The 55203-nt window shown below is 63.6% G+C and carries 56 protein-coding genes (1 of these 56 only partly in view); 28 read left to right on the forward strand and 28 right to left on the reverse strand.

Annotated elements, in window-relative coordinates:
• Nucleotides 1–267: 267 nt before the first annotated feature.
• On the reverse strand, nucleotides 268–3216 hold the full coding sequence (polA, locus tag NKI39_RS22395; RefSeq protein WP_352834488.1) for a DNA polymerase I: 2949 nt from the start codon (nucleotides 3214–3216) through the stop codon (nucleotides 268–270).
• Between the two features lie 442 nt (nucleotides 3217–3658).
• Between polA and NKI39_RS22400 the strand changes: the two genes are divergently transcribed.
• From NKI39_RS22400 to NKI39_RS22420, 5 genes are all read left to right on the forward strand, one after another.
• Nucleotides 3659–5044, forward strand: a complete 1386-nt coding sequence (locus NKI39_RS22400; protein WP_352834491.1) for a M20/M25/M40 family metallo-hydrolase — start codon at nucleotides 3659–3661, stop codon at nucleotides 5042–5044.
• A 103-nt stretch (nucleotides 5045–5147) separates the two neighbouring features.
• Nucleotides 5148–5768 (forward strand): ribonuclease D, encoded by a 621-nt coding sequence (locus NKI39_RS22405; protein WP_254816792.1) that lies wholly within the window; start codon nucleotides 5148–5150, stop codon nucleotides 5766–5768.
• A gap of 203 nt (nucleotides 5769–5971) precedes the next feature.
• Entirely contained in the window at nucleotides 5972–6223 is a 252-nt protein-coding gene (locus tag NKI39_RS22410) for a hypothetical protein (RefSeq protein WP_352469413.1), read from the forward strand.
• 291 nt (nucleotides 6224–6514) lie between these two features.
• On the forward strand, nucleotides 6515–8767 hold the full coding sequence (locus NKI39_RS22415; RefSeq protein WP_352834494.1) for a transglycosylase domain-containing protein: 2253 nt from the start codon (nucleotides 6515–6517) through the stop codon (nucleotides 8765–8767).
• Nucleotides 8768–8827: 60 nt separating this feature from the next.
• Nucleotides 8828–9580 carry an SDR family NAD(P)-dependent oxidoreductase gene (locus NKI39_RS22420; RefSeq protein WP_023675240.1) on the forward strand — a complete coding sequence of 251 codons (753 nt, stop codon included), beginning with the start codon at nucleotides 8828–8830 and terminating at the stop codon, nucleotides 9578–9580.
• A gap of 112 nt (nucleotides 9581–9692) precedes the next feature.
• On the opposite strand, the gene NKI39_RS22425 is transcribed toward NKI39_RS22420, so the two are convergent.
• On the reverse strand, nucleotides 9693–11465 hold the full coding sequence (locus NKI39_RS22425) for a cation:proton antiporter domain-containing protein (RefSeq protein WP_352834497.1): 1773 nt from the start codon (nucleotides 11463–11465) through the stop codon (nucleotides 9693–9695).
• Nucleotides 11466–11692: 227 nt separating this feature from the next.
• Nucleotides 11693–12142, reverse strand: a complete 450-nt coding sequence (locus NKI39_RS22430; RefSeq protein ID WP_352448343.1) for a baeRF12 domain-containing protein — start codon at nucleotides 12140–12142, stop codon at nucleotides 11693–11695.
• A 439-nt stretch (nucleotides 12143–12581) separates the two neighbouring features.
• Between NKI39_RS22430 and cysG the strand changes: the two genes are divergently transcribed.
• The 6 genes from cysG to NKI39_RS22460 all read left to right on the forward strand — a co-directional run bounded on the left by cysG (nucleotide 12582) and on the right by NKI39_RS22460 (nucleotide 18315).
• Complete coding sequence (gene cysG, locus NKI39_RS22435) at nucleotides 12582–14033, forward strand: siroheme synthase CysG (protein WP_352834500.1); 1452 nt, start codon at nucleotides 12582–12584, stop codon at nucleotides 14031–14033.
• Entirely contained in the window at nucleotides 14030–14335 is a 306-nt protein-coding gene (locus tag NKI39_RS22440) for a DUF2849 domain-containing protein (RefSeq protein WP_352834503.1), read from the forward strand. The genes cysG and NKI39_RS22440 overlap by 4 nt, the downstream gene beginning before the upstream one ends.
• A gap of 73 nt (nucleotides 14336–14408) precedes the next feature.
• Nucleotides 14409–16079 (forward strand): nitrite/sulfite reductase, encoded by a 1671-nt coding sequence (locus NKI39_RS22445; RefSeq protein ID WP_352834506.1) that lies wholly within the window; start codon nucleotides 14409–14411, stop codon nucleotides 16077–16079.
• Entirely contained in the window at nucleotides 16054–16818 is a 765-nt protein-coding gene (locus NKI39_RS22450) for a phosphoadenylyl-sulfate reductase (RefSeq protein WP_352448339.1), read from the forward strand. The genes NKI39_RS22445 and NKI39_RS22450 overlap by 26 nt, the downstream gene beginning before the upstream one ends.
• 202 nt (nucleotides 16819–17020) lie before the next feature.
• The gene (locus NKI39_RS22455; protein WP_352539420.1) at nucleotides 17021–17557 is read left to right on the forward strand and encodes a DUF934 domain-containing protein; all 537 of its coding nucleotides are present in this window, start codon (nucleotides 17021–17023) and stop codon (nucleotides 17555–17557) included.
• Between the two features lie 137 nt (nucleotides 17558–17694).
• Nucleotides 17695–18315, forward strand: a complete 621-nt coding sequence (locus NKI39_RS22460) for a DJ-1/PfpI family protein (protein WP_352502643.1) — start codon at nucleotides 17695–17697, stop codon at nucleotides 18313–18315.
• 147 nt (nucleotides 18316–18462) lie between these two features.
• Here NKI39_RS22460 and NKI39_RS22465 read toward each other — a convergent pair whose 3' ends face one another.
• Nucleotides 18463–19485: a fatty acid desaturase gene (locus NKI39_RS22465; RefSeq protein ID WP_352469420.1), complete on the reverse strand. Its 1023-nt coding sequence runs from the start codon at nucleotides 19483–19485 to the stop codon at nucleotides 18463–18465.
• 126 nt (nucleotides 19486–19611) lie between these two features.
• Nucleotides 19612–19815: a hypothetical protein gene (locus NKI39_RS22470; RefSeq protein WP_023675249.1), complete on the reverse strand. Its 204-nt coding sequence runs from the start codon at nucleotides 19813–19815 to the stop codon at nucleotides 19612–19614.
• Nucleotides 19816–20051: 236 nt separating this feature from the next.
• Here NKI39_RS22470 and grpE point away from each other — a divergent pair, with 236 nt between their 5' ends.
• Nucleotides 20052–20687, forward strand: a complete 636-nt coding sequence (gene grpE / locus NKI39_RS22475) for a nucleotide exchange factor GrpE (protein WP_352502644.1) — start codon at nucleotides 20052–20054, stop codon at nucleotides 20685–20687.
• 112 nt (nucleotides 20688–20799) lie between these two features.
• On the opposite strand, the gene olsB is transcribed toward grpE, so the two are convergent.
• The 7 genes from olsB to NKI39_RS22510 all read right to left on the reverse strand — a co-directional run bounded on the left by olsB (nucleotide 20800) and on the right by NKI39_RS22510 (nucleotide 28244).
• Nucleotides 20800–21675, reverse strand: a complete 876-nt coding sequence (gene olsB, locus NKI39_RS22480; RefSeq protein WP_023675251.1) for a l-ornithine N(alpha)-acyltransferase — start codon at nucleotides 21673–21675, stop codon at nucleotides 20800–20802.
• A 149-nt stretch (nucleotides 21676–21824) separates the two neighbouring features.
• Nucleotides 21825–24113: a PAS domain-containing hybrid sensor histidine kinase/response regulator gene (locus tag NKI39_RS22485; protein WP_352834510.1), complete on the reverse strand. Its 2289-nt coding sequence runs from the start codon at nucleotides 24111–24113 to the stop codon at nucleotides 21825–21827.
• A gap of 88 nt (nucleotides 24114–24201) precedes the next feature.
• A complete protein-coding gene (gene acuI / locus NKI39_RS22490; RefSeq protein ID WP_352834513.1) occupies nucleotides 24202–25191 on the reverse strand; it encodes an acrylyl-CoA reductase (NADPH) in 990 nt (329 codons plus the stop codon).
• 50 nt (nucleotides 25192–25241) lie between these two features.
• Nucleotides 25242–25718, reverse strand: coding sequence for a signal peptidase II (gene lspA, locus NKI39_RS22495; protein WP_352454178.1), 477 nt, complete (start codon nucleotides 25716–25718; stop codon nucleotides 25242–25244).
• 26 nt (nucleotides 25719–25744) lie between these two features.
• Nucleotides 25745–26608 (reverse strand): TrmH family RNA methyltransferase, encoded by an 864-nt coding sequence (locus NKI39_RS22500; RefSeq protein ID WP_352684494.1) that lies wholly within the window; start codon nucleotides 26606–26608, stop codon nucleotides 25745–25747.
• The gene (locus NKI39_RS22505) at nucleotides 26609–27670 is read right to left on the reverse strand and encodes an RsmD family RNA methyltransferase (protein ID WP_352834516.1); all 1062 of its coding nucleotides are present in this window, start codon (nucleotides 27668–27670) and stop codon (nucleotides 26609–26611) included.
• Nucleotides 27671–27758: 88 nt separating this feature from the next.
• Complete coding sequence (locus tag NKI39_RS22510; protein WP_352539414.1) at nucleotides 27759–28244, reverse strand: DUF1772 domain-containing protein; 486 nt, start codon at nucleotides 28242–28244, stop codon at nucleotides 27759–27761.
• 107 nt (nucleotides 28245–28351) lie between these two features.
• Here NKI39_RS22510 and NKI39_RS22515 point away from each other — a divergent pair, with 107 nt between their 5' ends.
• Both NKI39_RS22515 and NKI39_RS22520 read left to right on the forward strand, forming a co-directional pair.
• Nucleotides 28352–29035 (forward strand): helix-turn-helix transcriptional regulator, encoded by a 684-nt coding sequence (locus tag NKI39_RS22515; protein WP_352684488.1) that lies wholly within the window; start codon nucleotides 28352–28354, stop codon nucleotides 29033–29035.
• An 86-nt stretch (nucleotides 29036–29121) separates the two neighbouring features.
• Nucleotides 29122–29490, forward strand: coding sequence for a VOC family protein (locus tag NKI39_RS22520; protein WP_352469426.1), 369 nt, complete (start codon nucleotides 29122–29124; stop codon nucleotides 29488–29490).
• Between the two features lie 120 nt (nucleotides 29491–29610).
• On the opposite strand, the gene lhpI is transcribed toward NKI39_RS22520, so the two are convergent.
• The 4 genes from lhpI to sppA form a co-directional block, all read right to left on the reverse strand.
• Nucleotides 29611–30579 (reverse strand): bifunctional Delta(1)-pyrroline-2-carboxylate/Delta(1)-piperideine-2-carboxylate reductase, encoded by a 969-nt coding sequence (gene lhpI / locus NKI39_RS22525; RefSeq protein ID WP_352834519.1) that lies wholly within the window; start codon nucleotides 30577–30579, stop codon nucleotides 29611–29613.
• A 52-nt stretch (nucleotides 30580–30631) separates the two neighbouring features.
• Nucleotides 30632–30964, reverse strand: a complete 333-nt coding sequence (locus tag NKI39_RS22530) for a LapA family protein (protein WP_352834522.1) — start codon at nucleotides 30962–30964, stop codon at nucleotides 30632–30634.
• Nucleotides 30965–31011: 47 nt separating this feature from the next.
• Nucleotides 31012–31296 carry an integration host factor subunit beta gene (locus tag NKI39_RS22535; RefSeq protein WP_023675261.1) on the reverse strand — a complete coding sequence of 95 codons (285 nt, stop codon included), beginning with the start codon at nucleotides 31294–31296 and terminating at the stop codon, nucleotides 31012–31014.
• Nucleotides 31297–31377: 81 nt separating this feature from the next.
• Entirely contained in the window at nucleotides 31378–32334 is a 957-nt protein-coding gene (sppA, locus tag NKI39_RS22540) for a signal peptide peptidase SppA (RefSeq protein WP_352502648.1), read from the reverse strand.
• A gap of 306 nt (nucleotides 32335–32640) precedes the next feature.
• Between sppA and lptC the strand changes: the two genes are divergently transcribed.
• From lptC to ptsN, 6 genes are all read left to right on the forward strand, one after another.
• Nucleotides 32641–33354: an LPS export ABC transporter periplasmic protein LptC gene (lptC, locus tag NKI39_RS22545; protein WP_352469430.1), complete on the forward strand. Its 714-nt coding sequence runs from the start codon at nucleotides 32641–32643 to the stop codon at nucleotides 33352–33354.
• Entirely contained in the window at nucleotides 33341–33949 is a 609-nt protein-coding gene (locus NKI39_RS22550) for an LptA/OstA family protein (RefSeq protein WP_292664963.1), read from the forward strand. Before lptC ends, NKI39_RS22550 begins: the two co-directional genes overlap by 14 nt.
• Entirely contained in the window at nucleotides 33949–34767 is an 819-nt protein-coding gene (gene lptB / locus NKI39_RS22555; protein WP_292664962.1) for an LPS export ABC transporter ATP-binding protein, read from the forward strand. Before NKI39_RS22550 ends, lptB begins: the two co-directional genes overlap by 1 nt.
• Nucleotides 34768–34964: 197 nt before the next feature.
• The gene (gene rpoN, locus NKI39_RS22560; protein WP_352834526.1) at nucleotides 34965–36491 is read left to right on the forward strand and encodes an RNA polymerase factor sigma-54; all 1527 of its coding nucleotides are present in this window, start codon (nucleotides 34965–34967) and stop codon (nucleotides 36489–36491) included.
• 291 nt (nucleotides 36492–36782) lie between these two features.
• The gene (hpf, locus tag NKI39_RS22565) at nucleotides 36783–37367 is read left to right on the forward strand and encodes a ribosome hibernation-promoting factor, HPF/YfiA family (RefSeq protein WP_023675267.1); all 585 of its coding nucleotides are present in this window, start codon (nucleotides 36783–36785) and stop codon (nucleotides 37365–37367) included.
• 59 nt (nucleotides 37368–37426) lie between these two features.
• A complete protein-coding gene (gene ptsN, locus NKI39_RS22570) occupies nucleotides 37427–37891 on the forward strand; it encodes a PTS IIA-like nitrogen regulatory protein PtsN (protein ID WP_023675268.1) in 465 nt (154 codons plus the stop codon).
• Between the two features lie 92 nt (nucleotides 37892–37983).
• On the opposite strand, the gene NKI39_RS22575 is transcribed toward ptsN, so the two are convergent.
• Together NKI39_RS22575 and NKI39_RS22580 are read right to left on the reverse strand one after the other, a co-directional pair.
• Entirely contained in the window at nucleotides 37984–38241 is a 258-nt protein-coding gene (locus tag NKI39_RS22575; protein ID WP_023675269.1) for a BQ00720 family protein, read from the reverse strand.
• Nucleotides 38242–38304: 63 nt separating this feature from the next.
• Entirely contained in the window at nucleotides 38305–38730 is a 426-nt protein-coding gene (locus tag NKI39_RS22580; protein ID WP_023675270.1) for an Hsp20 family protein, read from the reverse strand.
• Nucleotides 38731–38874: 144 nt separating this feature from the next.
• Between NKI39_RS22580 and NKI39_RS22585 the strand changes: the two genes are divergently transcribed.
• The gene (locus NKI39_RS22585) at nucleotides 38875–39816 is read left to right on the forward strand and encodes a nucleoside hydrolase (protein ID WP_352469434.1); all 942 of its coding nucleotides are present in this window, start codon (nucleotides 38875–38877) and stop codon (nucleotides 39814–39816) included.
• 490 nt (nucleotides 39817–40306) lie between these two features.
• Here NKI39_RS22585 and NKI39_RS22590 read toward each other — a convergent pair whose 3' ends face one another.
• From NKI39_RS22590 to NKI39_RS22610, 5 genes are all read right to left on the reverse strand, one after another.
• On the reverse strand, nucleotides 40307–40675 hold the full coding sequence (locus NKI39_RS22590) for a hypothetical protein (protein ID WP_352469435.1): 369 nt from the start codon (nucleotides 40673–40675) through the stop codon (nucleotides 40307–40309).
• A gap of 52 nt (nucleotides 40676–40727) precedes the next feature.
• Entirely contained in the window at nucleotides 40728–41342 is a 615-nt protein-coding gene (locus NKI39_RS22595) for a LysE family translocator (RefSeq protein WP_352469436.1), read from the reverse strand.
• A gap of 103 nt (nucleotides 41343–41445) precedes the next feature.
• Nucleotides 41446–42906: an amidase gene (locus NKI39_RS22600; RefSeq protein WP_352613033.1), complete on the reverse strand. Its 1461-nt coding sequence runs from the start codon at nucleotides 42904–42906 to the stop codon at nucleotides 41446–41448.
• Between the two features lie 6 nt (nucleotides 42907–42912).
• Nucleotides 42913–43821 carry a ribokinase gene (locus NKI39_RS22605; protein ID WP_352502653.1) on the reverse strand — a complete coding sequence of 303 codons (909 nt, stop codon included), beginning with the start codon at nucleotides 43819–43821 and terminating at the stop codon, nucleotides 42913–42915.
• Nucleotides 43822–43937: 116 nt separating this feature from the next.
• Nucleotides 43938–44831, reverse strand: a complete 894-nt coding sequence (locus NKI39_RS22610; protein ID WP_352453988.1) for a methylated-DNA--[protein]-cysteine S-methyltransferase — start codon at nucleotides 44829–44831, stop codon at nucleotides 43938–43940.
• 115 nt (nucleotides 44832–44946) lie between these two features.
• On the opposite strand from NKI39_RS22610, the gene NKI39_RS22615 reads away from it, so the two are divergent.
• On the forward strand, nucleotides 44947–45762 hold the full coding sequence (locus tag NKI39_RS22615) for a class I SAM-dependent methyltransferase (protein ID WP_352834529.1): 816 nt from the start codon (nucleotides 44947–44949) through the stop codon (nucleotides 45760–45762).
• Between the two features lie 9 nt (nucleotides 45763–45771).
• On the opposite strand, the gene NKI39_RS22620 is transcribed toward NKI39_RS22615, so the two are convergent.
• Nucleotides 45772–46266 (reverse strand): DUF2244 domain-containing protein, encoded by a 495-nt coding sequence (locus tag NKI39_RS22620; RefSeq protein ID WP_023675281.1) that lies wholly within the window; start codon nucleotides 46264–46266, stop codon nucleotides 45772–45774.
• Between the two features lie 22 nt (nucleotides 46267–46288).
• On the opposite strand from NKI39_RS22620, the gene nth reads away from it, so the two are divergent.
• Nucleotides 46289–47116: an endonuclease III gene (nth, locus tag NKI39_RS22625; RefSeq protein ID WP_352469441.1), complete on the forward strand. Its 828-nt coding sequence runs from the start codon at nucleotides 46289–46291 to the stop codon at nucleotides 47114–47116.
• A 28-nt stretch (nucleotides 47117–47144) separates the two neighbouring features.
• Here nth and NKI39_RS22630 read toward each other — a convergent pair whose 3' ends face one another.
• The 4 genes from NKI39_RS22630 to NKI39_RS22645 form a co-directional block, all read right to left on the reverse strand.
• The gene (locus NKI39_RS22630) at nucleotides 47145–48656 is read right to left on the reverse strand and encodes a tripartite tricarboxylate transporter permease (RefSeq protein WP_352502656.1); all 1512 of its coding nucleotides are present in this window, start codon (nucleotides 48654–48656) and stop codon (nucleotides 47145–47147) included.
• Between the two features lie 9 nt (nucleotides 48657–48665).
• Entirely contained in the window at nucleotides 48666–49133 is a 468-nt protein-coding gene (locus tag NKI39_RS22635) for a tripartite tricarboxylate transporter TctB family protein (protein WP_352469443.1), read from the reverse strand.
• Between the two features lie 79 nt (nucleotides 49134–49212).
• Entirely contained in the window at nucleotides 49213–50190 is a 978-nt protein-coding gene (locus NKI39_RS22640) for a tripartite tricarboxylate transporter substrate-binding protein (protein ID WP_352469444.1), read from the reverse strand.
• A 185-nt stretch (nucleotides 50191–50375) separates the two neighbouring features.
• Nucleotides 50376–50831 carry a DUF2214 family protein gene (locus NKI39_RS22645; RefSeq protein ID WP_352469445.1) on the reverse strand — a complete coding sequence of 152 codons (456 nt, stop codon included), beginning with the start codon at nucleotides 50829–50831 and terminating at the stop codon, nucleotides 50376–50378.
• A 218-nt stretch (nucleotides 50832–51049) separates the two neighbouring features.
• On the opposite strand from NKI39_RS22645, the gene NKI39_RS22650 reads away from it, so the two are divergent.
• From NKI39_RS22650 to NKI39_RS22670, 5 genes are all read left to right on the forward strand, one after another.
• Nucleotides 51050–51589 carry a GNAT family N-acetyltransferase gene (locus tag NKI39_RS22650; RefSeq protein ID WP_352834531.1) on the forward strand — a complete coding sequence of 180 codons (540 nt, stop codon included), beginning with the start codon at nucleotides 51050–51052 and terminating at the stop codon, nucleotides 51587–51589.
• A gap of 207 nt (nucleotides 51590–51796) precedes the next feature.
• On the forward strand, nucleotides 51797–52774 hold the full coding sequence (locus tag NKI39_RS22655; RefSeq protein WP_352453995.1) for a Bug family tripartite tricarboxylate transporter substrate binding protein: 978 nt from the start codon (nucleotides 51797–51799) through the stop codon (nucleotides 52772–52774).
• 154 nt (nucleotides 52775–52928) lie between these two features.
• Complete coding sequence (locus NKI39_RS22660) at nucleotides 52929–53462, forward strand: tripartite tricarboxylate transporter TctB family protein (protein WP_352469447.1); 534 nt, start codon at nucleotides 52929–52931, stop codon at nucleotides 53460–53462.
• Nucleotides 53463–53466: 4 nt separating this feature from the next.
• The gene (locus NKI39_RS22665; RefSeq protein ID WP_352834533.1) at nucleotides 53467–54990 is read left to right on the forward strand and encodes a tripartite tricarboxylate transporter permease; all 1524 of its coding nucleotides are present in this window, start codon (nucleotides 53467–53469) and stop codon (nucleotides 54988–54990) included.
• Between the two features lie 15 nt (nucleotides 54991–55005).
• Nucleotides 55006–55203: the beginning of a CaiB/BaiF CoA transferase family protein gene (locus tag NKI39_RS22670; RefSeq protein ID WP_352834536.1), read on the forward strand. Its footprint extends 987 nt past the window's final position; the window shows 198 of its 1185 coding nt (coding positions 1–198); the start codon lies at nucleotides 55006–55008; its stop codon lies beyond the right edge, outside the window.

A 55203-nucleotide genomic window follows, 5' to 3' on the forward strand; every position in this document is an offset into this window, starting at 1 on the left:
ACGGACGGCTCCCTTGTTTGAGATCTCAACGAACTCATTCTGGCACATCCGATGCCGTCGGGCGCCGTCCACCCCATCATGCCGTTACATCAGCCGAAGAATGTAGCGGCTCAGAATGAAGCGCTCTATAGCGATCCTTCACACCTTCCTTGTCCAGCCTGCATCAAAAGTTCTGCACCGCAGCAACACTCTGATGTCACGGCATGGAATCCTAGGGTCTGCGCTTCGCTTCGCGTTCGCTCCGCCCTAGGATGACGAAGCACGGCCCTAATGCGCCTCTTCCCAGTTGTTGGCGGCGCGGGCGTCGACGTGCAGCGGCACCGACATCGATACCGCCGGCATGGCGGCGTTCTCCATGACGTGGCAGACGACCGGGATCGTCGCCTCGACCTCGGCTTCGACCGTCTCGAAAACCAGCTCGTCATGCACCTGCAGCAGCATGCGGGCAGAAAGCCTGGCTTTTTCCAGCGCCTCGTCCATACGGATCATGGCGCGACGGATGATGTCGGCGGCGGTGCCCTGCAGGCGGGCGTTGATCGAGGCGCGCTCGTTGAAGGCACGGACCGAAGGGTTCGACGACCGTATCTCCGGATAGTGGATGCGGCGGCCGAAGATGGTCTCGACGAAGCCGTGCTCGCGGGCATAGGCCTTGGTCGCATCGATATAGTCGCGGATGCCGGGGAAGCGCTCGAAATATTTCTTGATGTAGTCGCCGGCTTCCTCGCGCGCGATCGACAGCTGGTTGGCGAGGCCAAAGGCCGAAATGCCGTAGATGATGCCGAAATTGATCGCCTTGGCACGGCGGCGCACTTCCGAAGGCATGCCCTCGACCGGCACGTTGAACATTTCAGACGCGGTGATGGCGTGGATGTCGGCGCCATCGGCGAAGGCCTGCTTGAGCTGCGGGATTTCGGCGACGTGGGCGAGCACGCGCAATTCGATCTGGCTGTAGTCGGCGGAAACCAGCTTGTTGCCCTTGTCGGCGATGAAGGCCGTCCTGATCTTTCGACCCTCGACGGTGCGCACCGGAATGTTCTGCAGATTGGGATCCGAGGACGACAGCCGCCCGGTCGTCGTCGCGGCAAGCGCGTAGGAGGTGTGGACGCGCTTGGTGTCGGGATGGATGAAGCCGGGCAGCGCATCGGTATAGGTCGATTTCAGCTTGGTCAGCTGGCGCCAGTCGACGATCTTGCGCGGCAATTCGTGGCCTTCGGCGGCGAGGTCTTCGAGAAGCTGCGCCGAGGTCGACCACTGGCCGGTCTTGGTTTTTGAACCGCCGGGCAGACCCATCCTGCCGAACAGGATGTCGCCGAGCTGTTTTGGCGAGCCGATGTTGATGCGTTCGCCGACCAGCTGGTAGATCTCGTCCTCGAGCCGTGCGGCACCCTGTGCCAGTTCGCCGGAGAGCCGCGACAGGATCTGCCGGTCGACGGAGATGCCGCGCTGCTCCATCCGTGCCAGGACCGGCACCAACGGCCGTTCAAGCCGTTCATAGACCGAGACCAGGCCCTTGGCGGCAAGCCGTGGCTTCAGCACCTGCCAGAGCCTGAGCGCGACGTCGGCGTGCTCGGCCCCGTAAGCCGTCGCCTTGCCGAGGTCGGCCTGATCGAGGCCGATGAAGCTTCTTCCCGAACCGGCCAGTTCCTTCAGCGGAATGGTCGCGTGGCCGAGCCATTTATCGGCCAGCGCCTCCAGGCCGTGGCCACCGTGGGTTCCGGCCTCGAGCACGTAGGAGATCAGCATGGTGTCGTCATAGGGGCCGATCTCGATGCCGTGACGGCTCATGACGACAAGGCGGTATTTCATGTCGTGCACGATCTTGAGGACGGATTTGTCCTCGAGCAGCGGCTTGAGCAACGCCAGCGCGTCGCGGACCGGGATCTGGTCTTCGACCGCGCCGCCGCCGAGCAGGTCGCCATTGCCGTTTTTGTGAGCAAGCGGCACGTAGGCGGCGTGGCCGGGCGCGACGGCCATGGCAAGGCCGATCAGTTCGGCCCGCATCGGATCGGGCGAGGACGTCTTAACGTCGAAGGCGACGATGCCTCTCTCCATCGCCTCGGCGATCCAGGCCTTCAGCGTCGCGGCGTCGCGGATGCAGGTGTAGGCGCCGGTGTCGATCTTGCGGGCGGTGGCAGCCTCCAGGCGAAGCGCCGAAAGCAGGGATGGGGTGTCGCCTTGCTTGGCTGCGGCCGGAGCTTCGAGTGCCGCTTCGTCCGACGGCGGTGCGCTCTCGGCGGCCGCGGGCACGCCAAAACCCATATCGGGGCCATGCGCGGTATCGGCACGCTCTATGGTGACGGGGGTGGCTGGAACGTCGCCGGCGTCGGTTCCGGTCGCTTCGGCCACGCGGCGGGTCAGCGTCGAGAATTCCATGGTCTTGAGGAAGCCGATCAGCCTGGGGCCGTCCGGCGCATGCAACACGAACTCGTCAAGCCCTTCGGTCACCGGCACGTCGTTCTTCAGCCTCACCAGGTCACGCGAAATGCGTGCCTTGTCGGCATTGGCGATGATCGATTCGCGCCGCTTGTCCTGCTTGATCTCGCCGGCGCGGGCGAGCAGCGTGTCGAGGTCGCCGAACTGTTCGAGCAATTGCGCTGCCGTCTTCGGCCCGATGCCGGGCACGCCCGGCACATTGTCGACCGAATCGCCGGTCAGCGCCTGCAGGTCGATCATTTTCTGTGGCGGCACGCCCCATTTCTCGATCACCTCGGAAACGCCGATCTGGCGGTCCTTCATCGGGTCGTACATGGCAACCGTTGGGCCGACCAGTTGCATCAGATCCTTGTCGGAAGAGATGATGGTGGTGTCGGCGCCGGCTTCGCAGGCAAGCCGGCAATAGGTGGCGATCAAATCGTCGGCCTCGTAGCCTTTCGTCTCAAGGCATGGCAGGTTGAAGGCCCTGGTCGCCTGGCGGATCAGGCCGAATTGCGGGATCAAATCTTCCGGCGGCGCCGAGCGGTTGGCCTTGTATTCGGGGTAGAGGTCGTTGCGGAAGGTCTTCGACGAATAGTCGAAAATCACGGCGAAATGCGTCGGCACGATGCCGACATCGGTGTTGCGGGCGTCCTGCGTCAGCTTCCAGACCATGTTGCAGAAGCCGAGCACGGCACTGGTCGGCAGCCCGTCGGACTTGCGGGACAGCGGCGGCAGCGCGTGATAGGCACGGAAGATGTAGCCGGAGCCGTCGACAAGGAAGAGATGATCGCCTTTTTTCATGGCACGAGGGAATAGCGCGGCGCAGCGCCGCGGTCCATGCCAAAGGCGGCTTCTGCCAAGGGTTCCGGCAACACCCTGACAAATGGCGTGCGAGCCTGGCCTGCCATGCGGCCTGGCCGGAGCTTTGTTCGCTCACGCCTATGTTACAAAAGTGTAATTTTTGTGCCCTTGAATCGCCACGTTCGCAGACACAGATAAACGCCATCGGCAGTTTTCGCCGAAGTCCGGAGCAAGGCCCGTCCCCCGCCTATCCCGGACACTTGCGGCAGCCTATCCCCCCTCTCCGGGCTGCCGCATCGTTTCGAGTAGAGGCCGCCGTGGTTCCCTCCACCACGGCGGCATTTTTTTGCCTTTGGACAGGAAGCTGTGGCCCAACGGTCGCGGGCTTTCCGTTTCGCAACATGGGCTCTAGATTCGCCGCCAGAATCGAAAGGCCCGCCAGATGTCCGCAGTTTCCCCTGTTCTCGACCGCCTCGACAAGAACTTCGACCAGAGCCTGGAACGCCTGTTCGGCCTGCTCGGCATCAAGTCGATCTCCACCGATCCGGACTACGCCGCCGACTGCCGCAAGGCCGCCGAATGGCTGGTCGCCGAGCTCAAGCTGATCGGCTTCGACGCCAGCGTGCGCGACACACCAGGCCATCCGATGGTGGTCGCGCATCACGATGGGCCGGCGGGCGCGCCGCATTTGCTGTTTTACGGCCATTACGACGTCCAGCCGGTCGATCCGATCGAGCTGTGGGAAAGCGACCCGTTCGCGCCGGCGGTCAAGGAGATCGAGCCCGGCCACAAGGTGATCACCGGCCGCGGCGCGGCCGACGACAAGGGCCAGCTGATGACCTTCGTCGAGGCCTGCCGCGCGTGGAAGCAGGTGCATGGCGGATTGCCGTGCCGAATCACAATCCTGTTCGAGGGCGAGGAGGAGTCCGGATCGCCGTCGCTGAAGCCGTTTCTCGAGGCGAATGCGGATGAGCTCAAGGCCGATTTCGCGCTGGTCTGCGACACCGGCATGTGGGACCGCGATACGCCGTCGATCTGCGTCTCGCTGCGCGGGCTGGTCGGCGAGGAGATTACGGTGACTGCCGCCGACCGCGACCTGCATTCCGGGCTCTATGGCGGTGCGGCCGCCAATCCGATCCGCATCCTGGCAAAAATTCTGGCCGACATCCACGATGCGGATGGTCACGTCACCATTCCGGGTTTTTATGACGGCGTCGAGGAAACGCCGTCGCAGATATTGCAGTCGTGGCTGTCGCTCGGTGAGACGGCCGAGACCTTCCTCGGCCCGATCGGCCTGTCGATCCCGTCCGGCGAAAAGGGCCGCTCGGTGCTCGAACTGACCTGGGCGCGACCGACGGCCGAGTTCAACGGCATTATCGGCGGCTATACCGGCAAGGGCTTCAAGACGGTGATCGCCGCGCAAGCCTCGGCAAAAATCTCCTTCCGCCTGGTCCACAAACAGGATCCGGAAAAAATCCGCGCCGCCTTCCAGGCATTTGCCAGGCAGCGCGTTCCGGCCGACTGCTCGGTCGAATTTCATCCGCATGGCGGCTCGCCGGCGATCCAGCTGTCCTACGACTCGCCCTTCCTCGCCAAGGCCAAGCAGGCGCTGTCCGACGAATGGCCGAAGCCGGCGGTGGTGACCGGCAGCGGCGGCTCGATCCCGGTGGTCGGCGATTTCCAGACTTATCTCGGCATGGAGTCGCTGCTCGTCGGTTTCGGCCTCGACGACGACCGCATCCACTCGCCGAACGAGAAGTACGAGATGAGCTCCTTCCACAAGGGCCAGCGCTCCTGGGCGCGCATTCTCGAGGCGCTGACACGCTGAAATTACGCCAGATTCAAGTTTTTGTTGATTTTTCGCCGGATCGCGGCAAGGACGGGCACGGTCCGTCGCGCATCGCTGCACGGGGCCGCGACCGGAGAAGACGATGAGCGACATACGTTTCCACAAAAACGATCTGCCCGGCCTGCTGCATTACGATGTCGGGGCGGTCGCCATCGACACCGAGACGCTGGGGCTGAACCCGCATCGCGACCGGCTCTGCGTCGTGCAGATCTCGCCGGGCGACGGCTCGGCCGACGTCATCCAGATCGCGCCCGGCCAGAAGAAGGCGCCGAACCTCGTCAGCCTGCTCAAGAACCGCAGCATCACCAAGCTGTTCCATTACGGCCGCTTCGATCTCGCCGTTCTCTACAATGCCTTCGGCGTCATGCCGGAGCCGGTGTTCTGCACCAAGATCGCGTCGCGGCTGACGCGCACCTACACCGACCGGCACGGGCTGAAGGACATCTGCTTCGAGCTTCTCGGGATCGGCCTGTCGAAGGCGCAGCAATCATCGGACTGGGCCGCCGAGACGCTGTCGCCCGAGCAACTCGAATATGCCGCCTCCGACGTGCTCTATTTGCACCGGCTGCGCGACGTGCTGAGCGCGCGTCTGGCGCGCGACAACCGGACCAGGGAGGCCGATGCCTGCTTCCGCTTCCTGCCGACGCGTGCGAAACTCGACCTGATGGGCTGGGATGAAGAGGACATCTTCGCCCACAGCTGATGGCCTTCATGATAATTCTACTCCGACGGCCATCTGGCGCAGTTTTCTCCGCTTCCGGTGCTCACGGACCCAAATGTCCGCTGCGCTCCGGTTCTCGAAAAACCACGCCATATGTCTCGCCGGAGCGAATTCTCCTAAAGGCCATCGGCCAGGAACCGGACGCTTATCCCGGCGTTCCGTTCGCTTCACCGGGAGAAATGAAAATGGCTGCCCGAAAATCAATCGAAACGGCACCGAAGGACGGTTCCAAGGTCACCGTCTACTGGCAGGACAGCGACGGCGTGATGAACGAGAGCATCGCGCAATACCGTTCGCTCGACCGGCTGAAGGCGGCAGGCGGCGACTGGGACGAAAGCGACGCTGGCTGGTGGGCCTATACGGACGGCCATACGCAAAGGAAGATCGAGCCGATCAGCTGGCGGCCGGCCTCCGACGATGCGGATGCCGACGACTGAGGGTTGTCGCAACCGCCGAACTGAAGTGATTATTCTGAGGCAACGCGCATTTTGTTCTTGCTTTGTGCCGGCAGCTATGCTACTAATTTCGCTATGGTGCTCATTGGCTCCAACGACCCGCCCGCCGAGGCGGGTTTTTCATTTCCGGCTTTGGCGCTGTCGCGGGCCGCAGCCGTTCGGCAAGCGACTGAATACAGTTTACTTCGATTTTTCCCGACTTAACCCGCCTTTAAACCGCCGCATCTAGTCTTCAACCCCAACGCCATAGGCATGGGGAAGACAGCACAGCGCATGGCGAACCGGAAAGACAGCCGCATCGAGCCCAGCTTCGAGGCATCGCCGGGGGCGAGATCCTCGGCCGGTTTTTCGGTAAGCGAGGAGGACCGCGTCGTGCCGAGCAACCGAAAAGCCGCTGCAAAGCGCAAATCGTCCAAGGTCAAGCCGCCGCGCGGCGGGCGCGGCAAAAGCCGGCGCGGCGTGTTCGGCGTGCTTGCCCGGCTGTTCTACTGGTGCTTCGTGCTGGCCATCTGGGGCGGCATCGCCACCGCCGGCATCGTCGTCTATTACGGCGCGAAAATGCCGGCGGCCACCACCTGGGCCATTCCCGACCGCGCCCCCAACATCAAGATCGTCTCGGTCGACGGCCAGCTGCTTGGCAATCGCGGCATGAGCGGCGGCGAGGCCGTCGGCCTGCACGAAATGTCGCCCTATATTCCCGAGGCCGTCATCGCCATCGAAGACCGCCGCTTCTATTCGCATTTCGGCATCGACCCGATCGGCCTTTCCCGGGCGATGGTGACCAATGTGCTGGGCGGGCATTTTTCGCAGGGCGGCTCGACGCTGACCCAGCAGCTGGCCAAGAACCTGTTCCTGACGCCGGACCGCACGCTGGAACGCAAGGTGCAGGAAGTGCTCTTGGCGCTGTGGCTGGAGCACAAGCATACGAAGGACCAGATCCTCGAAATGTACCTCAACCGGGTTTATTTCGGCTCCGGCGCCTATGGTGTCGAAGCGGCCTCGCGCCGCTATTTCGGCAAGAGCGCGCGTGACGTCACGCTGTCGGAGGCTGCCCTTCTCGCCGGCCTGCTCAAGGCGCCGTCGCGGCTGTCGCCGGCGCGCGACCCGAAGGCGGCCGAGCAGCGCTCGCAGCTGGTGCTCGCCGCGATGCGCGACGAGGGCAAGATCAGCGCCAAGGAGCAGACCACGGCGATGAGCGCGCCGGCGACACGCGCGCCGTCCTACTGGACCGGCTCGGAAAACTACGTCGCCGATACGATCATGGAAGAACTGCCCGACCTGATCGGCGACGTGCGCCGCGATATCGTCGTCGACACGACCGTCGACCTGACGCTGCAGAAACTCGCCGAGCAATCGATCCGCCGGCTGATCGACCAGAGCGGCAAGAAGCTCAATGTCAGCCAGGGCGCGCTGGTGTCGATCGACAATTCCGGCGCGGTGCGCGCGATGGTCGGCGGTTACGACTATTCGACCAGCCAGTTCGACCGCGCCTCGGAAGCGCGCCGCCAGCCGGGGTCGGCGTTCAAGCCGTTCGTCTACATGGCGGCGCTGGAATCCGGCCGCACGCCCGACAGCGTGCGCAACGACGCGCCGATCAAGATCGGCAACTGGACGCCCGACAATTACGGCGGCAAATATTTCGGCAAGGTGACGCTGGCGACGGCGCTGGCAAAATCGCTGAACTCGGTGGCCGCGCAGCTGACCATGGAAGTCGGGCCGAATGCGGTGGTCGAGGCGGCGCACCGCATGGGCGTCCAGTCCGAGCTGACGGCCAACACCTCGATCGCGCTCGGCACCTCGGAAGTGACGCCGCTGGAACTGACCTCGGCCTATGTTCCCTTCGCCAATGGCGGTTACAAGCCGGACATCCATTTCATCCGCCGCGTCACGACGAGCGACGGCAAGGTGCTCTACGAAAACAATGGCGGCGGTGCGCCGCGGGTCGTCAATCCCGATGTTGTCGGCATGATGAACTCGATGATGACCGGCACGGTCGAGATCGGCACGGCCAGGAAGGCGGCGTTCGCCTGGCCGGCGGCCGGCAAGACCGGCACCAGCCAGAATTCGCGCGACGCGTGGTTCATCGGCTATACCGCCAATCTGACCACCGGCGTCTGGTTCGGCAATGATGACGGCAGCGCGATGAAGAAGGTCACCGGCGGCGCGCTGCCGGCGCAGGCCTGGCACGAGTTCATGGTCGCCGCGCATGAGGGCGTGCCGGTGCGACCGCTGCCCGGAACCTGGAAGTCGACGCCGCCCGACACCATCGTGCCGGACGACATACCGTCCGACACGCCGCCGCCGGCGCCGGTCGCTTCCGTCGGCCAATCGGCGCCGCCTGTGGCAGCTACCCAGTCGGCTTCGCGTCCCGTGCGTTCTGCCGAGACAGTCGATGCCGGCGGCCTGGCCATGCCGGGCGTCGACAGCGCCACCGGATCGATCAAGCACCCGGTGCCGCCCGGCAATGTCGGCGGCCCGGTCAAGAAGCGGCAGACCTCGATATTGGACATTCTGACAGGCGGCTGAGCGACGGGCCCCTCGCCACCGCTGCCGCGTTCCGCTACATCTCCCGTTTGGAGACCGCGAATGGCAGAGACCGACACCAGAAAAACCATCGTGCTGACCGGCGCCAGCCGTGGCATCGGCCATGCCACGGTCAAGCGCTTTTCACGCGAAGGCTGGCGCGTCATCACCTGCTCGCGCCAGGCCTTTGCCGAGGACTGCCCGTGGCCGGCCGGCCCCGAAGACCATATCAAGGTCGACCTCGCCGACCAGGAGGATGTCGGCATCGCCATCTCCGAGATACGCCACCGGCTCGAGGCGCATGGCGGGCAGCTGCATGCGCTCGTCAACAATGCCGGCATCTCGCCGAAGCTCAAGGACGGCAACAGCCGCATGAACTCTATCGACACGCCGATGCATGTCTGGCGCGACGTCTTCCAGGTGAATTTCTTCGCCCCGATCATGCTGGCGCGCGGACTGTTCAAGGAACTGGCATCGGCCAAGGGCTCGATCGTCAACGTCACCTCGATCGCCGGCACCCGCGTGCATCCTTTCGCCGGTACCGCCTATGCGACGTCGAAGGCAGCACTCGGCTCGCTGACGCGCGAGATGGCGCATGATTTCGGCCCGCACGGCATTCGCGTCAACGCGATCGCACCGGGCGAGATCGACACCGCGATCCTGTCGCCGGGCACCGAAAAAATCGTCGAGACAATCCCGCTGAGAAGATTGGGCACCACGGCAGAAGTCGCCGACATCATCTTCTTCCTGTGCTCGCAGCAGGCGTCCTACGTGACCGGCTCGGAAATCCATATCAATGGCGGCCAGCACGTTTGAGCGGTTGGTTTTGATCAATCGTTGACGCTGCCCCTCATCCCCCTGCCGGGACCTTCTCCCGTGAAGAACGGGGAGAAGGGCTTGACCGCAACGCTGGCAGGGCGGCGCAGGCTTAGGCTGCCGTGGGCGCTTTCGGTGCTGCCGTCACCACCTCGACGATGCCGCGGGCGATCTCGCGTTCGCCCATGATGACGGTGTCGGCACCAAGGTTTTTGAGGTGCTCGACCTCGGCATCGGAATGGGCGCGGGCGATGATTTCGATTGTCGGATTGGCGGCGCGGGCGCGCAGAACGACCTGCCCGGCCTCGAAGGCGTTGGGAATGGCCAGGATCAGCCGCTTCGCCCCCTCGGGATTGGATGCGGCGAACACGTCGCCACTCGCCGCGTTGCCGGGTACGGTTTCGACCCCTTCGGCCTTGAGCTTCGCCAGCGTCTTGTCGGCATCCTCGATGACGAGGAAGGGCAGGGCGGCCTGCTTCAGCGCCGTGCCGACGAGGCTGCCGACGCGGCCGTAGCCGATCAGGATGGTGTGGCCGGTCAGCCTCGTCCTGGGCGGTGGGCCATCCTCGTTAGCAGGCGCCGCGACCGAAGCCACCTGGCCGGGCTCGGTCGCCGGGCCGATCGGCCTTGCTTCGCCGGACGGCGCCGTCCTGCCGGCGCGTGCTTCCAGCCAGGGTTTCATCCGGTCGACGGCAAAAAACATCAGCGGATTGAGGACGATCGACAGGATGGCGCCGGCGAGGATGAGGTCGCGGCCTTGTTCGGGCAGCAGTTTCAGCTCGACGCCGAGTTCAGCCAGGATGAACGAGAATTCGCCGATCTGGGCTAGGCTTGCCGAAATCATCAATGCGGTTGCGACCGGATAGCGGAAGACGACGACGATGACGAAGGCTGCCAGCGACTTGCCGACAACGATGATGGCCAGCGTCGCCAGGATCGGCCAGCCATTGCTGATCACGCTGAACGGGTCGAACAGCATGCCGACTGAAACGAAGAACAGCACGGAAAAGGCGTCGCGCAGCGGCAGCGATTCCTCGGCCGCCCGGTGGCTGAGCTCGGATTCGCTCATGATCATGCCGGCGAAGAAAGCGCCGAGAGCCAGCGACACGCCGAACAGCTTGGCCGCGCCGAAGGCGACGCCAAGCGCAATCGCAAGCACCGCCAACCGGAACAGTTCGCGCGATCCGGTATGGGCGACGTAGTGCAGGATCCAGGGGATAAGCCGGCGGCCGACCACCAGCATGACCACGACAAAGGCCGCGACCTTGGCCAGTGTGATGGCGACGACGCCCCAGACGCCGTAGCTCGCCGGCAGCGACAGCAGACCGCTGGAGTGCACCTCCACCTGCTCTTGGCCGCCGAGCACGCCGGCCAACGCCGGCAAAAGCACCAGCGCCAGCACCATCGCCAGATCCTCGACGATCAGCCAGCCAACGGCGATGCGGCCGCGCTCGGTCTCGATCAGCCGCCGCTCCTGCAGGGCGCGCAACAGCACCACGGTCGAGGCCACGGAAAGCGCCAGGCCAAAGACCAGTCCCGCACCGATCGACCAGCCGAGCATCCAGGCAAGGCCGGCGCCGAGGGCTGTCGCGAAGCCGATCTGCACAATGGCGCCGGGCACGGCGATGGCGCGGACCGACAACAGGTCCTTCAGCGAGAAATGCAGGCCGACGCCGAACATCAGCAGGATGACGCCGATCTCGGCAAGTTCATTGGCGAGGCCGGCATCGGCGACGAAACCCGGCGTGTTCGGTCCAACCAGAACGCCGGCGATGAGATAGCCTACCAGCGGCGGCACGCGAAAACGGTTGGCAAGTGCGCCGAAGACGAAAGCCAGCCCCAGACCGGCGACGATGGTGGCGATAAGGGGCGTGTCATGCGGCATTGTCTATGGAGCGCCTTCAGGAATCGCGATGTCGGATATGCGCCGTCCAATGGCCGCCGCCTTGGCAGTATGGAGGCTGGGACAGTCGCGAGACAACCCGCAATCCCCATGAAATCGATGGCAAGACGGCAAAAAGGCGTTGAGCCGGCAAGCGTTGCCACCCGGCGCGGCCTGCTCCAGGCAGGCGATTGCTACGGAAACGAAAGTTGCACGCCGCCGATGCCCGATCAGGTCGCCTGCAGCAGGCTCTCGATATCGGGTATGCTGTGGTTGGTCAGCGTCTTTGGAATTTCGGCCGTTATCTTGTCGGTGACCTCCTTGTGCAGTTTCCTGCGCATGTCGCCCAGCACCGGCGGCGGCGCGATCAGCACGATCTCCTTGAAGCTGCCGCGGTGCGCGAGCTTGTAGAGCCTGTCGGCAATCTCTTCGGCAAAACGCTCCTTGCCGAGACGGTGCCAGTCGGTGTCCTCGACCGCACTGCGGTGGACGGAAGGGCCGTCGCTGTAGCGGCCGGGGCGGTCCGTGCCTTGTTCTCGGGTTGCCGGATTTTCCTGCTCCATCTCGTGCACGACCTGAAGGTCGGGATATTGGACGTCTCCACGGTTCTCGAGGAACAGCGCCTTTTCGCCATCTGCCACCACGATCCACAGTCCGCGTTTCAGTCTGACGTTGCTCATGGGGCGCTCCTTTTTGATTTTTCGAACCCATCGCCGGGCCTTTGCCGCAGGGGTGTGACCGGGCCTGGGTCCATAGGGCAAACGCGTGCCGAGGCGGGAATGTTCCGGCACTCGGACCCGGTGCTCCGACGGGGGTCGGCGAGAGTGCGGGGCTGCCGTCGATCGCTCGGTCAGCATCCGGCGGCTTAATCTACTAAATTGATAGAATTTAGAAAAATCTGTTTTGTGGTTAGCTCCTCCGGCCGCTAAAAAGGCAGCGGATCAAGGGCTGCAACAGCAGCTTCAATCTGCCCCGCATTTGAATGTGGAATATTTTTCTCTTGGCCTTCATGCTTGCAGAAAAGAGATTGCCTGCTACGAAGCGATGCGCGAGTGGGTGCCTTCTGGTTTTTCGCGCCCCCGCGTAGAACTGACAAACGGTTCCAGGATTCCGCTCGTCATGCCGCAAGCCACACCCAAGCTCAATGCCTTTCCCGTCTTCATGCGGGTCGAGGGCGAAGCCATAGCCATCGTCGGCGGCGCAGAGGAAGCGCTGGCCAAGGCGCGGCTGCTCGCGCAGTCGAGCGCTGTGCTGCGCATCGTCAGCGATGAAACAAGCCCGGAGCTGCTGGCCTTTATGGCCGAGACGGGGGCCGCCCACATCGCCGACGTCTATGATGCAGCACATCTCAATGGTGCGGTGATGGTGTTTGCCGCCAGCGGCGACGAGGCGCTCGATCGCCGCGTTGCCGGGGATGCGCGCCGGCTGGGCATTCCGGTCAATGCCGTCGACCGGCCGGAGCTATGCGATTTCTTCACGCCGGCACTGGTCAACCGCGCGCCGGTCGCCATTGCCATCGGCACGGAAGGTGCCGGCCCGGTGCTGGCGCAGATGCTGCGCAGCCGCATCGACCGCATGCTGGCGCCCTCGCTCGGGCCGCTCGCGGCGCTCGCCGCATCTTTTCGCGACACCGCCGAAAGACTGCTGCCGAAGGGCAATGCCCGCCGCCGCTTCTGGAGCGATTTCTTTGGCGGCGCGCCGGCCCGCGCTGTCGAGGCAGGCGAGCTTTCGCAGGCGCATGATGCGGCCGTCGGCCTGCTGCTTTCGACAGAACCGGCATCGGGCCATATCGCGCTTGTAGGCGCCGGTCCAGGCGCCGAGGACCTTTTGACGCTGCGCGCCCATCGCCTGCTGATGGAAGCCGACGTGATCGTCCATGACGCGCTGGTGCCGGAGGCGATCGTCGCAATGGGCCGTCGCGATGCCGAGCGCCTGCCGGTCGGCAAGCGCAAGGGCTGCCATTCCAAGAGCCAGGCCGAGATCAATGCGCTGCTGGTCGAGCTTGGCCACGCCGGCAAGCGTGTCGTGCGGCTGAAGTCCGGCGACCCGCTGGTGTTCGGCCGGGCCGGCGAGGAGATGGCGGCACTTCGCGATGCCGGCGTCGCCTACGAAGTGGTTCCGGGCGTCACCGCGGCCTTCGCCGCCGCCGCCGATTTCGAACTGCCGCTGACGCTGCGCGGCGTGTCGTCGTCGATGGTGTTCACCACCGGCCATGACCTCAAGGGAAATTCGCTGCCCGACTGGGCAAAGCTCGCCATTTCCGGCGCGACGGTCGCCGTCTATATGGGCCGCTCGGTCGCCGCCGAGGTCGCCGGCCGGCTGATCGAAGCCGGCCTGTCGCCGGATACGGCCGTCGCCGTGGTCGAGAATGCCAGCCTTGCCAACCGCCGCCGTTTCCACGGCACGCTCGCCGACCTGCCGTCGCTGGAGGTGCGCGCCGACCTCAGCGGCCCGGTGATGACCATCATCGGCGACGCGGTCGCCGGCGCCAATTTCGAACGGTCCGAGCCGCTGGCGGCACACAGGCAGGAAAGCGTGGCGAGTGCTGCCGCGCAAGGAGTGAGCCAATGAAAGTCTTGACCGCGAACCGCCTCGCCGACGGCATAGCCGTCTGGTACGCCAATGGCGGCTGGGCCGAGATCATCGACCATGCCGACATCGCCCATGACAAGGCGGCCGAGGACCGGCTGGAGGCAATCGGCGCCAAGGCCTCCGCCAACAACGAAGTGGTCGACGTCAACCTGATAGACGTGACCGTGGCCAACGGCACAGTCGAAGCGGTCCGGTTGCGCGAAAGGATCCGTGCCGCCGGCCCGACCACCCGCAACGACCTGGGCAAGCAGGCCCGTCCGCAAGCCGCACGTGCGGCATAGATGACACAAGCATGATCCCGATCATGCTCGAACGAAGAAAATAACGGGCGGACGCGCCCGGAAAGACCTGAATATGTACCGTTACGATGAGTTCGACCACGATTTCGTCAAGGCCCGCGTCGCCGAGTTCAGCGACCAGGTTGCGCGGCGCCTTGCCGGCGAGATCACCGAGGACCAGTTCCGGCCGCTTCGGCTGATGAACGGCGTCTATCTGCAGCTGCATGCCTATATGCTGCGCATCGCGGTGCCCTACGGCACGCTGAACAGCAAGCAGCTGCGCATGCTCGGCCACATCGCCCGCAAATACGACAAAGGTTACGGCCATTTCACGACGCGCCAGAACATCCAGTTCAACTGGCCGGCGCTGTCGGACATCCCGGCGATCCTGGCTGATCTGGCAAACGTCGAGATGCACGCCATCCAGACCAGCGGCAATTGCATCCGCAACGTCACCGCCGACCACTTCGCCGGCGCCGCCGCTGACGAGGTTGCCGATCCGCGCCCCTATGCCGAAATCCTGCGGCAATGGTCCTCGGTGCATCCGGAGTTCTCGTTCCTGCCGCGAAAATTCAAGATCGCGGTGACCGGCGCCGAGCGCGACCGCGCCGCCATCCAGACGCACGACATCGGCCTGCACCTGAAGAAGAACGCCGCCGGCGAGCTCGGTTTCGCTGTCTATGTCGGCGGCGGCCAAGGCCGCACGCCGATGGTCGCCAAGAAGATCCGCGATTTCCTGCCCGAAGCGGATCTGTTGTCCTACTGCACGGCGATCCTGCGCGTTTACAACCTCTACGGCCGGCGCGACAACAAGTTCAAGGCGCGCATCAAGATCCTGGTCCATGAGACCGGCGTCGAGGAGATCACCCGCCAGGTCGAGGCCGAATGGCAGGAGTTGAAGGACGCCGAGCTGAGGCTGCCGGAAGAAGACATCCGCGCCATCGATGCGTATTTCGCGCCGCCTCCGCTTGTCGACCGGCCGGAAGGCGACGAGGCGGTCAAGCTTGCCCGCCTCGACTCCAAGAGCTTTTCCGAATGGCTGGATCAGAATGTGGTCACCCATCGCCATCCCGACTACGCGGCGGTGACCATCTCGCTCAAGGGCATCGGCGAGACGCCGGGCGATGCCTCCGACAGCCAGATGGAAGCGGTCGCCGACATTGCCGAAAAATATTCATTCGACGAGCTGCGCGTCAGTCACGAGCAGAACCTGATCCTGCCGCATGTGGCGCGGGCCGACCTCAAGGCGGTCTATGACGCGCTTGTCGATATCGGGCTGGCGACGGCCAATTCCAACCTGATCAGCGACATCATCTCCTGCCCCGGCCTCGACTATTGCGCGCTGGCAACGGCGCGTTCCATTCCCGTGGCACAGGAAATCTCGCGGCGCTTTGCTTCGCTGGAGCGCCAGCGCGACATCGGCGAATTGAAGCTGAAGATTTCCGGCTGCATCAATGCCTGCGGCCATCACCATGTCGGCCATATAGGCATCCTGGGCGTCGAGAAGAAAGGCGCCGAGCTTTACCAGGTGACGCTCGGCGGCTCGGCCGACGAGAACACCTCGGTCGGCGAGATCATCGGCCGCGGCTTCAGTTCGGAAGAGATCACCGATGCCATCGAGCAGATCGTCGAGACCTATCTCGGGCTTCGGCTGGACAGAAACGAAAGATTCATCGACGCCTACCGCCGAGTCGGTCCCGCGCCGTTCAAGGAGGCGCTCTATGCTGGCGAAGCCAAGGCCGCTTGACCGTATCGTCGACGTCGAGGCCGGCATCGCCGCCCAAGCGGCGGGTCTCGACGCGCTCTACGGCCATCTGAAGCCGCTGGAGATCATCGAGCGGTCGACCCGGGAGTTCTTTCACGGCGAAATCGCCGCCGTCTCGTCCTTCGGCGCGGATTCGGCGGTGCTGCTGCACATGATCGCCGAGATCGACCGCACGCTGCCGGTGATCTTTCTCGACACCGGCAAGCATTTCGAGGAGACGCTCGGCTATCGTGACGCGCTGGCCGCCGATTTCGGGCTGAGCGATATCCGGGTGATCAGGCCCGACGATGCGGCGCTGGCAAGGATCGACCCGACCGGCAATCTGAACGAGACCGACACCGACGCCTGCTGCGACGTGCGCAAAGTCGAGCCGCTGGCGCGCGGCGTCGAGCCGTTCCGCGCCTGGTTCACCGGCCGCAAGCGCTTCCAGGCGGCGACCCGGGCAGCGCTCCCGGTGTTCGAGGCGGTCGGCTCGCGCATCCGCATCAATCCGCTGGCGCACTGGACGACATCGGACCAGGCCGGCTACATGCGCGCGCATGCGCTGCGTGAAAACCCGCTGGTCGCCTATGGCTATCTGTCGATCGGCTGTTTCCCATGCACGCAGCCGGTGCAACCGGGCGACGATGCGCGCAGCGGCCGCTGGGCCGGGCACGCCAAGACCGAATGCGGCATCCACTTGTCGGGGCTGGAAAGGTCGCTGACCGACGCATCACTTTAGGGTATATTGATATTCAGCCGGCCTGCAAACGGCGGCTTCCTGCGCTTCCGGCGCTCACGTACCCAAAGTACGCTCCGCTCCGGTTCTCGGAGGCCACGCAGTTTGGTCGCTTCGCGCCCGCCTTCGGCTCGGCCTGACCTGAATCTCAACGCACCCTGAGGTGTTTTGCACTTTAGAATCTTTGGACTTGGGAATTTTCTTGATGAGCGACTTGATAGCCGAAAACGCCATGCGGCTGTGGACACCGGATGGGTTCCGCGAGGACGAGTGGGTTCATGCCGAAAGCGCCGAGGCGCTGGTCGGCAATGGCCGTTTCATCCTGCCCTTGCAGGCGTTTCTGGGCCTCGATCCGGAGGTGCGGCGGTCGGCGAAGGAGCGCATCGGTGTGCTGCTGCAGCCCGGCGATCAGCTCGAGAAGATCGCAGGCCTGCTCGATCAGCTGTCGCTGGTGGCGCTGGCGTTTCCGGCGTTCAATGACGGCCGCTCGTTCTCCAAGGGCGAATTGCTGCGCAGCCGTTATCATTTTGCAGGCGCTATGCGCGCCACCGGGCAGGTGCTGATCGATCAGTTGCCGCATATGCTGCGCGTCGGCTTCGATGAATTCGAGGTATCGCACCCGGTGCTGCTGAAGCGGCTCGAGCAAGGCCGCACCGGCGGACTTCCGCTGTTCTATCAGCCGGCGGTGAAGCCGGAGGCCAAAGGCCCGAAATATTCCTGGCGGCGGGTGCGCGCCGGCTGATCCGCTCCAGAGGGCCAGAAGCCCTATCTGGTCGGACCACATTCCCGATTCAGCCTTTTATTTTGCGCCTCTCCGCCTTAGGATGGGCCCATTATTTCGCGATCCGAATAAATGTGGCCACAAGGGAGGAACCGGGTATGGCTGGCAAGAAGATATTGATGCTCGTTGGCGAGTTCAGCGAGGAGTACGAGATTTTCGTCTTTGAACAGGCCATGCATGCGGTGGGCCACACCGTCCATGTCGTTTGCCCCGACAAGAAGGCCGGCGATATCCTGAAGACCTCCCTGCACGACTTCGAGGGCCACCAGACCTATACGGAAAAGCTCGGCCACGACTACATCCTCAACAAGACGTTTTCCGAGGTCAATCCGGCCGACTACGATGCCGTCTACGCGGCGGGCGGGCGCGGGCCGGAATATATCCGCATCGACAAGCGCGTGCAGGCGCTGGTGCGGCATTTCCATGAGACGGGAAAACCGATCTTCACCATCTGCCACGGCGTGCAGATCCTGATCGCGGTCGACGGCGTGGTGCGCGGCAGGGAAGTCGCGGCGCTGCAATATTGCGAGCCGGAAGTCACGCTGGCCGGCGGCATCTATATCGATGTTGCGCCGACCGGCGCCCATGTCGACGGCAATTTGGTGTCGGCGAAGGGCTGGCCGGGCCTTGCCGCCTTCATGCGCGAATGCCTGAAAGTGCTGGGCACCGAGATCCGCCAGGGCGAGACCCTGATGCGCGACCAGCGCCGGGCGGCTTAAGCTCGGAATGTGGAGCCCGCCGCACCCCTAACGCATGTCGCGCAAAAGTGTCAGCGGTTTTGCGATAACGGCATGCATAAACGACAACCTAAAGCGCGTCGCATGAGGCCGGTCGAGCGCAACGCGCTTTAGGTGCGGCGGTATGCTTTACACGGCCATCCGCGCTTCGCGGAACGATACCAGCTTGCTGCGACTCTCGTCCCACAGCGCCAGCTTGACGCAGCGCAGGCTGTCGAGGAGTGTGACGCGGCCGATCTCACGCAGCTCCGGATAGTCCCTCAACACTTCCGGAAGCCGGTAGCATGGCACCTTGGCCGAGAGGTGATGCACGTGGTGGACGCCGATATTGCCGGTGATCCAGTTCAGCACCGGCGGCAGGTCGTAATAGGACGAACCGTGCAGGGCAGCGTGCTGGAATTCCCACTCGGAGTCCTTTGTCCACTCCGTCTCCTCGAACTGATGCTGGACATAAAACAGCCAGATGCCGGCCGATCCGGCGAGGATGACGATCGGCAAATGCACGACCAGGAACGCGCCGGGGCCAACGAACCAGATGAGCAGCGCGGCGATGACCGCGATGGCGAGATTGGTCGACATCGACGACACCCAGGGGGTGAAACCGCCCCGCATCATGCCCAAGGGCAGTCTCTGCTCGAAAATGAAGATCCATATCGGGCCAAGGCCAAACATCACCAGCGGATGGCGATAGAGGCGATAGGCGAGCCGGCCCCGCCATGACAGTTGCCGATATTCAGCGACCGTCAGTGTCTTGATGTCGCCGGTGCCGCGCTCGTCGAGATTGCCGGCGCTGGCGTGATGGGTTGCGTGGGCGCGGCGCCAGCAATCGTAGGGCGTCAGCGTCAACACGCCAAGCACGCGGCCGATCCAGTCGTCGGCATAGCGGTTGGCAAAGAAGGAGCCGTGGCCGCAATCGTGCTGGATCATGAAGATACGCACCAGAAAGCCGGCTGCCGGAAGGATCAGGACCAGACCCCACCAATGGCCATAGGCATAAGCGGCCGAGGACAGTGCCCACAGCGTGGCGAAGGGGATGAGGGTGATGGCGAGTTCGACGGCGCTGCGACGCCTGTCGGGCTTTTTATAGCGCGACAGGATCTTCAACCAGGCGCGCTTGCTGTTTGCCACAGCTTCGGGGGAAATCATGTTCATCATGAAACATAGGCGGAGCGGCGCGCTGCCGCAAGGCGGAGATCACGCAAAGTTACTGCGGGTAAATGTCGCGCGATGGCGAGGAATTGCGGCCGCAATCGCAGGTCGCGTTGCTGGCGACGGTGTCTACCGACGGCGCCCGCCTGCGACCACCTTGGCTTCGACGCCGTCCAGGCGGTCGAGCAATTCCTTCAGACGGTCGGGAATATCGGACTCCGTGCGGAAGGCCGGTAAGGTGCGCAGAAAGCGCTTGGTCGCCTCGGTGCCGAGCTGGCGCCGGATATCGGCGGCGAGCCCGTCGCGTTTTTCGCCATTCCTGCGGGGCATCATCCAAAATCCTGTGTCGGCTTCGAAACTCTTCCAAGGGAGGAATGGTTCCCGCATTGTAGTGTCCCGGCAAGCAAAGCCGTCGGGTACGGTAAAGTTTGAATTAAAATCGAAAGGTCTGCGCCGTCCGCCATCAAGCAGCGACAGCGGCTGCAGTATCGCTTGCCCCTTGATTTTTGGCCGCTAAACCTCGATATCGGGCGCAAATCCACACCATTCGAAAATGACGGGAAACGGCGATGAGCGACCAGGCAAAAGACGAACGCGCGCCCGATGAAGCCGAGAAGACCGAGGCTGCCGCGGAGCCAAGGGAAGGTGGCGTCGACGGCGACTATGAGGCGCTTGTGCGGCTTCTGAAGGAAAACGAAGAGCTGAAGGATCGCGCGCTGCGCGTCGCGGCCGACATGGAGAATTTGCGCCGCCGTACCGCGCGGGACGTCCACGATGCGCGCGCCTATGCGGTTGCCAATTTTGCCCGCGACATGCTTTCGGTGTCGGACAATCTGCGCCGTGCGCTGGATGCCATCCCCGAGGAGGCCAAGGCGTCGGGCGATGCCGGCTTCAAGACGCTGATCGACGGCGTCGAGATCACCGAGCGCGCCATGCTGTCGGCGCTGGAACGCCACGGCGTGAAGAAGCTTGAGCCCGAGGGCGAGAAATTCGATCCGAATTTCCACCAGGCGATGTTCGAGGTGCCCAATCCCGACGTACCGGCCAACACAGTCGTGCAGGTCGTGCAGCCCGGCTATTCGATCGGCGAGCGTGTTCTGCGGCCGGCCATGGTCGGCGTCGCCAAGGGCGGCCCCAAGCATGTGGCGAGCGAAGCGCCGGTGGAGCCGGGGCCGGTCAACGAGCAGGCTGAGAAGGATGCGTAAGTTAGGGGAGTAGGGGAACAGGGCAGTACGGGAGTAGGGAATAGCGCTACGTCGGGCAAAGTAGAGCAATTGCCTACTCGCGCCCTTGCCTTCTCTCCGCCTACTCCCCTATTCAGGCCGCAAACCGCTGCGCTTCTCCGCCATAATAATTGACGTAGCGGGCACCGATCTCCTTGACCGGCATCACCACGAACACGTCGACCGTCGAGAATTCACGGTCGATGACGCAACCGTCGCCGATGCGCGCGCCGACGCGCAGATAGCCCTTGACCAGCGGCGGCATCGCGGCGATCGCCGCCTTGGTATTGACGGCCTCGATCGGCATCAGATCCATCGAACAATAGCGCCCGGCGACGGCACGCACGTCCCATGATGAATTCGTCCGGCAGTGGTGGGCAAGGTAGGTCAGCGCCTCTGCATGTGCCGCCGGCACGGTGCCGTGGAACGACGCGCAGCCGGTCATCACGCCAATGCCGTAATGGTTGATATAGGCCCAGATGCCTTGCCACAGCGCCTCGATGGTGCGCTTCGAGCGGTATTCGGGCAGAACACAGGAGCGGCCGAGCTCGAGGAAGCGCTGGCCAGGATGCCGCGCGATCAGCTTGGTCAGTTCGAATTCGCCTTCGGAATAGAAGCCGCCGGCGGCCGCGGCAATCTCCTGCCGCAGCAGGCGGTAGGTGCCGACGATGCGGCGATGCTCGGGGCCGGAAAGCGAAGTATCGAAGACCAGGAGATGATCGCAGAGGGGATCGAAGCGATCGGCATCGCGGCGGTCCTGCATCTGGAACAGGTCCTTCCTGGCACCAAGCTCGTCGTAGAACACCCGGTAGCGCACTTCCTGCGCGGCAGCGATCTCGGCCTCGTTGCGGGCGAGCCGCACTTCGAGATTGCCGATGCGGCCGAGCGATGCGCCTTTTATGACGGCATCGGCGTTCCGGCCGACGAGCAAAGGCCCGCTGGCGTTCGGCCGAGCATCACATTCCGGCATGACTGTATGCACGAGTGATTCTCCTTCGAGCCATCCCTCTTGGCACGGGGATACGGTGTAGGTGCAACAGGATTGTGACAGTACCGTGATACGGCTCTGCGGGCAATACTTCGTCGGCTGGGCAATCTATCAACCGTCGATGTTGTGCCTCAGGCGGCCGCTTGCCCTTCGACCGCATGAACCAGGGCATCGGGGTCGAGCGGCTTGGTGACGAAGCCGCTGGCACCGTGAGCGAGCACGGCGTGGCGGGTCTTTTCCTGGCTGTCGGCCGACAGCACCATGATCGGCACCGGCGGCACCGCGGTCTCCTCCTCATGGCGGCGGATGGCGGCGATGGCGTCCAGGCCGTCCATGACAGGCATATGCAAGTCCATCAGCACCACGTCGTAACGGTGCTTGTGGCCGGTGCTGATGACCGCCTCGACGGCGGCCTTGCCGTTGCCGACCACTTTCACGCGATGCCCGGCCTTCAGCAGCGTAGCGCGGGCCAGCATGGCGTTGATGTCGTTGTCCTCGGCGATCAGCACCGACAGGCCCTGCTGGCGGGCGCCAATGGCTTGCCCCGCCTGCGCGCCGCGCCTTTGCAGTTGCGGCTCGGCGACGACCGGCGCGTGGCTGGTCAAAAGCACGCGCAGCAATGTCTCGCCGCGCACCGGCCTCGCAAGGAAGGTGGCGTAACCATTGGCACGGAACTCGCCAAGCATGCCACGGTCGGTCGGTGCGATCAGCGTCACTGCCTCGCAATCGGCAAATCCGCTCTGGCGCAGGCGCCTGAGCAGCCTGCCGTCGCTTTGCTCCATGGCAGCATCGATCAGCAGCACGTCGCAGCTCTCGGCGAAAGGGGTGGCCTGGGCGGCGGCGGTGGCCAGATCGACCGTGCCGCCATTGCCGCGAATGGTGCGGGCGAGGGCTTCGGCCTCGACCAGGTTCTTCGACACGATCACCGCATGCCGGCCCGACAGCGCGTCCTGGCGGATCTGCGGCGCCTCGACGGCGGAAATAGCGGGAATCTCGAAGACGAATTCGGACCCCTGGCCAAGCCGGCTCGACACAGAGATAGTGCCGCCCATGGCGGTCACCAGGCGCTTGGAAATGGCGAGACCGAGGCCGGCACCGCCATGCGCACGGGTCGAGGTGCCGTCAGCCTGTTCGAAGTCCTCGAATATGCGCTCCATGTCCTGCTCGCGCAGACCGGGGCCGGTGTCGGTGATGGTGAAGCGGATGCGGTCGGTGGTTTCGGTGCGGACGCGGGCGATGCTTGCCAGGACGCCGCCGCTGTCGGTGAACTTGACGGCGTTGCCGATGAGATTGAGCAGCACCTGCCTGACCCTGCCGGGGTCGGCGGTGATCAGCTGCGGCACGTCGGGTTCGACATGACAGCCGAGGCCGATATCCTTGGCAAAAGCCCGCGCCGCCAAAAGCTCGATGACATTGTCGGCGATCTCGCGCACCGACATCGGCTGCGGTTCGGGATCGAAGCGGCCGGCCTCGATCTTGGAGTAGTCGAGCAGGTCCTCGATCAGCGCCAGCAGCGCGCTGGCCGAGGTCGAGATGGCGCCGACATAGGTCCGCTGCTCGGGCGAAAGGCTGGTGTCGGCGAGAAGCCGGGCCATGCCCATGATGCCGTTCATCGGCGTGCGGATCTCGTGGCTGACGGTGGCGAGGAAGCGCGATTTGGCCTGGCTCGCATATTCGGCCCGCTCGCGGGCGGTGATCAGCGAGGATTCGGCGCGCTTGCGAGCGGTGATGTCGCGGGCGATGGCGCGATGCGAAACGGCGCCGCTGTCCTTGTCGCGCACCGACAGCTCGATCCAAGAGAACCAGCGTGGGCCGTCCGGCGTGCGAATGGCGACGTCGGTGGAACTCAGGCATTCATGGTCGGAAAACGCGGCGTCGGGGACGATGCCGACATCGATGCCTAGTTCGGCCAGGGACTTGCCGGCAAGCTCGCGCTGGTCGGTTTCGACAAGGTCGGCGAAAACCTTGTTGGCGTAGACAATGTGGCCGTCGCGGTCACGATGGACGACGAGATCGCCGAGTGCATCGATCAGCCCGCGAAAGCGCTCCTCGCTCTCCTGCATCTCCCACATGCGGTCGGCCAGCGTCTCGATTTCGGCGCGGCTGCGGGCGGTCGTGGCATCGAGCAGGGCCACCGCGCGGCGCTCGGTGCGCCTGTTGCGCAGATGCATGGCGAGCCCGGCGATGGCTGTCGCCAAAAGGCCGATAGTGATGAAGATCGGCGCCCCGGTCAGATGCGAAAAGCCTGCCAGCACGACAATGGCGACGAGCGTCAGGAAGGGCAGGCCTTCGCGGTTGGAGGCCGGCAGTTCCGGCGCCAGCGGTGGCGCGGCGACAAGCTGCCGTCCTGGCGCCGCGGGGGCCGTCCCGTCGGCCCGTTCGGCTGGTTCCGCCTCTCTGATGCCGGGTTCCGCAATCATACGGAAATCCTGTCAGACAGAGCTTATCGAAGGTTGTGGTTGATCGCTCGAATTTTACCGGTCGCGCTCTTTTTTTTCCCTTGGGGGCTCACATATCCACCACCACGCGGCCGCGGATCTTACCCTCGACGATGTCATGCGCGGCGCCGATGATGCCGTCGAAGCCGATGCTCGTCGAAAGGCTGGCAAGCTTTGCGTGGTCGAGATCGGCGCCGATACGGCGCCAGGCCTCGAGGCGGACCGCCTTCGGCGCCATCACCGAATCGATGCCGAGCAGCGAGACGCCGCGCAGGATGAAGGGGGCGACGCTTGCCGGCAGGTCCATGCCGCCGGCGAGGCCGCAAGCGGCAACGGCGCCGCCATAGGAGGTCATCGATAGAACGTTGGCCAGCGTGTGGCTGCCGACCGCATCGACGCCGCCGGCCCAGCGTTCCTTGGCGAGTGGTTTTGCGGGCTGGGCAAGCTCGTCGCGTGAAATCACTTCCGCGGCGCCGAGGTCGATCAGATAGGGGCTTTCGGCAGCACGGCCGGTCGAGGCGATGACGTGATAGCCGAGGCTGGACAGGATCGAGACCGCGACCGAGCCGACGCCACCGGCAGCGCCGGTCACCACCACCGGGCCGCGATCGGGCACGATGCCGTGGCGCTCCAGCGCGATGACGCAAAGCATGGCGGTGTAGCCGGCGGTGCCGACCGCCATCGCATCATGCGGGCTCATGCCGTCCGGCAACGGCACCAGCCAGTCGCCCTTGACGCGGGCGCGCCCTGCAAAGGCGCCGAAATGCGTCTCGCCGACGCCCCAGCCGTTCAATATGACCTTGTCACCCTTGCGCCAGTCAGGATTGGAAGACGAGATGACGGTGCCGGCGAAATCGATGCCCGGCACCAGCGGCCAGCGGCGGATCACCGGCGCCTTGCCGGTAATTGCAAGACCGTCCTTGTAGTTCACCGTCGTCGCCTCGACCGCGACGGTGACGTCGCCCTCCATCAGGTCTGCCTCGGTAAGCTCGGTCACCGCGACCGACTGGTTTTTCTCGGCGTCACGCGAAACGAGGATGGCTTTGAAGGTTTCGGGCATTTTTCTCCTCGGGCTTGCAGATCAGAATGTGCGGCGCCAGGCGAGTGAGGTCAATCGCTCGACGCTCCGCGCCGCCAGCCAATGAGTTCGTCGAAGACGACCAGCACCGCACCAACCGAAATGAAGGCGTCGGCGAGGTTGAAGATCGCGAAGGACCAGACCGGCGTATGGAACAGGACATAGTCGATGACATGACCGTAGATTGCGCGATCAATCAGGTTGCCGAGCGCGCCGCCGACGATCAGTGCGAAGCCGATGCGGGCAAGCAGGTGGCCGGGCGGCGTGCGGGCCGCAAGATAGAGCACGAAAGCGACCACCAGAACCGCGACGACCACCAGGCCGGTGTCGCCGAAGGACGAAAACAGCGAGAACGCGATGCCGGTGTTGTAGGTGCGGTACAGCGCCAGGAACGGAAGCAGGTCGAGCCGTTCCTGAAAGGCAAGACCGGTTTCGACTAGGTATTTCACCCACTGGTCGAGCGCTATCGCGGCGACGACCAGAAGAGCATACGGCCTCCAGGACTTCATGGTTTGCAGTTTCACGGTTTGAGATGTCACGATCTGGCGTCCTCCGGGCCGAGCTTCAGCGCGCCGCGCCGGATCTCGAACAGCATGACGCCGGTGGCCACTGCAAGGTTGAGCGAATCGGCGCGGCCGGCCTGCGGTATCCGCAGCAGTTTGTCGCAGCTTGCGGCAAGCTCGTCAGGCAGGCCTTGCTGCTCGTTACCCATCATCAAAAGCACCGGGCCCTTTGAAAAATCGACCGAGCGGTAGTCGACCGCACCCTTCAGGTGGGTGCCGGCGACGAGGCCGGGGAAGCTCGTTCGCCAGGCGAGAAAAGCTTCGGGCGACGCCTTGGCGACCGGCACGGCGAAAATCGAGCCCATGGTGGCGCGCACCGTTTCGACCGAAAAGGGATCGGTGGTCTCGCCGACCAAGATGACGCCCCTGGCCCCGACAGCGTCGACCGTGCGGATGACGGTGCCGAGATTGCCGGGGTCGCGGACGCGGTCGAGCGCCACCCAGACGTCGCCGTCACGGGCGCGGATGTCCTTCAACGGCAGGTATTTCTGCGAGAACACGCCGACGACCATTTGCGGATTGTCGCGGCGGGTGATGGCGACCAGCACTTTTTCCGAAACTTCAAGGACGGTGCCGCCGGCGGCGACCGTGCGCGCCGCGACCTTTTCAACCGCCGTATTGCCACGTCCGGCCTTGGCGAAGACCAGTGTCCTGATCGACCAGCCGAGATCGAGCGCGTCGATGACCAGCTTCAGGCCTTCGGCCATGAAGGAATTCTGCTGGTCACGGAATTTCTTCAGCGCGAGCGCCTTGATGTCCTTGACCAGCGGGTTGGCGAGGCTGGTGACTTCCTTCACCTGCCCTGGCGCGCCCGCGTGCCGTTCGTACGCACTCATTCAGGCCACCCAGCGCGAGAACAGCGAGGTCGAAAGCGCCCGACCGGCAGATTTCTCGCGGATGATCAATTCACCCGACTCGACCGTGCCGCTCATGCCGGCGAAGGTGTCGCGCATCAGGGCATGGATGGCGAAAAAAGAGGCGCGGATCGAATAGGCGGTCAGTACCACGGCGAGCGGCTTCGGCGTCAGGATCGTGCGGCAGATATCGGTCAGCGCCGGCAGGTCCTCGAACAGCTGCCAGACCTCGCCTTTCGGTCCGCGGCCATAGGCGGGCGGGTCGAACAGGATGATGTCGTAGCGGCTGCCGCGGCGCTCCTCGCGTTCGGCGAATTTCACGGCATCGTCGACGATCCAGCGGATCGGCTTTTGCGACAAGCCCGCCATTTCCTGGTTTTCGCGCGCCCAGCCGATCGCCTTCTTGGAAGCATCCACGTGGGTGACCTCGGCGCCGGCACGCGCCGCCACCAAGGAGGCAAGGCCGGTGTAACCGAACAGGTTCAACACCTTCACCGGCCGTTTTGCCGCCGCGATCAGTCCGGCCATGTGGTCCCAGTGCGAGGCCTGCTCGGGAAAGACGCCGACATGGCGAAACGAAGTGAAGCGGCCGAGATAATCTATGCCGTCATGCTTCATCGGCCAGGTCTCGCCGAGCGGCGTCTTGGGGAAGCGCCAGCGGCCGATGCCTTCCTCGTCGGTATCGCCGGTGAAAATGGCGTCGGCGCGCTCCCAGTCCCTGGCCGGCAAAGCCTTTTGCCAGATCGCCTGGCCCTCCGGCCGAACGATGCGGTAGGGGCCGTATTGCTCGAGTTTTTCTCCGGCGCCGCTGTCGAGCAACGCGTAGTCCTGATTGGGGCCGACCTCGAGGATCAGCGGCAGATGTTCGGCAGGCAGCGCGCCATCGCGACGGGATAGAGGGCGCGGCGCGGCTTTCGGCTCGGACCGGTCCTGCAGTTTAGGCTCCGAACCGGCGGTCAGGCCGGCGTCGCGCCGCCGCGGCTGCTCCGCCCCGCCCTTCGGGGGCGGGCGGCTGTCGCGGCGTTTGTCGCGAAAAGGTTTCAAGAAGGCGCATCTCCGGACGGCGGCTCGCCGCTTCTGCCACAGCACATTGACCGGCGCAACAAAAGGGCTGCCGACGTGTGCAACCGGATCAGCCGCGCCTGATCGACAGCAGGCCGACTGCGAGCGCTATGAAACCAACGGCCTTGAAGCCGGTGACGACCATATGGCCGGTTTCCCAACTGCTCCGGATACTTTCGAAATTGTCCGGGATCGGTCCAGGCACCCAGGTGGCCAGGACATCGTTTGCCGGTTTGACCAGGGTAAACCACGCCACGAGGGCCATCAGATAAAGCACGGTGGCGGCCAAAATCCACCAGAATGCCGGGCGGTCACTGCGCAGCATCCAGGCGAGAAGCCCCGGACAGGCGATCGCGGCCACGTCCAGCGGTGCGCCGACAATCGCGAAGAATTGGAACTGAGCGTTGAAGACAGTGGTTTCACGCCAGAGCGAAGGCGGCCAACTGGTCAGCCGCGGCACCGATTCCAGCACATGGGCGAAGGATGGTCCGAGGCTGAGCGCAGCGACGATGGCGGTCAAAACCGACCAGAACAACAGGAACCCGCGCATATCCATAGTGGCCAGACAACGGCGTCAGGACGCAGACGTTCCCGTCCGCCACCCATGTCGCTTGCCGCCGAAAGCGCTGGGGCTCTATCGTGATTGAAACCAGGTCATGATTCATGTCCCGTGCTGAACGCCTGCTCGACCTGATCCAGATCCTGCGCCGGCATCGCCGGCCAGTCAGCGGCCGCAGCCTTGCGGGCGAAATGGGTGTGTCGATCCGCACGCTCTATCGCGATATCGCCACGCTGCAGGGGCAGGGCGCGCCGATCGAGGGTGAGGCGGGGTTGGGTTACGTGCTCAGGCCCGGTTTCATGCTGCCGCCCTTGATGTTCACCGATGAGGAGATCGAGGCGATCGTGCTCGGTTCGCGCTGGGTGGCCAAGCAGCCGGACTGGCGGCTTGCGAACGCCGCCACCGACGCGCTGGCCAAGATCGCGGCGGTGCTGCCGAACGATTTGCGCGAAGAGCTCGACGCCTCGACGCTGCTGGTCGGGTCGCGCACCGAGGTCACCGAAGGCATCGATCTCGGCGTGGTGCGGCAGGCCATCCGCGAGGAGCGTAAGCTGAGCTTTGTCTATCGCGACGCCGGCGGCGCTGCCTCCGAGCGCACCGTCTGGCCGTTCGCACTCGGCTTCTTCGACAAGGTGCGCGTCGTCGCGGCCTGGTGCGAGATGCGCCAGGATTTCAGGCACTTTCGCGCCGACCGGATATCCGGCCTCAATGCCACCGAGATGCGCTATCCGCGCCGCCGTCAGGTGCTGCTCAAAGAATGGCGGGCGACGCTCGACACGCCAAGCTAAGGCTGCTGCTCAGTTGAGACTGCTGCCAGAATCTGGCAGTGGCGTACGGTATGCTCCTCCAGTCGAAACGATCTGGAGAGCAATTCATGACACCGCCCAATTTCGTCATCCTCTATGTCGACAAGCCTGAGCAAAGCGGCGCCTTCTATAGCGCGCTGCTTGGGCGGCAGCCGGTCGAGACCTCGCCGACCTTCGTGCTGTTCGTGCTCGACAACGGCTTCAAGCTCGGCCTCTGGTCGCGTCACACCGTGGAACCGGCCGCCGCGGCAGCAGGCGGTGGCGCCGAGATCGTCTTTGCGCTGGACACGCCGGAGGCGGTCGATGCCACCTACACCGATTGGGCCGGACGGGGTCTGAAAATCCTGCAGAGCCCGACCGACATGGATTTCGGCCGGACCTTCGTCGCGCTCGATCCCGACAATCATCGGCTGCGGGTTTATTGGCAAAGGGAGTAAGGCAGTAGGGCAGTAGGGGAGTACGTGACAGGAAATATAGCTGGCGCGGCGCCGCACGATCAGTGCGGTTTCCTACTGCCCTACTGCCCTACTGCCCTACTGCCCTACTGCCCTACTGCCCTACTGCCCTACGCTTGCGCGATACACGCCAATGCCGGCGGCGAGGTCCTCGAGGGCTGCGCCGACCGACTTGAACAGCGTGATCTCGTCGTCGTTCTGCCGGCCTTTTTTCTGGCCGCGCGTGAGTTCATAAAGGTCGGCGACGATGGCTTCCGGCTTCAACACGCCGGAGGCCAGCGGCTGGACGATGTCACCGGCTTCCTTGGTGGCGCCGGCGCGGGTATCGACATAGACGCGGGCGCGTACGATCGCGTGGTCGTCGCTTTCGCGCATCGCCGGCGTGAAGCCGCCGACCAGATCGACATGGGTTCCGGGCTTCAACAGTGCCCCCTTGATCAGTGGCATGGTGGTGATGGTCGCCGACGATACGATATCGGCCTTTCCGAGTTCGGCGTCGAGATCGCCTGCTGCTTCGGCCGAAAAACCCTCGGCACGCAATTTTGCCGCGACCTTTTCGGCATTCGCCGACGTGCGGTTCCAGATGCGGATGTTCTTGATCGGACGCACCGCCGAATGCGCCTTTGCAAGGAATGGCGACAGCGCGCCGGCGCCGACCACCAGCAGCCGCGATGCGTCCTCGCGGGCCAGATAGGAGGCGGCCAGCGCCGAGGCACAGGCAGTGCGCCACTGCGTCAGCCGCTGGCCATCGATCAATGCCTGCGGTTCGCCGGTGGTGCCGTCGAGCAAGAGGTAAAGCCCCATCACCGCGGGCTTGCCGACGGCATTGTTGTCGGGCGACACGGTGACGATCTTGACGCCGATATGGCCATCGGCCGAGGTGCCGGCGGCGTTGAAGTCGGTCCAGGCCGGCATCAAAAGCAGGGTCGAGGCGGCGCCATCGGGCCGCTCGACCGTGTGATGGTGCCTGACCGGCTGCACGGCGCCATCGCGAAAGGCGGCGCGCAACGTCTCGACCAGCCCGGAAAAGGTCAGCGCGCGGTCGACCTCGGCGGCGGAAATGGTCAGCATGAAAGGCTCCGTGGAGAACTAGGCCGGTTGTGCTTCAGGCCCGAGCCGCGGCTCAGTTCGTCGGCTTCGGCAAGGCTGGGCTCTGCGACGCGGCAGGCGCGCGGCTGACCGCCTGGCGCAGATTCTCGGCCTCGGCGCCGCGCTGGCGCGCCAGCTTGCGATAGCGCCCCTGCTTGATCCAGGTCGCCAGGCTGCCGACGATCATGCCGATGGCAAGGGCAAGGAACAGGAATATGAACAGCGGCAAGGTCAGTGTCAGCGCCGGGTTGCCCGGATTGAACGGGTCGAGCGTGAAGGCGACCGGTTCGCGGTTGGCAACGGCCAGCGCGATCAGGATGATGGCCAGCGGCACGAAGACCACGATGAGGATTAAGCGATTGAACATGTTTTTCCGTAGGGACTGCTATCGGAGCGGGACGGCGGGCGCGGCGCCTACTTGCCTCCGTTCAGCCTTTCACGCAATTCCTTGCCGGTCTTGAAGAACGGTACCCATTTCTCCTCGACCTCTACGGATTCGCCGGTGCGCGGGTTGCGGCCGGTGCGGGCAGGGCGATTTTTCACCGAAAACGCGCCGAAGCCGCGCAACTCGACCCGGTTGCCCTCGGCAAGCGCGTCGGTGATTTCATCGAAGATGGCGCTGACAATGTTTTCGACGTCGCGCAGGAAAAGATGCGGATTACGCGTGGCGATGATCTGCACAAGTTCGGATTTGATCATGAAAAGGCTCCCCGTAAAAGCAGTGCCGCCGAAATTATCAGAATGATTTTATTTGGTTTTTCACTCGTCCCAAGCGGTTCCTCAAGGGTGCCAGACGGAAACGAGACCGTCAAGAAACAAGCGGTCCGCTCCAATTTCGTGAAGGACGTCGCCGTCATGGCCGGCCAGGCCAAGCGCAGCACCGACGGTCTGCGCCATCGCTTTGGAGAACAGGAAACCGCCGCGTTTTTCCGTGTCCTTCCATTCCACCACCTTGAGCTTGGCATCGACGCCCTTGCCTGCAAGCCAGTCGATCGCTTCGGCCTCGCCGCCGACCGCGTCGATCAATCTGTTGGTGACCGCCTGCCGGCCGGTGAAGATCGACCCGTCTGCGAGCGCCAGCACCTCCGGCTTGGTCATGTTGCGGCGCTCGGCGACGATGCCGACGAACCAGTCGTAGCTGTCGAGGATGAGCTTGCGGACCATGGCGCGCTCATCGTCATTGGTCGGCTTGAAGGGAGAAGGCGAGGCCTTCAAGGGCGAGGATTTCACCTCCTCCAGCTTGACGCCGAGCTTGTCCATGAGGCCGCTGACGTCCGGGTACTGAATCAGCACGCCGATCGAGCCGACGATCGAGGATTTGCGTGCGACAATATGGTCGGCCGCGGTGGCGATCATATAGCCCGCCGAAGCCGCGAGCGTGCCGACCTCGGCCACCACCGGCTTTTCGGCGGCAAGCTTGCGCACTGCCTCATAGATCGATTCGCCACCGACGGTGGTGCCGCCGGGTGAATCGATCGACAGGATCACAGCCTTGACGCGCGGCGACTGACGGATTGCCTCCAGCCGCTTGATCAGTTCTTCGTCTTCGGTGATGGTACCTTCGATCTTGACCTTGGCGATGTGGTCGACAGCCGCGCCGGTGAAGTCGTCACCATAGATCCATGCCGAGAAGGCGATCAGTCCGGCTGCCGCGACGATAATCGCCGCAACACGCCAGAATGTCAGCTTGCGGCGCAAGCGGCGGCGGTCGATCAGGTCGTCGGCTCTCAATACCATGGTCAGCCTCGTAGTCGGTGGGAGCAGATGCTTTTAAAGCAACCATTCGCGCCCGGCTACCGTTTCCTGACGGCCTTGCGCCAAAGGCCGTTAGGCATTCGCGGCAAGCCTCAACCTGTCTCGTTCCACAGGCCCTAACACTGTGCGCCCATATCTGGTATGAGGTACAGGCTGCGCTGGGGCCATTTTCATTGTACAGGGGCGGCTGTCACATTTTTGCGGTTTTCCTCGGCTTGTGCTTGCTTGAGGGCGCCGGCACCCCACCTATAGGGCGGCCTGGCGGGCAGGGGTTTAGAAGAAGCAGTCATGTTAGCGGGACCAATCGAACCGACCAACACCGAGACGGAGTTGGCTCCCAAGGCCGCAGGCCGGGCGCGGGTCGACGCGTTTGACGTTGCGCAGCGTCATTCGCGCCGGGTCCGTGTCCTCAAGCTGGCCGTGCCGCTGGTCGCTGCCGTGATTGCGGTCGCGTTTCCCGTCTATTCCTATCTCATGGCTCCCGCCGCAATCGAGGTGCAGGCCGACGGCGGCGCCTTTGCCGATGGCAAGCTGGTGATGGCGAACCCCAAGCTCAACGGCTTCACCAAACAGAACCTGCCCTATTCGATGACAGCCCTGCGCGCCATACAGGATGTCAGCAAACAAGGCATCATCGATCTGGAGGGCATCAAGGCCAAGCTGCCGATTGCGGCCGACAACACGGCCGCCATCGATGCCACGCACGGCACCTATGATCGCGACGGCAACACGCTCAGCCTGACCAGCGATGTGACCGTGTCGACCACGGATGGTGTGGTGGCAAAATTCAAATCAGTCTATCTCGACATGGGCGAAGGCACTATGAAGACAAGCGAGCCCGTCGATGTCAGCCGCGGCGGGTCGCGGATCAGGGCGGATTCGATGTCGGTCCAGGACAATGGCAAGGTCCTGGTTTTCGAGAACAAGGTGCGCGTCGACATCGATCCCGCCAGTTTGAAGGCGGCAGAGGCAAAGAGCGGAGAGACCAATGCGGTTCAGTAGTTCGGCACGGCGCCTCGCCGCGATTTCGGCGTTGACGCTCGGGTTGCCCTTGGGGCTGACCTTCGGGACGGCGCCGTCGCTGGCGCAATCCAGTGCCACCAGCCAAATGTCCGGCCTCAGGCTGTCGGGCGACAAGCCTATCCAGATCGAAAGCGACAAGCTCGAGGTGCGCCAGGCGGAAAGCGTCGCCGTCTTCACCGGCAACGTCAACGTCGTCCAGGGTCCAACCGTGCTCAAGGCCGGCAAAATGACGGTCTATTACGTCAGGGATGCAGGCGCCGCTAAAGGCGCCCAGCCCGCGGGTGCCGCGGCAATGACCGGATCCGCCAACATCGACCATCTCGAGGTCGACGATAAGGTCTACATCAAATCGGACAATCAGGTTGCCACCGGCGACCGCGGCACCTTCGACATGAAGACCGAAGTGCTGGTGCTTTCGGGCAGCAAGGTCGTGCTCTCGCAAGGCGATAACGTGCTTGTCGGCTGCAAGCTTACCGTGCAGATGAAGAGCGGCCTTGCCCAGGTCGACGCTTGCGGCGGCCGCGTCATGATGTCGATCACGCCGCCGGCGAAGTCTGGAGCAGCGAAACCCTGATGACCGGCATATCGTCGCTGCTGGCGCGTCTTCCAGGGCGCGCCGCCAGCAAACTTGCGGCACCGGCCAGGGTCACCGTCGAAGCGGCAAAGTTCAAGGGAACCTTGATCGCCAAGGGGCTGACCAAAAGCTACAAGGGCCGCAAAGTCGTCAGCGGCGTGACGCTGGGCGTGCGCGCCGGCGAGGCGGTTGGGCTGCTCGGCCCCAACGGCGCCGGCAAGACGACCTGTTTCTACATGGTAACCGGCCTGGTGCCGGTCGATGAAGGCACGATCGAAATCGACGGTTTCGACGTCACGTCGATGCCGATGTATCGCCGCGCCCGTCTCGGCATCGGCTATCTGCCGCAGGAAGCGTCGATTTTTCGCGGCCTGAATGTCGAGCAAAACATCCGGGCCGTGCTCGAGGTCGTCGAAAAGAGCCGCAAGGAGCGTGAGCGCCTGCTCGACGAATTGCTCGAGGAATTTCACATCAGCCATCTGCGCAAGGCTCCGTCGCTGTCGCTCTCCGGCGGTGAGCGGCGACGCCTCGAAATTGCCCGCGCCTTGGCAACCCGCCCCGCCTATATGCTGCTCGACGAACCTTTCGCCGGCATCGATCCGATCGCCGTCGCCGACATCCAGCAACTCGTGCGCCACTTGACGGCACGTGGCATCGGCGTTCTGATCACCGACCACAATGTCCGCGAGACACTTGGCCTGATCGACCGCGCCTACATCATCCATGCCGGCCAGGTGCTGACCCATGGTCGAGCCGACGAAGTGGTCGCAAATGCCGATGTGCGGCGGCTTTATCTCGGCGAGGGATTTACGCTCTAAGTGCGAAATTCCGGCTCGAGCGGGATTTCCAGCGTAGTCCAGCAGCTTTTTCTTCAATTTTCTGCCTGAAAACGTGCCGGCAGGCGAGTTTTACCGCTCCTCGCCTTGACAAGCAAAAGCCGGGCCAGTTTCTATGCTGGCCTGGAAAATTCCTTCCAGCAGTGCGGGTGCGTAGACGGAGCGTTTGAAACCGAACCATGGCGTTGGCGGCAAAACTACAGCTACGACAGTCGCAGTCGCTGGTGATGACGCCGCAGCTGATGCAGTCGATCCGCCTGCTGCAGTTCACCCATCTTGAGCTGGAACGCTTCATCGACGACGAGATCGAACGCAATCCCCTGCTGGAACGCGCCGAACCGCAAGAGGACGCCGCCAGCGACCAGGCGCAGAAGGGCGACGCTGCATCGGAACCGGCTGCCGACGGCGACTGGTTCGAGGCGGAAACGGCGTGGAGCGCCGAGGCGATCTCGGAAAAGCTCGATACATCGCTGGAAAACCTGTTTCCCGATGATCCTGGTACGAGCGAGCGGCTCGGGCCCGACCTGACGGCACAATGGAAATCGGCGTCCGGCAACGGTTCCACCTCTTCCTCCGACGGCTTCGACGTCGCGGATATGGCGGCGGCGGCCATCACGCTGCGCGACCATGTCGGCGAGCAGGTGGCGCTCGCCTTTGCCGATCCGGCGGCGCGCCTGATCGCCGGCGAGCTTGCCGACGGCCTCGACGAGGCCGGCTACATGCGTGCCGACATGGCCGAGATCGCCGCCCGCCTCGGCACGGACGCCACGGCGGTGGCAAGGGTCCTGGCGGTCTGCCAGACATTCGAGCCCGCCGGCATATTCGCCCGCGACCTCGCCGAATGCCTGTTGCTGCAGCTGGCCGTGCGCGACCGGCTCGATCCGGCGATGAAGGCGCTGATCGCCAATCTCGAACTCCTGGCACGGCGCGATTTCCAGACGCTGAAGCGGATTTGCGGCGTCGACGAGGAGGATCTGCTCGACATGCTGGCCGAGATCCGGGCGCTCGACCCGCGGCCGGGAATGGCGTTTTCGCGCGGTGCCAGCGATGCGATCGTGGCCGACGTCGAGGTGCGCGCAGCCAATGACGGCAGCTGGACGGTCGAGCTCAATGCCGAGACGCTGCCGCGCGTGCTGGTCGATCACATCTATTTCGCCCAGGTCACGCCACATGCGAAAAACCAGGCGGAAAAGGATTTCCTCGCCGAATGCCTGCAGAACGCCAACTGGCTCACGCGCAGCCTCGACCAGCGGGCGAAGACCATTCTCAAGGTGGCCTCCGAGATCGTGCGCCAGCAGGACGCTTTTCTCGTCCACGGCGTGCGGCACCTGAAGCCGCTCAACCTGCGCACGGTGGCGGACGCCATCGGCATGCACGAATCAACGGTCAGCCGGGTCACGGCAAACAAATACATGCTGACGCCGCGCGGTGTGTTCGAGCTGCGCTATTTCTTCACCGCCTCGATCGCTTCGTCAGGTGGCGGCGATGCGCATTCGTCGGAAGCGGTGCGCGACCGCATAAAGCAGCTGATCGACGAGGAGAAAGCCATCGATGTGCTTTCCGACGATGCCATCGTGGACATGCTGCGGGAAAGCGGCGTCGACATCGCCAGGCGCACGGTGGCCAAATACCGGGAAGGCATGAACATACCCTCTTCGGTGCAGCGGCGGCGTGAAAAACGCGCTTTGGCCAGCGCCGGCCGTTGATCTCCGGCGGAATTTCCACAGCTTTCGCCCTTCATTGACAAGCGGCGACGAAGTGGCTAGAAGCCCGCCCGCATGGGACGGGCTGGCGAGTGGATTTGAGTTCGCCGATGCCCGCACGAGAGATGGTCCGTCACGATGTAGGCCACGGGACGGCCAAGAAGGCGGCTTGTGATCAACCGGAAAGTTCGGATCTAAAATCGGCGCAAGTGACGCCGCAAAAGCTTGTGCGCGCGGACCACGAGTATAAACTCGGGACAGTTTGAAGCCTGAGCAAGGAAGGTCAGTTTTCAGATGACACTGCGCATATCGGGAAAACACATGGATATCGGCGATGCGTTCCGTACGCGCATCAACGACCGTGTCGGGGAAGTGATCGGGAAATATTTCGATCGGGGCTTTTCAGGGCAAATCGTAGTCGTCAAATCGGGGTCGCGCTACACGGCCGATTGCATGATCCGGCTGGACTCCGGTGCTTCGCTGCAGGCGACCGGCGATGCCCAGGATCCAACGCTTGCCTTCGATACCGCGGCGGACCGTCTGGAAACACGCCTCAGGCGCTACAAGCGCCGGCTGAAGTCGCACAATTCAGGCAATAGCAACGGCGAGCTCACCGACGTCGCCTATACGGTGATGGCGCCGCTTGCCGACGACGAGGAGGACATACCGGAGAATTTCGCGCCGGCCATCGTCGCCGAATCGACCATGACGCTGCGGACCATGTCGGTGGCGTCAGCGGTGATCGAACTCGACACCAAGGACAGCCCGGTCCTGGTCTTCCGCAATGCCGGAAACGACCATCTCAACATCGTCTATCGCCGGCCGGACGGGAATATTGGCTGGATCGACCCGTCCACGGCCAAGGTCGCGCAGGGGTAAAAACCAGCCGCACGCGAGCGTGGGGACTGGCGACGGCAGGCGAACAAGGGATTTCAAGCATGGATCTGAGCGATCTCGTCAGCGTTCCGGCAATCATGCCGGCGTTGAAGGCGAACTCCAAAAAGCAGCTGCTGCAATTGCTGTCCGAAAGGGCGGCGGCGATTTCCGGCATTCCGGAGCGAGAGGTGTTCGACACAATCCTGCAGCGCGAGCGGCTCGGCTCCACCGGCGTCGGCAACGGCATCGCCATTCCGCACGGCAAGCTGGCCGGGGTGAAGCGGATCGCCGGCGTTTTTGCCCGGCTGGAGACACCGGTGGACTTCGAGGCCCTCGATGATCAGCCGGTCGACCTGGTGTTTCTGCTTTTGGCTCCCGAAGGCGCCGGCGCCGACCACCTCAAGGCGCTGTCGCGCATTGCGCGGGTGCTGCGCGACGCCGACACGGTTGCCAAGATCAGGGGCACGCGCGACGCCGTAGCCATCCACGCGCTGCTGTCGGACACACAGGCCTCGCACGCCGCCTGAGGTTTTGATTAAATCCGTTGAAGGGCCGCCGTGAGCGGCCCTGTCCGTTTCCAACCAGATCGCTGTGCCGTATTTGTCAGTGGATAACGACGTTAGTGGATAGCGACCGGGGTCAGATCGTTTTCCAGCGCGCCAGCCAGTGCCCGGTCGCGAGCGTCCGAAAGCAGGATCGGCTGGCCATTGGCGGCAAACAGGGCCCACAGTTCCAGCCCGGGCGCGATTTCGCCGAGGCCCGGGAAACGGCCGCGCAGATCGTCGCTCGACACTTTCCTGAGATAGGCGACAGAACCTTCGCCGAGATGGGCGAATTCGCCGCTGGTCATGATGATATTTTCGTTAGTTCTGGTCATTTCAAGCCTCCTTGCCGCGAGATGCCGCTCAAGGCCATCCCGCATGAGAGCTATCGGCAAAAATCAGTCTTTCACCGATATGTTTATTTTTCGTACCAGCCGTTCGGATTCCGGCCGATCGAGATCGATCGACAGAAGGCCGTTCTTCAATTCCGCCGCAATCACCCGCATGCCGTCGGCCAGCACGAAACAGCGCTGAAACTGGCGCGCGGCGATGCCGCGGTGGAGGAATTCGCGCTCGGTGTCGTCGTTCTGACGGCCGCGCACGACCAACTGGTTCTCCTCCGTTGTGACATCGAGATCGCTTTCCGCGAAACCGGCGACGGCGAGCGTGATACGCAGCCTTTCGGTTTTGCCGTCGGCACCGCTGAGGCGCTCGATGTTGTAGGGAGGATAGCTGTCACCGGACTTTGCCAACCGCTCCAGCGTCTTTTCCATGGAATCGAAACCGAGGAGAAGCGGGCTGGAAAAAGGCGTCATTCGGCTCATGTTACAGTGTCCTCTCAAGAGCGACATAAAGTGGAAAAACCCGGATGGCATTTTTCCCGATGGTCTTGATATGGTCCGCCGCCCGGCAGACTTCAAGCCGTCACACGTCCCGCCCAAAAAGACTTGCCAAAACAAGGAATTGAAATGCCCCAATCCCGCAGGATCATCATCGACACTGACCCCGGCCAGGACGATGCCGTCGCCATATTGCTGGCGCTGGGCAGCGCCGAGCTGGAGATCGTCGGCATCACCGCGGTGGCCGGCAACGTGCCGCTGAAACTTACCGAAAAAAACGCCCGCAAGATCTGCGAGCTGGCCGGCCGGCCGGACGTCAAGGTCTATGCAGGCGCCATCCGGCCGCTGGCGCGCGAACTCGTCACCGCCGAGGAAGTGCATGGCAAGACCGGCCTCAACGGGCCGCAACTGCCCGAACCAAAGATGAAACTGCAGGACGAGTATGCGGTTGATTTCATCGTTGAGACGCTGATGAACGAGGAGAGCGGCACGATCACGCTGTGCGCGCTCGGGCCGCTCACCAACGTTGCGCTGGCGCTGATCCGCGAGCCGAAAATCGCGCCGCGCATCAAGGAAATCGTGCTGATGGGCGGCGGCTTCTTCGAGGGCGGCAACGTCACGCCGACCGCCGAGTTCAACATCTATGTCGATCCGCATGCTGCCGATGTCGTGTTCAAATCCGGCATTCCGATCGTGATGATGCCGCTCGACGTCACCCACAAGGCGCTGACCACCGCCAAGCGTACGAAGGCCTTCCGCAAGCTCGGCACCAGGGTCGGCACGGCCACCGCGGACATGCTGGAATTCTTCGAACGTTTCGACGAGGAGAAATACGGTACCGACGGCGGCCCGCTGCACGATCCTTGCGTGATCGCGTATCTGCTGAAGCCGAAGCTGTTCAAGGGGCGCAACTGCAATGTCAGCGTGGAAACCGCCTCGGAGCTCACCATGGGCATGACGGTGATCGACTGGTGGGGGGTGACCAAGCGGCCGAAGAACGCCATGGTGATGCGCGACATCGACCATGATGCGTTTTTCGCGCTGTTGCTGGAACGGCTGGGGCGGCTTTAGGGCTGCTCAGTAGTTGAGCAGGCGGTAGGTGGTGGTACCGTCCTGGCGTTGTTGTTCTTCGATCGAGACTTCCGATCCAATCATGTGGGGTGTTTCCACCTCACCATCGACAAATATCCGAGCGTTGCCCTCATAGAGGCGGACTTCATATCTATAATAAAGTCCATGTCCGACGGAACCCCTCGGATTTAGAGGCATCGTCGCAACATCTTCGACGGTGCCTCCTACGAGTTGTGTGCCAGTGATCGGACTGTTCTGCCTGGTTACAATCGGCACAGCGATCGCGAGAGCGAGCGCACACAAGATTGTGATGCCAACAACTCTGTCGCGAAACTCTTCCCGAAGCAAAAGAATGCGGGTTCTAAGAGAAAGATTTGCCGGCCCCATACCTTAGAGTTGAGTAGCATAGGGGCTTTGTTCAAGAGCGATTCCCCGAAAAAGCCATGTCACTCGCGTCACCTTTGAAAACAGCTTATCGATCGATCGTCGTTCAATTTGCAAACCGGTAAAAGACGAAGCCATTGTCGCGCGTGACGCGCTCGATGCCTACGCGCGAGCCGATCAGATGCGGGAGGTCGTCGTAAACGAGGACCGTCGAACCGTTCTCAAGGACCAGCAGATATTGGATATTGCGCCCTTTACCCTGTCCACTTTTGATCGTCGCATCGACCGGGTCGACCGATCGGATCGGACTTGCGTCATTCGCCCATTTGTTCAGAGCCGACGGAACCATCGCCGCGAACAAAGCGATGAACAGGATCACGCCAAACGCGTTCCTTTTCAAATCCGCGTAACTCCACGGCATAGACATGAATCCCCAACTGTTGATCCATGTGGTGGCCTGAAGGCCGACTTTCAATCGGCTTTCCTATTCCAGGATGTTGCTGTTGGCGTCGTCGGGCTCGCGGCCGTTACTTCGCCTTGGAAAAGGCCAGCCACAGGCCGCCGCCGACCAGGAAGCTGCCGCTGATCCTCGACAAGAGCTTGAGGCGGCCGGCCGACAGCAGGCGTCCGGCGCGGCCGGCGGCCAGCGCGTAGGTCGAATCCGAGACTGCGGCGAAGATCATCGCGGTGAGACCCATGACGCCGATCTGTAGTGCGTAATTGCCTTCGGGAGCGATGAACTGCGGAAAGAAGGCGCCGAAGAACACTAGCGTCTTTGGATTGCTGATCGCCACCAGCAGGCCCTGCAGGAAGAAGCCGCCACGTGGCCTTTTTGCCGTTCCGTCGGCGTTCAGCTTGCCTTTCGAGCGGAACATCTGCACGCCCATCCAGATCAGGTAGGCGGCGCCGATCAGCCGGACCCACTCGAACCAGTGGCCCATGCCCGCGATCAGCGAAGTCAATCCGATGCCGACGATGGCGATCATGATGGCTAGCCCGGCCTGGGTGCCGGCGACATTGGCGAGCCCTGCGCGCGAGCCATGGCGGATGCTGTTGGCAATGATCAGCGTCACCGTCGGCCCCGGCACCAGGATGATGACGATGCAGGCGACGACATAGGTGGCGTAGAGTTCCAACGACATTTTTTCCCTCCACAGATGCCGCTCGTGCGGCGCGCTGTCGCGATCAATGCATGGCGATGAGTTGCGTGCAAGCCGGCGAGGCGCCGACAATGCGGAGTTGATTTCAGCAGGCGCCGGCCTGCCATGGCAGCGTTGTCTCATAGGCGGCAGCCGCCCTCAGCACGGAGAGGTCACCGCGCGGCCGCCCGATCAATTGCATGCCCATTGGCCTGCCCCTGGCGTCGAAGCCCGCCGGCACATTGATCGCCGGGCAGCCGCCCAGCGTGGCGAACGCTGAAACCTGCATCCAGCGATGATAGCTGTCCATGGCACGCCCGGCCACTTGCCTTGGCCAGTGGGTGACGACATCGAAGGGAAAGACCTGTGCGGCTGGCAGCGCAATCAGGTCGAAACGCTCGAAGAGCGATAGCAGCATTCGGTGCCAGGACGAGCGCCTCACCGTGGCGGCGTGGATCTGCGGCGCGGTGAGGCGCAGTGCATGTTCCACCTCCCACACGGCCTCCGGCTTCAGCAGGCTGCGTTTCGAGGGATCGTCGTAATGCGCCTTCAGCGCACAACCGCTGCTCGCCTGGCGAAGCGTTACAAAGGCTTGCCACAGCGCTTCGAAGTCGAATTTCGGCATCAGCGGCTCGGCCTCGAAGGATACATCCGCGAACCGGCCGAGTGCTGCCTCGCAAAGCTGTAGAATGCCTGCTTCAACCGGCAGATGGCCGTCGAGATCGCCGAGCCAGGCGATGCGCCCGCCGGCCGCCGGTGCGTCCAGCCCTTCGAGGAACGAGCCTGGCTTATCATGCGACAGCGGCGCGCGAGGATGATAGCCGGCCTGAACGTCGAGCAGCAACGCCATGTCACGCACGTTACGCCCCATCGGCCCTTCGACGCCCATTTGCGCAAGAAACACATCAAGGTCTGGGCCGGCCGGCACCAATCCCTGCGATGGACGGAAGCCATAGACATTGTTGTAGGCAGCGGGATTGCGCAGGGAACCGCCAAAATCGCTGCCATCGGCAACGGGAACCATGTCGAGCGCCAGCGCGACCGCCGCACCGCCGCTCGAGCCGCCGGCGGTCAGCGCCGGGTCAAATGCGTTGAGCGTCTGTCCGAACACGGTGTTGTAGGTGTTGGAGCCGAGCCCGAATTCGGGAACATTGGTCTTGCCGATGATGATCGCGCCGGCCTTGCGGACGCGCTCGACGAAGAAGTCGTCCTCCTCAGGCACAAAATCGGCGAAGATCGGCGAGCCGAAGGCGGTTCTCAGGCCTTTTGTCAGCGCAAGATCCTTGATCGCGATCGGCAGGCCGAACAGCGATCCGGTATCTCCACCTCGCGCCAGATGAGCGTCAGCGCTGTCGGCCTCGCGCAGGATGTCGGCACGCTCACGCAATGAAACGATAGCGTTGACCAGCGGGTTCACCGCCTCGATCCTGTCGAGGAATGCCGCGACCACTTCGCGCACCGAAAGCTGCCGGCGCCTGATCTTCCCGGCAAGCGCCACGGCAGACAGGCGGCAGATGTCGCCGGCGGGCGGCACCGCGTGCTTCGTCGTCGGGCGCATGGCTGTCATCCCGCTTTAGCCTGCAGATTTCTGCAGGGCGGCATCGACGTCCCTGGCCAGCGGGATGGCCGGCTGTGCACCGGCTTTCAGGCAGGCCAGCGAACCGGCTGCGGCAGCGCGGGCTAGCGCCTGGTCGAGCGGCAGGCCGGCTGCCAGCCCGGCTGCAAAATAGCCGCAGAACGTGTCGCCGGCACCGACCGTGTCGAGCGGGGTGATCTTCAGCGCCGGAACCATCAGGAGATCGTCCGGCGTTGCCGCCAGAACGCCGTCCGAGCCAAGCGTGACGACGATGGTGCGGCCGGTTCTCGCGGCATAGTCGCGCATCCGTGCCGGGCGGTCGCGGCCATTCAACGACAGCGCCTCGCCATAGAGGTCGAACTCGGTTTCGTTGGCGACGAGATAGTCGGCCTTGCCGAGGAAGCCGGCCGCGTCGCCATGGAAAGGTGCGGTGTTGAGCACGGTGATCGCGGCGGCCGTGCTTGCCGCGTCGAGTGCTGCCTCGACGGTCTGCAGCGGGATCTCCAGTTGCAGCAGCACGACGTCGCCGTTTTTTACGAAAGCCTTGGAAAGGTCACCCGGCACGACCGAATCATTGGCGCCCGGCACAACGGCGATCACGTTCTCGCCGTCGGCGCCGACCATGATCAACGCGGTACCGGTCGAGGCAAAGGTCTCGCCGACGCCGGACAGGTCGATCTTGCCGTCGCGCAGCAGCGCCAGAGCGTCGCTGGCGAAGCTGTCCTTGCCGACCGCGCCGACCATGCGCACCTTGGCGCCGGCGCGGGCGGCGGCCAGCGCCTGGTTGGCGCCCTTGCCGCCGGGGGCAGTAGCGAAACCGGAGCCGCGCACGGTCTCGCCGGGACCGGGCAAGCGGTCGACACTGGCGATGAGATCGAGATTGATGGAGCCGATGACGACGATCAAGTAGTGCCTCCCGCTAGCGCATACCACTCTAATTGCCCGGGAAGCTACTCCGTAAGATCGCTGCTTGTCACCCTAGCGGTCCTTGCATCGCTCCAATCGTTCCATTCGTTGGCTATTCAAGAAGAGACCTGTCCCGCCTCCCAGCCGAGGATGGCGCGTTTGCGGGTCAGACCCCAATGGTAGCCGGTGAGTGCGCCGGACTTGCCGAGAGCCCGGTGGCACGGCACGACGAAGGACATCGGATTGGCACCGACCGCGGCACCGACAGCCCGGCTGGCACTCGGTGCGCCGATGCGCGCGGCGATCGAGGAATAGGTGCAGGCCTGGCCCATCGGAATGCGCAGCAAGGCCTCCCAGACACGGACCTGGAAGTCTGTGCCGATCATGACAACGCGCAGCGGCTGGTCGGCGCGCCACAGCGACGGATCGAAGATGCGCGCGGCATAGGGTGCCGTCGCCGCCATGTCCTCGACATAGGTCGCATTCGGCCAGCGGCTGGACATGTCGGCAAAGGCCGCACGCTCGCCGCCGGGGTCGTTGAAGGCGAGGCCGGCAAGGCCGCGGTCCGTCACCATGATCAGCGCGATGCCGAAAGGCGAGATATGATAGCCGTAGCGGATGGTGAGCCCTGCGCCGCGGGTCTTGTAATCGCCCGGCGACATCGCTTCGTGGGTGACGAACAGATCGTGCAGCCGGCCTGGGCCGGACATGCCGAGTTCGAACGAGGTTTCAAGCAGCGGCATGCCGGCATCGAGCAGCTTGCGCGCATGATCGAGGGTGACGGCCTGCAGAAAAGCCTTGGGCGACAGGCCGGCCCAGCGGGTGAACAGCTTCTGCAGCCCGGTCGGCGTCTCGCCGACCTCCTCGGCCAGCACTTCCAACGAAGGCTGGTCGCGATAGTCGAGGCTGATCTTTTCGATGGCACGACGGACGATTTCGTAGTCTCCACCTTCAGGCGTGATGTCTTTCTGAAGGATTGCTGTCGTTTTGAGAGGCATTTGGGCGTTCATGGCAGTATCTCCTTGAGTGCGAATATCGTCCTTCGCGGCGCCGATCACCACCCGAAACTTGCTTTCCCGCGGCATGTACCCAGATAGAGCTGGGCTTTGAATGGGGAGGACGGTCGTGGCTGGTGAAAAAGTAAACCTGACCGGGGCAAAGGAGACTTTGCTTTTGACACTTTACGGCAAGGCGCTGGAGAGCCGGCTGCCCAATTCGCTGCTCAGGGACTACTTTGCCGACGAGGCGGTGCGCAACATCGACTATGATTTCTCACAGCTCAAGGTCGACAACAATCTCGGCGTCGGTCTAGCAATCAGGGCAAAGACGCTGGACGTCTGCGTTCAGGACTTTCTCGCCCGAAATCCTGACGCCATCGTACTGCATCTCGGGTGTGGGCTCGATACGCGCGTATTCCGTATCGATCCGCCAGCCGGCGTGGACTGGTTCGACGTCGACTATCCCGAAGTCATCGACCTCAGGCGCAAGCTCTATCCCGTGCGGGATCACTACCACCTGATCGCTTCGTCGGTCACCGAACCGGGATGGCTGAACGAAGTACCTCGGGATCGCCCGGCCATAGTCGTGGCGGAAGGCCTGACTCCCTACCTGGGCGCCGAAGAGGGGCAGCAACTGTTTTCTCGTTTGGTGGGACATCTTTCGAGCGGCGAACTGGTTTTCGATGCCTATAGTCGCCTGGGCCTGAAGATCATTCGCCTCAATTCCTCCTTCCGCGCCACCGGTGCCGAGGTCCATTGGAGCATCGAGAACCCGCATGAGTTGGAGCGAGCCGTTCCGAAGCTGCGGTTCGTCGAGGACATCCCTGCCTATAAGCCGGAACATGCCGCTCGCATGCGCTGGTTCGCGAAACTGTTTGTTCGCCTTTGGAAATACATTCCAGCATTGCGCAAGATCGGCAGGCTGTTGCGCTATCGGTTCTGAAACGCTGGCTCAGCGCGCCTTAGCGGCTGCCAGAGCGCGCGAAAATGCGGTGGCAAAACTCTCGCGGTCGGCGGGGTTGAGAAAGCCGCCGATCGAGACGGTTTTTCCTTGCGCCTCGACCGCCATTCTGGTGATGCCGATCTCGGCGTGGCGGGCGATCGAAAAGCGCGCCCAGAACGGATTGAAGCGGTGTGCTTCCGATTTGCCTGACGGGGCAGTCTTGCGGATGTCGAGGCTGGTGCGCGACACCGATACCTCCTCGCGAGCCCGGGCGGCACGATAATTGGCGCGGAAGGCGATGTAGACGGCGATCACGTCGAGGCCGAAGAAGCCGAACACCGGCCAGGCGCCGCGCGACAGAAAAAAAGCTCCGGTCACCAGCCAGCCGAACAGCAGGGCGCCCATCAGTATGGCAAAGCCGGTCTTGCCCAGCGACCGGTGCGGTGTCAGCAGCGCCTGGAAAAATGGCTCGTCGGCCTGAAATGAGGCGTTTGTGTCGCTCATTGGGGAATATTATAGGAAGGCAATGACAAGCCCCAAGCCCAAAAACTCTTCTGCGCTAAAAAAAGACCTGTTGCCCGGCCGCCGCGACGGCTCGAACGCCAAGCGGCGTCCGCGGCCCGCAAGATCGCGGGCGCTTTACAGCGCGGCCGAGGTGCATGAGATTTTCCGGCGCTTTTCCGTTCAGCGGCCGGAACCGAGGGGCGAGCTCGAACATATCAACGCCTTCACGCTGTTGGTGGCGGTGGTGCTTTCGGCTCAGGCGACGGACGCCGGCGTCAACAAGGCGACGCGGGCGCTGTTCAAAATTGCCGACACGCCGCAAAAGATGCTGGCGCTGGGCGAGGCCAAGCTCGGCGACCATATCCGCACCATCGGGCTATGGCGCAACAAGGCCAAGAACGTCATCGCGCTGTCGGAGGCGCTGATCCGCGACCATGGCGGCGAGGTGCCTGAGGATCGCGATCAACTGGTCGAGCTGCCGGGTGTCGGCCGCAAGACCGCCAACGTCGTGCTCAATGTGGCATTCGGCCAGCATACGATGGCGGTCGACACGCACATCTTCCGCATCGGTAACAGGCTCGGCCTGGCGCCGGGCAAGACGCCGGAACAGGTCGAGCAAGGTTTCCTGAAGATCATTCCGGATGAATATATGCGGCACGCGCATCATTGGCTGATCCTGCACGGCCGCTATGTCTGCAAGGCGCGCAAGCCGGATTGCCCGGCCTGCGTCATCGCCGATATCTGCAAGGCCAAGGAAAAGACGACCAGCGTGCCTGCACCGCTGGTGGAGATCGCGCCGCTCGGGCCAGGAGAAGCGGCTACTGAGTCAGTGCCCGGCAAGCGACTGTGAAGTTCCTCGCATGTGGCGCCGTCCACGTTCAGGAACTCTCTTCGACAAACACCTCCTCGCGCTTCTTCTTGACCGCGGGGAGAAACACGATGACGAGCACGGCAAGCGCGATGAGGAGCAGGCTGGCGCTGATCGGCCGCGTCACGAAGGTGCTCGGATCGCCGCGCGAGAGGATCATGGCGCGGCGCAGGTTTTCCTCGAGCAGCGGGCCGAGCACGAAGCCGAGCAGCAGCGGCGCAGGTTCGCAGCGCAGCTTGGTCAGGAGGTAGCCAAGCAAGCCGAAGAAGGCGACGGCATAGAGGTCGTAGACGTTGGTGTTGACGCTGTAAACGCCGATCGAGCAGAACGCCATGATGATCGGGAAGAGCACGTAGTAGGGGATGGTAAGAAGTTTCACCCAAAGCCCGATCAGCGGCAGGTTCAAGATGATCAGCATCAGATTGCCGATCCACATCGAGGTGATGATACCCCAAAACAGCGCAGGCTGTTCGATGGCGACATTGGGGCCGGGCACGATGCCCTGGATGATCATAGCGCCGATCATCAGCGCCATTACCGGGTTGGCCGGAATGCCGAGCGTCAGCATCGGGATGAAGGAGGTTTGGGCGCCGGCATTGTTGGCCGATTCCGGTCCGGCGACGCCTTCGATGGCGCCCTTGCCGAATTCCCCGGGATTTTTCGAGACACGTTTTTCGACGGTGTAGGAGGCAAAGGCGGCAAGGATCGCGCCGCCTCCCGGCAGGATGCCGAGCGCCGAACCGATGATCGTTCCGCGCACGATGGGAGCCGCCATGCGCCGAAAATCTTCGCGGGTCGGCATAAGGCCGGAGATCTTTCGGATCAGCACGGAACGCTCATGCTCGTTTTCGAGGTTGCGCAGTATCTCGGCGACGCCGAAGACACCGACCGCCACTGCGACGAAATTCAGCCCGTCGGCATATTCGCGGATGCCGAGCGTGAAACGGGGTGTACCGGTGTAGATATCGGTGCCGACAAGGCCGAGCAGCAGGCCGAGCACGACCATGGCCAGCGCCTTGACGATCGAGCCGTGGGCGAGCGCGACGGACGAGACCAGACCGACAATCATCAGCGAAAAATACTCGGCAGCACCGAATTTCAACGCTATCGCCGTCAGCGGCGGGGCAAAGATGGCGACGAGGAAGGTCGACACCGTGCCGGCAAAGAACGAGCCTATCGCCGCGGTCGCCAGTGCCGCCCCGGCGCGGCCTTTCCTGGCCATCTGGTAGCCGTCGATGGCGGTGACGGCCGACGAGGATTCGCCGGGCATGTTGATGAGAATAGCGGTAGTCGAGCCGCCATACTGCGCGCCGTAATAGATGCCGGCGAGCATGATCAGGGAGGAAACCGGATCGCCGATCTGGAAGGTGATCGGCAACAGCATGGCAATGGTTGCGGTGGCGCCGATACCGGGCAGGACACCAATCAGCGTGCCGAGAAGGACACCGATCAGGCAGAAACCGAGGTTTGCCAAAGATGTGGCCGTCGAAAAGCCGAGTGCGAGATTGTTGAGGAGTTCCATTTCATCTCCTCACAACGACAGTGGCAACCACGGGCCGAAACGCCGGAACGGCAGGCCGAGTGCGTAGCTGAAGATGGCGAACGCGAACAGCGTCAGGCCGGCCGACAGCACGAGCGCGGTCAGCGGCTTCATGCGGCCGCTGGCAAACGATGCGATCAGCGCCGCCAGGAAGATCGATGGGATGAAGCCGAGGCCGCGCACCGTCAGGCCGAAGAAGATCGGAGCAGGCAGGATGAACAGCATGCCGCGCCACGCAATGTAACCGATCGGCTCGCTCTCGAAGCGCACTGCCTCGACTAGGATGACGGCGCCGAGCAGAATGAGCACGATCGCCAGAACCAGGGGGAAATAGCCCGGCCCCATGCGAAAGGCGGTGCCGATTTCGAGGCCCAGCGACTGCAGCGCGAAAAAGACGCCAATAAAGATCAACAGCGCGGCGCATATGCCGTTGGCTCTGTCGATTGCGAAAGGTTTCATGACGTCCTCCCGGCCCGCCTCACGGGCGTGCCGATGCCGGTGTAAAAACGGGGCGCCGGCGGCGCCCCGTTAAAAACCTTTAGTCGGCGTACTGGCCGGCCGCTTCGATGATCGGCTTCCAGCGCGCAATCTCACTTTCCAGCTTGGCCTTGAGCGCGGCCGGCGTGGCATCGGCCTCGGGCGACGGCTTGGTGCCGAGTTCGGCAAATCGGGCGACGACGTTCTGGTCCTTCAGCGCCACCTGCAGAGATTTCGACAGGCGTTCGGTGATCTCGGCCGGCGTGCCCTTGGGTGCATAGATGCCGTGCCAGATGCCGACCTGCACCTGGGGAAGACCGGCCTCTATCGTCGTCGGCACGTCCGGCAGCACGTCTAGCCGTTGCGGCGAGGTTACGGCATAAGCCTTGATCGTGCCGCCCTGGATCTGCTTGGTGGTATTGGTCGTCTGGTCGCACATGATGTCGACCTGGCCGCCGAGAAGATCGGTCATGGCCGGGCCGGTGCCCTTATATGGTACGGTGACCAGCGGCGTGCCGATGGCGCTCATAAACAGCATGCCGCACAGATGCGAGGCGGCACCGATCCCGGCATTGGCAACGGTGATGCTGTCCTTGTTAGCCTTGGCGTAGTCGACCAGCCCCTTCAGATCGGTCGGCTCGAGGTCCTTGCGGCCGACGATGGTCATCGGCACCTCGGTGACGAGGCCGACATATTCGAATGCGTTCAGCGTGTCGTAGGCGAGCTTTCTGTAGAGCGTAGCACTTGTCGCCATGCCGATGTGATGGAGGAGCAGCGTGTAGCCGTCAGGCTCGGCATTTGCGACGCGGCCCGCGCCCAGTGTGCCGCCGGCGCCGCCGACATTCTCGACGATGACCTGCTGGCCGAGGTCCTTCGACATGGCTTCCGCGACAAGACGCGTGACGGTGTCAGTCGGGCCGCCGGCCGAAAACGGCACGACAATGCTGATCGTGCGTTCGGGGTAGGTCTGCGCGCCAGCGGCCGGTGGGTAAAGCATGGCGGCCGCAACGGCAGCCAGCGCGGCGACGAATTTTCTCATCGTGATTCCTCCCAGGATACGAATTACCAACCGCTGCGCGGAGTTCCTCTCAAAACCGAATGTAGATGGAGCAATAACTAGCGCAACCCGACAAATGACAATCAGCCTCGAACGGCAAACTGCACGTTTGTCCGCGCAAATGAGTGGAAAGGTTGGGCCGCGCGATGCCCTTCCTCCGACCTATCTTAATAACCGTAGCCGCGCGCCATCGCCGCCGCGAACACCGGGATCAAGAGGAAGATGAAGGCCTCGGTGCGGACATAGCTGCGAACGGACGCTAGCTCCGCCGCAGGCACCTGGAAGCCGGGACTGGCGCTCGCCTGCCTATTCCAGGACAGGAATCGGACGGTCGGGATAATCGACAACAGGCCGACAATTGCGAAGGCGGCCATCTTTGCCCAGAACATCCAGTTGTAGACGTAGAATTCCCAGCCCTTGAGACCATAGATGACGCGGCCGATGCCGGCGACGATGATCAGCATGGCGATGATGCCGTAGTGGCGATCGATGCCGACAAGCCGCTTCAGCGTCGCGGCGGACAAGTCGCTGCGGATCAGGACGAACTCGGCGCCGATGATGCCTGCCAGCGAAAACACCAGCAGATGATGGAAGATGGCAAGCACAAGGTCGGTCGTGTCCATGCTGTTTTCCCTCTGTCGGACGGCAGCGCCGAAACCCAACGCGCCTGAACCAGTACTGGAGAAAAACTAACACCGCCTGGCAGGATTCACATCAGCCTGGAAGATGATCTACACAGCCTTGGCTCTTGTTTTTCGCAACGGATTTGGATTTCCCGTCTCGGGCGTGTCGCTGTCCCCACTTTTGGAAGACCTGCACGGGCAACAACCGAGACATGACCATGGCCAGTCCGCATACAATTGTCGCCCCAGTAATTGAGACCTCGCGCACGGTCCTGCGGCCGCACCGGCTTGACGATTTCGACGCCTATGTCGCGATGTGGGCCGATCCCGCCGTCACCCGCTTTATCGGCGGCAAGCCGCGCACGCGGGAGGAAAGCTGGATGCGCTTCCTGCGCCACGCCGGCCTGTGGTCGCTTCTGGGCTACGGCTTCTGGGCGATCGAGGAAAAAGCGACCGGCCGCTTCATCGGCGAGGCCGGCTTTCACGATCTGAAACGCGACATGACGCCGTCGATCGAGGGCATTCCGGAGGCCGGCTGGGCTCTGGTTTTGCGCGCGCATGGCCACGGGTTGGCCAGCGAAGTCGTCGCACGGGTGCTTGCCTGGGGCGACGAGACGTTCGGCGCCGCGAAGACCGTCTGCATCATCGATCCGGAAAACACCGGATCGCTGAACGTCGCGGCAAAATGTGGTTATGGCGAAGTGCTGCGAACCGTCTACCAAGGCAAGCCGACCATCCTGCTGGAGCGGCAACCCTGACGGATGTTGTTTGGCACTGCCTGCCACGTCGTCTTCGGACGTCCGGTTCGCCAGCCTGAAAATCGCGCAGGCCGATTGTGCCGCATGCGGCGTGTTCTGTCTTTGACAGGAAGACGCAAACTCTGCATGAATTTTATCGAGCGGGTCTGAAGTCAGGCCACGTTTCTGGCAGGCACCGGAGGAGGTGTCGCGATTTGGAGGAATCCCATGCTGAACAGACGCCGATTCTTGATGAGCACCGCGGCAGCAGGTGCTGCCGGACTCGCGGCATCGCATTTTATTCCCGCCTTCGCGCAGGACGCGCCGCAGCTGCAGATTTTCGTGCCAGCGGCGCCGGGCGGCGGCTGGGACCAGACGGCGCGCGCCATGGACCAGGTGCTGCGCAGCGAAAAACTGATCTCCGGCTCGCAGATCACCAATGTCGGCGGCGCCGGCGGTACTGTCGGCCTGCCGCAATTCGTCAACCAGTGGAAGGGCAAGGGCAATGCGCTGATGGTGGCTGGCATGGTCATGGTCGGCGCGATCATCGCCAACAAGGCGGCTAACAACCTTACCGAAGTCACGCCAATCGCCCGCCTTACTGGCGAGTTCGAGGCGCTTGTGGTGCCGGCCGCCTCGCCATTCAAGACTGCGGCCGACTTTGTTGCCGCCCTCAAAGCCGACCCGACGCAGGTTCCGGTCGCCGGCGGTTCGGCTGGCGGCTCGGACCACATCTTGTTCGGCCTCATCGCCAAGACCGTCGGTGTTCCGGCCACCAATCTCTCCTATGTGCCGTTTGCCGGCGGCGGCGAGGCGCTGTCGGCGCTGCTCGGCAACCAGGTCGCGGCCGGCATCTCCGGCTATGGCGAGTTCGCCGAACAGGTCAAGGCGGGTGCGCTGCGGCTGCTGGCCATCTCCGCGGATAAACGCCAGGAGGGAATTGATGCGCCGACGATGAAGGAAGCCGGCATCGATGTCGAGCTGTTCAACTGGCGCGGCGTCTTCGCACCGCCCGGCGTCTCGGACGCCGACAAGGCAGCAATGATCAAGCTGATCGAGACCATGGCCAAGAGCGACGCCTGGGCCACCGAATGCAAGAACCGTAACTGGACGCAGATCCTGCTCACCGGTGACGATTATGCGAAATTCGTCGCCGAAGACACGGCCCGCATCGGGACGATCCTCAAGGACCTCGGCCTGGCGTGATGCTCTCGGCAAGGGGCGGCCTGCGCCCAACCCTTGCCGATTTCGCCAGCCGCATGGACATACGCGGCGCCGGAGGTGAAACTAGGCCGAGATCGGCCGAGTGAGACCGGTCCAGGGAGAACCGGCCCTCGGGGCTGGCATTGGGAGGACGATGATGAGCACCAGCGACCAGCAGGCGCCGCCGCGCCTTGCAGTGCCCGAACTGCTGATCGGCGTTGGGCTCCTCGCCTGTGCGGGTGCGGTTGCCTGGCAGACGCTGGCAATCCCGGTCTCGCCGCTCTATTCCAAGGTCGGTCCGACCGTCTTTCCCTACATCACCATGACCGGGATGATGATCCTGTCGCTGCTGCTCATCATTGCCGCCTTGCGGGGCGGATGGCAGCCGGAGGACGAAAAGGAGACGCCGACCGACTGGAAGGCGATGGGCATCGTCGCCCTCGGACTGATCGCCAATCTGGTGCTGATCCAGCCGCTCGGCTTTACCGCGGCATCTGTCATCATGTTCGTTCTCATCTGCCACGGTTTCGGCAGCCGGCGTCCGCTGCGTGACGTGCTGCTCGGGCTGATCCTGGCGCTGGCCGCCTATTTCGGCTTTGCCAGGGCGCTTGGCGTCAATATCGGTGCCGGCTTCATCGAAAACCAGCTGAATGCGACCGTCGATTCGATCGTTGCCATGCTGAGGGGCTGACGCCATGGAAACGCTTGGCCATCTCGCGCACGGATTTTCGGTCGCCTTCTCGCCGATCAATCTCATATGGTGCCTGGTCGGCACCACGCTGGGGACTGCCATCGGCGTGCTGCCCGGCCTCGGGCCGGCACTGACCATCGCGCTGCTGTTGCCGATCACCTATCAGGTGGCGCCGGAGGCATCCTTCATCCTGTTTGCCGGCATCTACTACGGCGCCATGTATGGCGGCTCGACGACATCGATCCTGCTCAACACGCCTGGCGAAAGCGCCACCATCGTCACCGCGCTGGAAGGCAACCGGATGGCCCGCTCCGGCCGTGGCGGTGCGGCCCTGGCGACCTCGGCGATCGGCTCCTTCGTCGCCGGCACGCTGGGCACGATCGGCGTTGCCTTCCTGGCGCCGATCGTCGTCAAATTCGCGCTGGCCTTCGGCCCGGCCGAATATTTCTCGCTGATGGTGCTGGCCTTCATCACGGTTTCGGCGGTGCTCGGCTCGTCTTCGGTGCGCGGCCTGACCAGTCTGTTCGTCGGCTTCGTCGTCGGCATGATTGGCGTCGACCTGCAGACGGGGCAGCCGCGCTTCACCTTCGGCATGAGCGAATTGTTGGACGGCGTCGACGTCATCGTCGTCGCCGTTGGCCTGTTCGCCGTTGGCGAGACGCTTTACATGGCCTCGCGCCGCTATGCCGGCAAGGACGATATCGTGCCGTTGAAGGGCTCGCTCTACATGACCGCGGCCGAATGGGCGCGCTCGTGGAAGCCATGGCTGCGCGGTGCCCTGATCGGCTTCCCGATCGGTGCCATGCCGGCCGGCGGCGCCGAAATCCCGACCTTCCTCTCCTATGCGATCGAGAAGAAACTCTCCAGACACAAGGAGGAGTTCGGCACCGTCGGCGCCATCGAGGGCGTTGCCGGGCCGGAGGCCGCCAACAATGCATCCGCGGCCGGCGTGCTGGTGCCGATGCTGACGCTCGGCCTGCCGACCTCGGCGACGGCCGCGATCATGCTGTCGGCGTTCCAGAGCTACGGTATCAATCCGGGGCCGCTGCTGCTGACGACGCAGGCCGACCTGGTGTGGGGGCTGATCGCCAGCCTGTTCATCGCCAATGTCATCCTCGTCGTCCTCAACCTGCCGCTGATCGGGCTCTGGGTGCGATTGCTGAAGATCCCGGCGCCGCAGCTCTATGCCGGCATCGTCGTGTTCGCCACGGTCGGCACCTACGGTATCTCGCAATCGCCGATCGACCTCGTCATCCTCTATCTGCTCGGTGCCGCCGGCTTCCTGATGCGGCGTTTCGATTTCCCGACCGCGCCGGTCATCATCGGCATGATTCTCGGGCCGCTTGCGGAAACGCAGTTCCGCCGCGCGATGACCATCTCGAACGGCGATTGGACGGTGTTCTACAAGCATCCGCTGTCGCTGACGCTGCTGACGCTGGCCTTCATCGGCCTGGTTGGACCGCATATCTGGGCCTACATCGAGCACAGGCGCTTGCGCGGGCCGGAGCACGTGCCGGGCGATGCCTGAGCTGTTCGTGACGTCATGACCGACCTGCTTTCCGGCATCCGCGTTCTCGACCTGACCAATGTGCTGGCCGGCCCCTATTGCACCTATCAGCTGGCGTTGCTCGGGGCCGACGTCATCAAGGTCGAGACGCCGCAAGGTGGTGATCTGGCGCGCCAGCTCGGCGCCTCGCCGGAGCTCAACCGGGCGGGCATGGGCGCTTCGTTCCTGGCGCAG

Source organism: Mesorhizobium sp. M0664, from assembly GCF_040320565.1.
Taxonomy (GTDB): domain Bacteria; phylum Pseudomonadota; class Alphaproteobacteria; order Rhizobiales; family Rhizobiaceae; genus Mesorhizobium.

What these genes read in the sequence shown, in the direction of transcription:
- polA (WP_352834488.1), bottom strand. Translation starts at nt 3,216, where the DNA reads ATGAAAAAAGGCGATCATCTCTTCCTTGTCGACGGCTCCGGCTACATC.
- NKI39_RS22400 (WP_352834491.1), top strand. Translation starts at nt 3,659, where the DNA reads ATGTCCGCAGTTTCCCCTGTTCTCGACCGCCTCGACAAGAACTTCGAC.
- NKI39_RS22405 (WP_254816792.1), top strand. Translation starts at nt 5,148, where the DNA reads ATGAGCGACATACGTTTCCACAAAAACGATCTGCCCGGCCTGCTGCAT.
- NKI39_RS22410 (WP_352469413.1), top strand. Translation starts at nt 5,972, where the DNA reads ATGGCTGCCCGAAAATCAATCGAAACGGCACCGAAGGACGGTTCCAAG.
- NKI39_RS22415 (WP_352834494.1), top strand. Translation starts at nt 6,515, where the DNA reads ATGGCGAACCGGAAAGACAGCCGCATCGAGCCCAGCTTCGAGGCATCG.
- NKI39_RS22420 (WP_023675240.1), top strand. Translation starts at nt 8,828, where the DNA reads ATGGCAGAGACCGACACCAGAAAAACCATCGTGCTGACCGGCGCCAGC.
- NKI39_RS22425 (WP_352834497.1), bottom strand. Translation starts at nt 11,465, where the DNA reads ATGCCGCATGACACGCCCCTTATCGCCACCATCGTCGCCGGTCTGGGG.
- NKI39_RS22430 (WP_352448343.1), bottom strand. Translation starts at nt 12,142, where the DNA reads ATGAGCAACGTCAGACTGAAACGCGGACTGTGGATCGTGGTGGCAGAT.
- cysG (WP_352834500.1), top strand. Translation starts at nt 12,582, where the DNA reads ATGCCGCAAGCCACACCCAAGCTCAATGCCTTTCCCGTCTTCATGCGG.
- NKI39_RS22440 (WP_352834503.1), top strand. Translation starts at nt 14,030, where the DNA reads ATGAAAGTCTTGACCGCGAACCGCCTCGCCGACGGCATAGCCGTCTGG.
- NKI39_RS22445 (WP_352834506.1), top strand. Translation starts at nt 14,409, where the DNA reads ATGTACCGTTACGATGAGTTCGACCACGATTTCGTCAAGGCCCGCGTC.
- NKI39_RS22450 (WP_352448339.1), top strand. Translation starts at nt 16,054, where the DNA reads ATGCTGGCGAAGCCAAGGCCGCTTGACCGTATCGTCGACGTCGAGGCC.
- NKI39_RS22455 (WP_352539420.1), top strand. Translation starts at nt 17,021, where the DNA reads ATGAGCGACTTGATAGCCGAAAACGCCATGCGGCTGTGGACACCGGAT.
- NKI39_RS22460 (WP_352502643.1), top strand. Translation starts at nt 17,695, where the DNA reads ATGGCTGGCAAGAAGATATTGATGCTCGTTGGCGAGTTCAGCGAGGAG.
- NKI39_RS22465 (WP_352469420.1), bottom strand. Translation starts at nt 19,485, where the DNA reads ATGAACATGATTTCCCCCGAAGCTGTGGCAAACAGCAAGCGCGCCTGG.
- NKI39_RS22470 (WP_023675249.1), bottom strand. Translation starts at nt 19,815, where the DNA reads ATGATGCCCCGCAGGAATGGCGAAAAACGCGACGGGCTCGCCGCCGAT.
- grpE (WP_352502644.1), top strand. Translation starts at nt 20,052, where the DNA reads ATGAGCGACCAGGCAAAAGACGAACGCGCGCCCGATGAAGCCGAGAAG.
- olsB (WP_023675251.1), bottom strand. Translation starts at nt 21,675, where the DNA reads ATGCCGGAATGTGATGCTCGGCCGAACGCCAGCGGGCCTTTGCTCGTC.
- NKI39_RS22485 (WP_352834510.1), bottom strand. Translation starts at nt 24,113, where the DNA reads ATGATTGCGGAACCCGGCATCAGAGAGGCGGAACCAGCCGAACGGGCC.
- acuI (WP_352834513.1), bottom strand. Translation starts at nt 25,191, where the DNA reads ATGCCCGAAACCTTCAAAGCCATCCTCGTTTCGCGTGACGCCGAGAAA.
- lspA (WP_352454178.1), bottom strand. Translation starts at nt 25,718, where the DNA reads ATGAAGTCCTGGAGGCCGTATGCTCTTCTGGTCGTCGCCGCGATAGCG.
- NKI39_RS22500 (WP_352684494.1), bottom strand. Translation starts at nt 26,608, where the DNA reads ATGAGTGCGTACGAACGGCACGCGGGCGCGCCAGGGCAGGTGAAGGAA.
- NKI39_RS22510 (WP_352539414.1), bottom strand. Translation starts at nt 28,244, where the DNA reads ATGGATATGCGCGGGTTCCTGTTGTTCTGGTCGGTTTTGACCGCCATC.
- NKI39_RS22515 (WP_352684488.1), top strand. Translation starts at nt 28,352, where the DNA reads ATGTCCCGTGCTGAACGCCTGCTCGACCTGATCCAGATCCTGCGCCGG.
- NKI39_RS22520 (WP_352469426.1), top strand. Translation starts at nt 29,122, where the DNA reads ATGACACCGCCCAATTTCGTCATCCTCTATGTCGACAAGCCTGAGCAA.
- lhpI (WP_352834519.1), bottom strand. Translation starts at nt 30,579, where the DNA reads ATGCTGACCATTTCCGCCGCCGAGGTCGACCGCGCGCTGACCTTTTCC.
- NKI39_RS22530 (WP_352834522.1), bottom strand. Translation starts at nt 30,964, where the DNA reads ATGTTCAATCGCTTAATCCTCATCGTGGTCTTCGTGCCGCTGGCCATC.
- NKI39_RS22535 (WP_023675261.1), bottom strand. Translation starts at nt 31,296, where the DNA reads ATGATCAAATCCGAACTTGTGCAGATCATCGCCACGCGTAATCCGCAT.
- sppA (WP_352502648.1), bottom strand. Translation starts at nt 32,334, where the DNA reads ATGGTATTGAGAGCCGACGACCTGATCGACCGCCGCCGCTTGCGCCGC.
- lptC (WP_352469430.1), top strand. Translation starts at nt 32,641, where the DNA reads ATGTTAGCGGGACCAATCGAACCGACCAACACCGAGACGGAGTTGGCT.
- NKI39_RS22550 (WP_292664963.1), top strand. Translation starts at nt 33,341, where the DNA reads ATGCGGTTCAGTAGTTCGGCACGGCGCCTCGCCGCGATTTCGGCGTTG.
- lptB (WP_292664962.1), top strand. Translation starts at nt 33,949, where the DNA reads ATGACCGGCATATCGTCGCTGCTGGCGCGTCTTCCAGGGCGCGCCGCC.
- rpoN (WP_352834526.1), top strand. Translation starts at nt 34,965, where the DNA reads ATGGCGTTGGCGGCAAAACTACAGCTACGACAGTCGCAGTCGCTGGTG.
- hpf (WP_023675267.1), top strand. Translation starts at nt 36,783, where the DNA reads ATGACACTGCGCATATCGGGAAAACACATGGATATCGGCGATGCGTTC.
- ptsN (WP_023675268.1), top strand. Translation starts at nt 37,427, where the DNA reads ATGGATCTGAGCGATCTCGTCAGCGTTCCGGCAATCATGCCGGCGTTG.
- NKI39_RS22575 (WP_023675269.1), bottom strand. Translation starts at nt 38,241, where the DNA reads ATGACCAGAACTAACGAAAATATCATCATGACCAGCGGCGAATTCGCC.
- NKI39_RS22580 (WP_023675270.1), bottom strand. Translation starts at nt 38,730, where the DNA reads ATGAGCCGAATGACGCCTTTTTCCAGCCCGCTTCTCCTCGGTTTCGAT.
- NKI39_RS22585 (WP_352469434.1), top strand. Translation starts at nt 38,875, where the DNA reads ATGCCCCAATCCCGCAGGATCATCATCGACACTGACCCCGGCCAGGAC.
- NKI39_RS22595 (WP_352469436.1), bottom strand. Translation starts at nt 41,342, where the DNA reads ATGTCGTTGGAACTCTACGCCACCTATGTCGTCGCCTGCATCGTCATC.
- NKI39_RS22600 (WP_352613033.1), bottom strand. Translation starts at nt 42,906, where the DNA reads ATGACAGCCATGCGCCCGACGACGAAGCACGCGGTGCCGCCCGCCGGC.
- NKI39_RS22610 (WP_352453988.1), bottom strand. Translation starts at nt 44,831, where the DNA reads ATGAACGCCCAAATGCCTCTCAAAACGACAGCAATCCTTCAGAAAGAC.
- NKI39_RS22620 (WP_023675281.1), bottom strand. Translation starts at nt 46,266, where the DNA reads ATGAGCGACACAAACGCCTCATTTCAGGCCGACGAGCCATTTTTCCAG.
- nth (WP_352469441.1), top strand. Translation starts at nt 46,289, where the DNA reads ATGACAAGCCCCAAGCCCAAAAACTCTTCTGCGCTAAAAAAAGACCTG.
- NKI39_RS22630 (WP_352502656.1), bottom strand. Translation starts at nt 48,656, where the DNA reads ATGGAACTCCTCAACAATCTCGCACTCGGCTTTTCGACGGCCACATCT.
- NKI39_RS22635 (WP_352469443.1), bottom strand. Translation starts at nt 49,133, where the DNA reads ATGAAACCTTTCGCAATCGACAGAGCCAACGGCATATGCGCCGCGCTG.
- NKI39_RS22640 (WP_352469444.1), bottom strand. Translation starts at nt 50,190, where the DNA reads ATGAGAAAATTCGTCGCCGCGCTGGCTGCCGTTGCGGCCGCCATGCTT.
- NKI39_RS22645 (WP_352469445.1), bottom strand. Translation starts at nt 50,831, where the DNA reads ATGGACACGACCGACCTTGTGCTTGCCATCTTCCATCATCTGCTGGTG.
- NKI39_RS22650 (WP_352834531.1), top strand. Translation starts at nt 51,050, where the DNA reads ATGGCCAGTCCGCATACAATTGTCGCCCCAGTAATTGAGACCTCGCGC.
- NKI39_RS22655 (WP_352453995.1), top strand. Translation starts at nt 51,797, where the DNA reads ATGCTGAACAGACGCCGATTCTTGATGAGCACCGCGGCAGCAGGTGCT.
- NKI39_RS22660 (WP_352469447.1), top strand. Translation starts at nt 52,929, where the DNA reads ATGAGCACCAGCGACCAGCAGGCGCCGCCGCGCCTTGCAGTGCCCGAA.
- NKI39_RS22665 (WP_352834533.1), top strand. Translation starts at nt 53,467, where the DNA reads ATGGAAACGCTTGGCCATCTCGCGCACGGATTTTCGGTCGCCTTCTCG.